The organism is Streptomyces sp. NPDC037301 (assembly GCF_055602785.1).
This window is the reverse complement of the sequence record NZ_JBVJWD010000001.1, coordinates 212582-266465: the sequence shown is the minus strand read 5'-3', so window position 1 is coordinate 266465 and position 53884 is coordinate 212582. Positions and strand designations below refer to the sequence as shown.

At 67.9% G+C, this 53884-nt stretch carries 62 protein-coding genes, 1 tRNA gene and 3 pseudogenes (2 of these 66 cut by a window edge); 24 read left to right on the top strand and 42 right to left on the bottom strand.

Annotated features, from left to right (window positions below; translation table 11 throughout):
- Positions 1-103 carry the beginning of a TetR family transcriptional regulator gene (locus tag ACZ7IB_RS01325; protein WP_470908189.1) on the bottom strand. It extends 569 nt beyond the left edge of the window, so the window shows 103 of its 672 coding nt (coding positions 1-103); its start codon is at positions 101-103; the stop codon falls past the left edge of the window.
- A 117-nt stretch (positions 104-220) separates the two neighbouring features.
- Here ACZ7IB_RS01325 and ACZ7IB_RS01320 point away from each other — a divergent pair, with 117 nt between their 5' ends.
- The gene (locus ACZ7IB_RS01320) at positions 221-1831 is read left to right on the top strand and encodes an MFS transporter (protein WP_470908187.1); all 1611 of its coding nucleotides are present in this window, start codon (positions 221-223) and stop codon (positions 1829-1831) included.
- Between the two features lie 175 nt (positions 1832-2006).
- Positions 2007-2369 (top strand): peptidase inhibitor family I36 protein, encoded by a 363-nt coding sequence (locus ACZ7IB_RS01315; protein WP_470908185.1) that lies wholly within the window; start codon positions 2007-2009, stop codon positions 2367-2369.
- Positions 2370-2433: 64 nt separating this feature from the next.
- On the opposite strand, the gene aceE is transcribed toward ACZ7IB_RS01315, so the two are convergent.
- A complete protein-coding gene (gene aceE / locus ACZ7IB_RS01310) occupies positions 2434-5175 on the bottom strand; it encodes a pyruvate dehydrogenase (acetyl-transferring), homodimeric type (protein WP_470908183.1) in 2742 nt (913 codons plus the stop codon).
- A gap of 468 nt (positions 5176-5643) precedes the next feature.
- Between aceE and ACZ7IB_RS01305 the strand changes: the two genes are divergently transcribed.
- The 6 genes from ACZ7IB_RS01305 (at position 5644) to ACZ7IB_RS01280 (ending at position 10316) form a co-directional block, all read left to right on the top strand.
- Positions 5644-6081: a DUF3052 domain-containing protein gene (locus ACZ7IB_RS01305; RefSeq protein ID WP_114244351.1), complete on the top strand. Its 438-nt coding sequence runs from the start codon at positions 5644-5646 to the stop codon at positions 6079-6081.
- A 206-nt stretch (positions 6082-6287) separates the two neighbouring features.
- Positions 6288-6746 carry a peroxiredoxin gene (locus ACZ7IB_RS01300; protein ID WP_093895495.1) on the top strand — a complete coding sequence of 153 codons (459 nt, stop codon included), beginning with the start codon at positions 6288-6290 and terminating at the stop codon, positions 6744-6746.
- Positions 6747-6893: 147 nt separating this feature from the next.
- Positions 6894-7469: a TerD family protein gene (locus ACZ7IB_RS01295; RefSeq protein ID WP_072483704.1), complete on the top strand. Its 576-nt coding sequence runs from the start codon at positions 6894-6896 to the stop codon at positions 7467-7469.
- Between the two features lie 181 nt (positions 7470-7650).
- Entirely contained in the window at positions 7651-8226 is a 576-nt protein-coding gene (locus ACZ7IB_RS01290) for a TerD family protein (protein ID WP_470908181.1), read from the top strand.
- A gap of 72 nt (positions 8227-8298) precedes the next feature.
- Positions 8299-9441, top strand: coding sequence for a DUF475 domain-containing protein (locus ACZ7IB_RS01285; protein WP_470908179.1), 1143 nt, complete (start codon positions 8299-8301; stop codon positions 9439-9441).
- A 140-nt stretch (positions 9442-9581) separates the two neighbouring features.
- Positions 9582-10316 carry a TerD family protein gene (locus tag ACZ7IB_RS01280; protein WP_470908177.1) on the top strand — a complete coding sequence of 245 codons (735 nt, stop codon included), beginning with the start codon at positions 9582-9584 and terminating at the stop codon, positions 10314-10316.
- An 85-nt stretch (positions 10317-10401) separates the two neighbouring features.
- Here the strand turns inward: ACZ7IB_RS01280 and ACZ7IB_RS01275 are convergent, their stop codons facing one another.
- On the bottom strand, positions 10402-11259 hold the full coding sequence (locus tag ACZ7IB_RS01275) for a TerD family protein (protein WP_470908176.1): 858 nt from the start codon (positions 11257-11259) through the stop codon (positions 10402-10404).
- 219 nt (positions 11260-11478) lie between these two features.
- Here ACZ7IB_RS01275 and ACZ7IB_RS01270 point away from each other — a divergent pair, with 219 nt between their 5' ends.
- Genes ACZ7IB_RS01270 through ACZ7IB_RS01255 form a run of 4 tightly spaced genes read left to right on the top strand, consistent with a single transcriptional unit; the run spans position 11479 to position 16809 of the window.
- On the top strand, positions 11479-12642 hold the full coding sequence (locus ACZ7IB_RS01270) for an HpcH/HpaI aldolase/citrate lyase family protein (protein WP_470908174.1): 1164 nt from the start codon (positions 11479-11481) through the stop codon (positions 12640-12642).
- A 28-nt stretch (positions 12643-12670) separates the two neighbouring features.
- The gene (locus tag ACZ7IB_RS01265) at positions 12671-15229 is read left to right on the top strand and encodes a phosphoribosyltransferase (protein ID WP_470908173.1); all 2559 of its coding nucleotides are present in this window, start codon (positions 12671-12673) and stop codon (positions 15227-15229) included.
- Positions 15226-16101 (top strand): HAD family hydrolase, encoded by an 876-nt coding sequence (locus ACZ7IB_RS01260; protein ID WP_470908172.1) that lies wholly within the window; start codon positions 15226-15228, stop codon positions 16099-16101. Before ACZ7IB_RS01265 ends, ACZ7IB_RS01260 begins: the two co-directional genes overlap by 4 nt.
- A gap of 48 nt (positions 16102-16149) precedes the next feature.
- Positions 16150-16809 carry an O-methyltransferase gene (locus ACZ7IB_RS01255; protein WP_266361700.1) on the top strand — a complete coding sequence of 220 codons (660 nt, stop codon included), beginning with the start codon at positions 16150-16152 and terminating at the stop codon, positions 16807-16809.
- A 32-nt stretch (positions 16810-16841) separates the two neighbouring features.
- Here the strand turns inward: ACZ7IB_RS01255 and ACZ7IB_RS01250 are convergent, their stop codons facing one another.
- From ACZ7IB_RS01250 to ACZ7IB_RS01235, 4 genes are all read right to left on the bottom strand, one after another.
- Positions 16842-17069: an FmdB family zinc ribbon protein gene (locus ACZ7IB_RS01250; protein ID WP_114244342.1), complete on the bottom strand. Its 228-nt coding sequence runs from the start codon at positions 17067-17069 to the stop codon at positions 16842-16844.
- A 76-nt stretch (positions 17070-17145) separates the two neighbouring features.
- Positions 17146-17736 (bottom strand): DUF4383 domain-containing protein, encoded by a 591-nt coding sequence (locus tag ACZ7IB_RS01245; protein WP_470908170.1) that lies wholly within the window; start codon positions 17734-17736, stop codon positions 17146-17148.
- 145 nt (positions 17737-17881) lie between these two features.
- Entirely contained in the window at positions 17882-19267 is a 1386-nt protein-coding gene (locus ACZ7IB_RS01240) for a hypothetical protein (RefSeq protein ID WP_470908168.1), read from the bottom strand.
- A 71-nt stretch (positions 19268-19338) separates the two neighbouring features.
- Positions 19339-20103: a DUF4097 family beta strand repeat-containing protein gene (locus tag ACZ7IB_RS01235; protein ID WP_470908166.1), complete on the bottom strand. Its 765-nt coding sequence runs from the start codon at positions 20101-20103 to the stop codon at positions 19339-19341.
- 227 nt (positions 20104-20330) lie between these two features.
- Here ACZ7IB_RS01235 and ACZ7IB_RS01230 point away from each other — a divergent pair.
- Positions 20331-20405: transfer RNA gene (locus ACZ7IB_RS01230), tRNA-Val, on the top strand.
- Positions 20406-20505: 100 nt separating this feature from the next.
- On the opposite strand, the gene ACZ7IB_RS01225 is transcribed toward ACZ7IB_RS01230, so the two are convergent.
- The 13 genes from ACZ7IB_RS01225 to ACZ7IB_RS01165 form a co-directional block, all read right to left on the bottom strand.
- On the bottom strand, positions 20506-21642 hold the full coding sequence (locus ACZ7IB_RS01225; RefSeq protein ID WP_470908165.1) for a tyrosine-type recombinase/integrase: 1137 nt from the start codon (positions 21640-21642) through the stop codon (positions 20506-20508).
- Positions 21642-21854 (bottom strand): excisionase family DNA-binding protein, encoded by a 213-nt coding sequence (locus tag ACZ7IB_RS01220; protein ID WP_470908163.1) that lies wholly within the window; start codon positions 21852-21854, stop codon positions 21642-21644. Before ACZ7IB_RS01220 ends, ACZ7IB_RS01225 begins: the two co-directional genes overlap by 1 nt.
- Positions 21851-23257: a replication initiator protein RepSA gene (gene repSA / locus ACZ7IB_RS01215; RefSeq protein ID WP_470908161.1), complete on the bottom strand. Its 1407-nt coding sequence runs from the start codon at positions 23255-23257 to the stop codon at positions 21851-21853. The genes ACZ7IB_RS01220 and repSA overlap by 4 nt, the downstream gene beginning before the upstream one ends.
- Positions 23254-23433, bottom strand: coding sequence for a hypothetical protein (locus ACZ7IB_RS01210; RefSeq protein ID WP_470908769.1), 180 nt, complete (start codon positions 23431-23433; stop codon positions 23254-23256). The genes repSA and ACZ7IB_RS01210 overlap by 4 nt, the downstream gene beginning before the upstream one ends.
- Complete coding sequence (locus ACZ7IB_RS01205; RefSeq protein WP_470908159.1) at positions 23430-23612, bottom strand: hypothetical protein; 183 nt, start codon at positions 23610-23612, stop codon at positions 23430-23432. The genes ACZ7IB_RS01210 and ACZ7IB_RS01205 overlap by 4 nt, the downstream gene beginning before the upstream one ends.
- Before the next feature lie 93 nt (positions 23613-23705).
- The gene (locus tag ACZ7IB_RS01200; protein WP_470908157.1) at positions 23706-23942 is read right to left on the bottom strand and encodes a hypothetical protein; all 237 of its coding nucleotides are present in this window, start codon (positions 23940-23942) and stop codon (positions 23706-23708) included.
- 1 nt (position 23943) lies between these two features.
- A complete protein-coding gene (locus tag ACZ7IB_RS01195; RefSeq protein WP_470908155.1) occupies positions 23944-24282 on the bottom strand; it encodes a SpdD protein in 339 nt (112 codons plus the stop codon).
- A 14-nt stretch (positions 24283-24296) separates the two neighbouring features.
- Positions 24297-24485 carry a mobile element transfer protein gene (locus tag ACZ7IB_RS01190; RefSeq protein WP_103516645.1) on the bottom strand — a complete coding sequence of 63 codons (189 nt, stop codon included), beginning with the start codon at positions 24483-24485 and terminating at the stop codon, positions 24297-24299.
- 6 nt (positions 24486-24491) lie between these two features.
- Complete coding sequence (locus ACZ7IB_RS01185; RefSeq protein ID WP_470908153.1) at positions 24492-24671, bottom strand: hypothetical protein; 180 nt, start codon at positions 24669-24671, stop codon at positions 24492-24494.
- 12 nt (positions 24672-24683) lie between these two features.
- Entirely contained in the window at positions 24684-25373 is a 690-nt protein-coding gene (locus tag ACZ7IB_RS01180; RefSeq protein WP_470908151.1) for a DUF2637 domain-containing protein, read from the bottom strand.
- A gap of 79 nt (positions 25374-25452) precedes the next feature.
- The gene (locus ACZ7IB_RS01175) at positions 25453-25641 is read right to left on the bottom strand and encodes a hypothetical protein (protein ID WP_470908150.1); all 189 of its coding nucleotides are present in this window, start codon (positions 25639-25641) and stop codon (positions 25453-25455) included.
- 84 nt (positions 25642-25725) lie between these two features.
- Complete coding sequence (locus tag ACZ7IB_RS01170) at positions 25726-27084, bottom strand: FtsK/SpoIIIE domain-containing protein (RefSeq protein ID WP_470908149.1); 1359 nt, start codon at positions 27082-27084, stop codon at positions 25726-25728.
- Positions 27085-27086: 2 nt separating this feature from the next.
- Entirely contained in the window at positions 27087-27416 is a 330-nt protein-coding gene (locus tag ACZ7IB_RS01165; protein WP_383067218.1) for an SCO3933 family regulatory protein, read from the bottom strand.
- Positions 27417-27605: 189 nt separating this feature from the next.
- Between ACZ7IB_RS01165 and ACZ7IB_RS01160 the strand changes: the two genes are divergently transcribed.
- A complete protein-coding gene (locus ACZ7IB_RS01160) occupies positions 27606-28364 on the top strand; it encodes a GntR family transcriptional regulator (RefSeq protein ID WP_470908148.1) in 759 nt (252 codons plus the stop codon).
- Between the two features lie 7 nt (positions 28365-28371).
- On the opposite strand, the gene ACZ7IB_RS01155 is transcribed toward ACZ7IB_RS01160, so the two are convergent.
- The 5 genes from ACZ7IB_RS01155 to ACZ7IB_RS01135 all read right to left on the bottom strand — a co-directional run bounded on the left by ACZ7IB_RS01155 (position 28372) and on the right by ACZ7IB_RS01135 (position 33639).
- A complete protein-coding gene (locus ACZ7IB_RS01155; RefSeq protein ID WP_470908146.1) occupies positions 28372-28992 on the bottom strand; it encodes a nuclease-related domain-containing protein in 621 nt (206 codons plus the stop codon).
- A gap of 1325 nt (positions 28993-30317) precedes the next feature.
- Complete coding sequence (locus tag ACZ7IB_RS01150; RefSeq protein ID WP_470908741.1) at positions 30318-30677, bottom strand: hypothetical protein; 360 nt, start codon at positions 30675-30677, stop codon at positions 30318-30320.
- A 409-nt stretch (positions 30678-31086) separates the two neighbouring features.
- On the bottom strand, positions 31087-31908 hold the full coding sequence (locus ACZ7IB_RS01145) for a LamG-like jellyroll fold domain-containing protein (RefSeq protein ID WP_470908145.1): 822 nt from the start codon (positions 31906-31908) through the stop codon (positions 31087-31089).
- 347 nt (positions 31909-32255) lie between these two features.
- Positions 32256-32693 (bottom strand): hypothetical protein, encoded by a 438-nt coding sequence (locus tag ACZ7IB_RS01140; protein ID WP_470908144.1) that lies wholly within the window; start codon positions 32691-32693, stop codon positions 32256-32258.
- 733 nt (positions 32694-33426) lie between these two features.
- Positions 33427-33639, bottom strand: a complete 213-nt coding sequence (locus ACZ7IB_RS01135) for a hypothetical protein (RefSeq protein WP_470908142.1) — start codon at positions 33637-33639, stop codon at positions 33427-33429.
- A 138-nt stretch (positions 33640-33777) separates the two neighbouring features.
- Here ACZ7IB_RS01135 and ACZ7IB_RS01130 point away from each other — a divergent pair, with 138 nt between their 5' ends.
- Positions 33778-34761 carry a hypothetical protein gene (locus ACZ7IB_RS01130; RefSeq protein ID WP_470908141.1) on the top strand — a complete coding sequence of 328 codons (984 nt, stop codon included), beginning with the start codon at positions 33778-33780 and terminating at the stop codon, positions 34759-34761.
- 180 nt (positions 34762-34941) lie between these two features.
- Here the strand turns inward: ACZ7IB_RS01130 and ACZ7IB_RS01125 are convergent, their stop codons facing one another.
- From ACZ7IB_RS01125 to ACZ7IB_RS01105, 5 genes are all read right to left on the bottom strand, one after another.
- Positions 34942-35349 carry an MvdC/MvdD family ATP grasp protein gene (locus ACZ7IB_RS01125; protein ID WP_470908140.1) on the bottom strand — a complete coding sequence of 136 codons (408 nt, stop codon included), beginning with the start codon at positions 35347-35349 and terminating at the stop codon, positions 34942-34944.
- 1 nt (position 35350) lies between these two features.
- Entirely contained in the window at positions 35351-35545 is a 195-nt protein-coding gene (gene tgmA / locus ACZ7IB_RS01120; protein WP_470908139.1) for a putative ATP-grasp-modified RiPP, read from the bottom strand.
- A gap of 94 nt (positions 35546-35639) precedes the next feature.
- Entirely contained in the window at positions 35640-35801 is a 162-nt protein-coding gene (locus ACZ7IB_RS01115) for a hypothetical protein (RefSeq protein ID WP_470908138.1), read from the bottom strand.
- A complete protein-coding gene (locus ACZ7IB_RS01110) occupies positions 35798-35953 on the bottom strand; it encodes a hypothetical protein (RefSeq protein WP_470908137.1) in 156 nt (51 codons plus the stop codon). The genes ACZ7IB_RS01115 and ACZ7IB_RS01110 overlap by 4 nt, the downstream gene beginning before the upstream one ends.
- Positions 35950-36333: a hypothetical protein gene (locus tag ACZ7IB_RS01105; protein ID WP_470908136.1), complete on the bottom strand. Its 384-nt coding sequence runs from the start codon at positions 36331-36333 to the stop codon at positions 35950-35952. The genes ACZ7IB_RS01110 and ACZ7IB_RS01105 overlap by 4 nt, the downstream gene beginning before the upstream one ends.
- Positions 36334-36524: 191 nt before the next feature.
- Here ACZ7IB_RS01105 and ACZ7IB_RS01100 point away from each other — a divergent pair, with 191 nt between their 5' ends.
- The gene (locus tag ACZ7IB_RS01100; protein ID WP_470908135.1) at positions 36525-37757 is read left to right on the top strand and encodes a helix-turn-helix domain-containing protein; all 1233 of its coding nucleotides are present in this window, start codon (positions 36525-36527) and stop codon (positions 37755-37757) included.
- On the opposite strand, the gene ACZ7IB_RS01095 is transcribed toward ACZ7IB_RS01100, so the two are convergent.
- A complete protein-coding gene (locus tag ACZ7IB_RS01095; RefSeq protein ID WP_470908133.1) occupies positions 37729-38400 on the bottom strand; it encodes an HAD family hydrolase in 672 nt (223 codons plus the stop codon). The genes ACZ7IB_RS01100 and ACZ7IB_RS01095 overlap by 29 nt on opposite strands.
- A 636-nt stretch (positions 38401-39036) precedes the next feature.
- Here ACZ7IB_RS01095 and ACZ7IB_RS01090 point away from each other — a divergent pair.
- Positions 39037-39378 carry a hypothetical protein gene (locus ACZ7IB_RS01090; RefSeq protein ID WP_470908132.1) on the top strand — a complete coding sequence of 114 codons (342 nt, stop codon included), beginning with the start codon at positions 39037-39039 and terminating at the stop codon, positions 39376-39378.
- 86 nt (positions 39379-39464) lie between these two features.
- Here ACZ7IB_RS01090 and ACZ7IB_RS01085 read toward each other — a convergent pair whose 3' ends face one another.
- Positions 39465-39635 (bottom strand): hypothetical protein, encoded by a 171-nt coding sequence (locus ACZ7IB_RS01085; RefSeq protein ID WP_470908130.1) that lies wholly within the window; start codon positions 39633-39635, stop codon positions 39465-39467.
- A 1087-nt stretch (positions 39636-40722) separates the two neighbouring features.
- On the opposite strand from ACZ7IB_RS01085, the gene ACZ7IB_RS01080 reads away from it, so the two are divergent.
- Both ACZ7IB_RS01080 and ACZ7IB_RS01075 read left to right on the top strand, forming a co-directional pair.
- Entirely contained in the window at positions 40723-41631 is a 909-nt protein-coding gene (locus ACZ7IB_RS01080) for a hypothetical protein (RefSeq protein ID WP_470908129.1), read from the top strand.
- A 45-nt stretch (positions 41632-41676) separates the two neighbouring features.
- A complete protein-coding gene (locus ACZ7IB_RS01075; protein WP_470908128.1) occupies positions 41677-42603 on the top strand; it encodes a hypothetical protein in 927 nt (308 codons plus the stop codon).
- A 344-nt stretch (positions 42604-42947) separates the two neighbouring features.
- On the opposite strand, the gene ACZ7IB_RS01070 is transcribed toward ACZ7IB_RS01075, so the two are convergent.
- Positions 42948-43538, bottom strand: coding sequence for a hypothetical protein (locus tag ACZ7IB_RS01070; RefSeq protein ID WP_470908126.1), 591 nt, complete (start codon positions 43536-43538; stop codon positions 42948-42950).
- A gap of 270 nt (positions 43539-43808) precedes the next feature.
- Between ACZ7IB_RS01070 and ACZ7IB_RS01065 the strand changes: the two genes are divergently transcribed.
- The gene (locus ACZ7IB_RS01065; RefSeq protein WP_470908124.1) at positions 43809-44096 is read left to right on the top strand and encodes an Imm32 family immunity protein; all 288 of its coding nucleotides are present in this window, start codon (positions 43809-43811) and stop codon (positions 44094-44096) included.
- A gap of 758 nt (positions 44097-44854) precedes the next feature.
- Here the strand turns inward: ACZ7IB_RS01065 and ACZ7IB_RS01060 are convergent.
- From ACZ7IB_RS01060 to ACZ7IB_RS01045, 4 genes and pseudogenes are all read right to left on the bottom strand, one after another.
- Positions 44855-44970, bottom strand: a pseudogene (locus ACZ7IB_RS01060) (transposase); the annotation flags it as partial.
- Between the two features lie 207 nt (positions 44971-45177).
- A pseudogene (locus tag ACZ7IB_RS01055) lies at positions 45178-45435 on the bottom strand (flavoprotein); the annotation flags it as partial.
- 343 nt (positions 45436-45778) lie between these two features.
- Entirely contained in the window at positions 45779-46054 is a 276-nt protein-coding gene (locus tag ACZ7IB_RS01050) for a branched-chain amino acid transporter permease (protein ID WP_470908123.1), read from the bottom strand.
- Positions 46055-46813: 759 nt separating this feature from the next.
- The gene (locus ACZ7IB_RS01045) at positions 46814-47176 is read right to left on the bottom strand and encodes a hypothetical protein (RefSeq protein WP_470908121.1); all 363 of its coding nucleotides are present in this window, start codon (positions 47174-47176) and stop codon (positions 46814-46816) included.
- Positions 47177-47649: 473 nt separating this feature from the next.
- Between ACZ7IB_RS01045 and ACZ7IB_RS01040 the strand changes: the two are divergent.
- A pseudogene (locus ACZ7IB_RS01040) lies at positions 47650-48360 on the top strand (phosphatase PAP2 family protein); the annotation flags it as partial.
- On the opposite strand, the gene ACZ7IB_RS01035 reads toward ACZ7IB_RS01040, so the two are convergent.
- The 4 genes from ACZ7IB_RS01035 to ACZ7IB_RS01020 all read right to left on the bottom strand — a co-directional run bounded on the left by ACZ7IB_RS01035 (position 48334) and on the right by ACZ7IB_RS01020 (position 51896).
- Complete coding sequence (locus ACZ7IB_RS01035; RefSeq protein WP_470908119.1) at positions 48334-49020, bottom strand: response regulator; 687 nt, start codon at positions 49018-49020, stop codon at positions 48334-48336. The pseudogene ACZ7IB_RS01040 and the gene ACZ7IB_RS01035 sit on opposite strands and share 27 nt — an antisense overlap.
- Positions 49021-49054: 34 nt before the next feature.
- Entirely contained in the window at positions 49055-50449 is a 1395-nt protein-coding gene (locus ACZ7IB_RS01030) for a sensor histidine kinase (RefSeq protein WP_470908118.1), read from the bottom strand.
- Positions 50450-50808: 359 nt separating this feature from the next.
- A complete protein-coding gene (locus tag ACZ7IB_RS01025) occupies positions 50809-50883 on the bottom strand; it encodes a 50S ribosomal protein bL37 (RefSeq protein ID WP_015034725.1) in 75 nt (24 codons plus the stop codon).
- A 44-nt stretch (positions 50884-50927) separates the two neighbouring features.
- Positions 50928-51896, bottom strand: a complete 969-nt coding sequence (locus ACZ7IB_RS01020) for a MerR family transcriptional regulator (protein WP_470908116.1) — start codon at positions 51894-51896, stop codon at positions 50928-50930.
- Positions 51897-52001: 105 nt separating this feature from the next.
- Here ACZ7IB_RS01020 and ACZ7IB_RS01015 point away from each other — a divergent pair, with 105 nt between their 5' ends.
- Positions 52002-52601 (top strand): hypothetical protein, encoded by a 600-nt coding sequence (locus tag ACZ7IB_RS01015; protein ID WP_470908114.1) that lies wholly within the window; start codon positions 52002-52004, stop codon positions 52599-52601.
- 41 nt (positions 52602-52642) lie between these two features.
- Here the strand turns inward: ACZ7IB_RS01015 and ACZ7IB_RS01010 are convergent, their stop codons facing one another.
- A complete protein-coding gene (locus ACZ7IB_RS01010) occupies positions 52643-52768 on the bottom strand; it encodes a hypothetical protein (protein WP_470908112.1) in 126 nt (41 codons plus the stop codon).
- Positions 52769-52797: 29 nt separating this feature from the next.
- On the opposite strand from ACZ7IB_RS01010, the gene ACZ7IB_RS01005 reads away from it, so the two are divergent.
- Together ACZ7IB_RS01005 and ACZ7IB_RS01000 are read left to right on the top strand one after the other, a co-directional pair.
- Positions 52798-53232 (top strand): DUF7144 family membrane protein, encoded by a 435-nt coding sequence (locus ACZ7IB_RS01005; RefSeq protein WP_470908110.1) that lies wholly within the window; start codon positions 52798-52800, stop codon positions 53230-53232.
- 79 nt (positions 53233-53311) lie between these two features.
- Positions 53312-53884, top strand: the beginning of a protein-coding gene (locus ACZ7IB_RS01000) for a DUF1254 domain-containing protein (RefSeq protein ID WP_470908109.1). The gene runs 795 nt beyond the window's last position; only the first 573 of its 1368 coding nucleotides appear in the window; the start codon lies at positions 53312-53314; its stop codon lies off the right edge, out of view.

Here is a 53884-nt window from a genome sequence, read left to right as displayed (position 1 = left end):
CGGTGAAAAGATCGAGGGCGGCGTGCAGCAGGGCGTCCCGGGTGCGTCGCTTCTTCCGTTCACGCAGCCCGGTCGGATACACGGCCCGCTGCCCATCGGTCACTGAAGTGGCCCTCTTTCCCCTGCTTTGTCCAGCTCAGCGTACCTGTGAGCTACGTTACAGTTACCGGCTTGTGAAACAGTTTGTCAACTGTCAGCGACTGACACTAATCTCCCGGGCATGACTAGTCAGACCACCGTCGAAAAGGCGTCGCGGGAGCCGCAGGACACCGCCGTGCCCGCACCTGCCAAGGGGCTGCGCGGCCACCCCTGGCTGACGCTCTTCTCCGTGGCCATCGGCGTGATGATGGTCGCGCTCGACGGCACGATCGTCGCGATCGCCAACCCCGCCATCCAGCAGGACCTGGGCGCCTCGCTCGCCGACGTCCAGTGGATCACCAACGGCTACATGCTCGCCCTCGCGGTCTCCCTGATCACCGCGGGCAAGCTCGGTGACCGGTTCGGTCACCGCCAGACCTTCCTCATAGGTGTCGTCGGCTTCGCCGCGGCATCGGGGGCCATCGGCCTCTCCGGCAGCGTCGCACTGGTGATCGTGTTCCGGGTGCTCCAGGGCCTCTTCGGCGCCCTGCTGATGCCCGCCGCGCTCGGCCTGCTGCGCGCCACCTTCCCGGCCGAGAAGCTGAACATGGCGATCGGCATCTGGGGCATGGTGATCGGCGCCTCCACCGCGGGCGGCCCGATCCTCGGCGGTGTGCTCGTCGAGCACGTCAGCTGGCAGTCGGTCTTCTTCATCAATGTGCCGGTCGGTGTGATCGCGCTTCTGCTGGGCCTGGTGATCCTCAAGGACCACCGCGCCGAGAACGCGCCGCGCTCCTTCGACATCGGCGGCATCGTGCTGCTGTCGCAGGCGATGTTCTGCCTGATCTGGGCGCTCATCAAGGGCGCCGAGTGGGGCTGGGGCGACTACAAGACGCTCGGCTTCCTGGGCGCCGCCGTGGCCCTGTTCGTGGTCTTCGCCTTCTCCCAGAAGAACGTCAGGGAGCCGCTGATCCCGCTGGCGATGTTCCGGTCCGTGCCGCTGTCCGCGGGCGCGGTCCTGATGGTGCTGATGGCCTTCGCCTTCATGGGCGGGCTGTTCTTCGTCACCTTCTACCTCCAGAACGTGCACGGTCTGAGCCCCGTCGACAGCGGTCTGCACCTGCTGCCGCTGACCGGGATGATGATCGTCGCCTCGCCGCTCGCGGGCGTCGCGATCACCAAGTTCGGCCCGCGGGTTCCGCTGGTCGGCGGCATGGTGTGCACGGCGGTCGCCATGTTCGGCATGTCGCAGCTGGAGATCGGCACCGGCACCCTGACCATGTCGATCTGGTTCGGTCTGCTCGGCCTCGGCCTCGCCCCGGTGATGGTCGGCGCCACCGAGGTCATCGTCGGCAACGCCCCGATGGAGCTCTCCGGTGTCGCGGGCGGTCTGCAGCAGGCCGCCATGCAGGTCGGCGGCAGCCTCGGCACGGCGGTGCTCGGCGCGGTCATGGCCTCCCAGGTCGATTCGAAGCTGGCCGACAACTGGACGGCCGCGAAGCTTCCGCCCCTTACGCCGGAGCAGCTGGACGCCGCGTCCTCGGCCGTCGAGGTCGGCGTACCGCCGGTGGACGGCAACACTCCGCCGGAGGTCGCGGCGCAGATCGCGGGTGTCGCCCATGACACGTTCGTGTCGGGCATGAACACGGCGTTCATGGTGGCCGGCATCGTCGCGGTGGTCGCCGCGCTGGTCGCCACGCTCACCAAGCGCGGTGCGAATGCCGAGGCGGGCGCGGGCGCGGGTCACATCTGATTGCTCGTCGCGATGCCCCCGAGGCGTCAACACGGTGCGTACAACAGCCCCGTCGGACCGTTCCGGCGGGGCTGTCGCCTATCAGGGTGGTGTGACCCGCAACCCCTTCCCCAGGCGTCGCCCCGCAGGTCAGGGTGCGTACAACTGATTCGCACCACCACGGGGGTCGATTTCCATGCGTATGACCGTTCTTGCCGCCGTCCTGGCCGCCACCGCCCTGGTTCCGCAGGCCGCGGCCCACTCCGCACCCGCCCGGCCAGGGGCCTGCGGAAGCGGTCAGCTCTGTCTCTGGGAGAAGCCGGACTTCACCGGCGCCCGGCAGATCCACGAGCTGTCCACGATCGACATCGAGAGCTGTGTCCCGCTGCCGGCGGGCAGCAAGGTCCAGGCGCTCGTCAACCGCACGGGCCGGCCCGTCACCACGTACCAGTCGGCGGAGTGCGCCGAGACGGGTGAGTTCGAGACCTATCCGGGCGGCGGCACCTGGGTGCCCCAGTCCCCGTACCAGGTCAGGGCCTTCAAGGTCTGGGAGAACTGACCGGACACGCCGAAGGGCGGCGGGACCAGGAGGTCCCGCCGCCCTTCGGCCATGGTTCTCGTGCTTACGCGTCGCCGCCGGCCGCGCCCGGGTCGGCCGCGGTCACATCGAGCAGCTCGTACCGGTCGATCGCCGTCTTCAGCAGCGAACGGTCGATCCGGCCCTCCTTCGCGAGCTCGGTGAGCACCGCGAGGACGATCGACTGCGCGTCGATGTGGAAGAACCGGCGGGCCGCACCACGGGTGTCGGCGAAGCCGAAGCCGTCCGCACCCAGCGACTGGTACGCACCGGGCACCCAGCGCGCGATCTGGTCCGGTACGGAACGCATCCAGTCCGAGACCGCCACGAACGGGCCCTCGGAGCCGGAGAGCTTCTGCGTGACGTACGGGACGCGCTGCTCCTCCTCGGGGTGCAGCAGGTTGTACCGCTCCACGTCCACGGCCTCGCGGCGCAGCTCGTTCCAGGAGGTCGCCGACCAGACGTCCGCCCTGACGTTCCACTCGTCGGCGAGGATCCGCTGCGCCTCCACCGCCCACGGGACCGCCACACCGGACGCCATGATCTGGGCCGGGATCTCGCCCCGCTCGGCGCTCTTGTAGCGGTAGACGCCCTTCAGGATGCCTTCGACATCCACGTTCTCGGGCTCGGCCGGGTGCTGGATCGGCTCGTTGTAGACGGTGAGGTAGTAGAAGACATCCTCGTTCTCCTCGGGGGTCCCGCCGTACATCCGGCGCAGACCGTCCTTGACGATGTGCGCGATCTCGTAGCTGAAGGCCGGGTCGTACGCGACACAGCCCGGGTTGGTCGAGGCGAGCAGCTGCGAGTGGCCGTCGGCGTGCTGGAGACCCTCACCGGTCAGAGTCGTACGACCGGCGGTCGCACCCAGCACGAAGCCGCGCGCGAGCTGGTCGGCCATCTGCCAGAACTGGTCGCCGGTGCGCTGGAAACCGAACATCGAGTAGAAGACGTACACCGGGATCAGCGGCTCGCCGTGCGTGGCGTACGCCGAACCCGCGGCGATCAGCGAGGCCGTGCAGCCGGCCTCGGAGATGCCGTCGTGCAGCATCTGACCGGTCGGCGACTCCTTGTACGCGAGCAGCAGATCGCGGTCCACCGCCTCGTACTGCTGACCCAGCGGGTTGTAGATCTTCGCGCTCGGGAAGAACGCGTCCATGCCAAAGGTGCGGTACTCGTCGGGCGCGATCAGCACGAAACGCCTGCCGATCTCCTTGTCCCGCATGAGGTCCTTCAGGATGCGGACGAACGCCATGGTCGTGGCGATCGACTGCTGGCCCGAACCCTTCTTCGCGGTCGCGTACGTCTTGTCCTCGGGGAGAACCAGCGGCTTCGCGCGCACCACACGGGTCGGGACGTAACCGCCCAGACCCTTGCGGCGGTCGTGCATGTACTGGATCTCCTCCGAGTCGCGGCCCGGGTGGTAGTAGGGCGGGTAGCCCTCGTCCAGCTGCTTGTCCGTGATCGGGATGTGCAGCCGGTCGCGGAACCTCTTGAGGTCCTCGACGGTGAGCTTCTTCATCTGGTGGGTCGCGTTGCGGCCCTCGAAGTTCGGCCCGAGCGTCCAGCCCTTGACCGTCTGCGCCAGGATCACCGTCGGCTGGCCCTTGTGGGCCTTGGCCGCCGCATAGGCGGCGTAGACCTTCTTGTGGTCGTGACCGCCGCGGCCCAGGTGCAGGATCTGGTCGTCGGTCATGTCCTTGACCATGTCGCGCAGCCGCGGGTCGCCCCCGAAGAAGTGCTCACGGATGTACGCACCGGACTCGGTGGCGTACGTCTGGAACTGGCCGTCCGGCGTGGTGTTCAGCTTGTTGACCAGGATGCCCGTGCGGTCCTGCGCGAGCAGCGGGTCCCAGGAACGGTCCCAGACCAGCTTGATGACATTCCATCCGGCGCCGCGGAACTGCGACTCCAGCTCCTGGATGATCTTGCCGTTGCCGCGCACCGGACCGTCGAGGCGCTGCAGGTTGCAGTTGACCACGAAGGTCAGGTTGTCCAGGCCCTCACGGGCGGCGATGGAGAGCTGGCCGAGCGACTCGGGCTCGTCCATCTCGCCGTCGCCCAGATACGCCCACACATGCGACTGGGAGGTGTCGGCGATGCCGCGCGCCTCCATGTAGCGGTTCATCCGGGCCTGGTAGATCGCGCCGAGCGGGCCCAGGCCCATCGAGACGGTCGGGAACTCCCAGAAGTCCGGCATCAGCCGCGGGTGCGGATAGCTGGACAGGCCGTTCGGCGCCTTCGACTTCTCCTGGCGGAAGGCGTCGAGCTGCGCCTCGCTCAGCCGGTCGAGCAGGAAGGCACGGGCGTAGATACCCGGGGACGCGTGCCCCTGGAAGAAGATCTGGTCACCGCCCAGGCCGTCGTCCTTGCCCCGGAAGAAGTGGTTGAAGCCCACGTCGTACAGCGAGGCCGAGGAGGCGAAGGTGGCGATGTGGCCACCGACACCGATCCCCGGACGCTGGGCGCGCGACACCATCACGGCCGCGTTCCAGCGGGTCGCGTTGAGGACCTTGCGCTCGATCTCCTCGTCGCCGGGGAAGAACGGCTCGTCCTTCGTGGCGATCGTGTTCACGTAGTCCGTGCTGCGCATCTCCGGCACGGCGACACGCTTCTCGCGCGCACGCTCGATGAGCCGGAGCATCAGGTAACGGGCCCGCTCACGGCCTCGCTCGTCGACGGCGGCGTCGAGCGAGTCGAGCCATTCCTGGGTCTCTTCGGGATCGAAGTCCGGGACCTGGCTCGGCAGGCCGCCAATGATGATCGGGTTGCGATCGGATCCGGAAGCCACGCTGTTCCTTCGCTATTAGGTGCTGCTCTACGGGGCCTGGTTACGGGAGAACATGCCCCCGGGATGTCTGCATGTACGCCATCACCATCGTGTACCGCAGGGGCGCAAACGTCATCTCTACCGAGGGGTAACCGCCGTGTTGCGAGACATCGCGTCCGTAGCGCGGGGATGTGCTGGTCCAAACCGCAACCATACGCCCAACCCGTCCAAGCGTTCCCAAAGGATGTACGACTCCGAATGGCGGACCGAAACGGCATAAGCTGTGGAAGGACGTAAAGGGTGTGACGGTAGCGTCGGCCCCGCAGGGGACCGGCCGACAGTGCGGCGACGTGGCAGGGAACGTCACCGTTTAGGCGGTCTCGGACGCTGGGTACTTGCGCGATCCGCCGCTCCCGTGTGGACTACGGCCAACGCCCCGCGCACGCGCGTGGCTGAAGCATTTTCCGAAACATGATCAGGAGGCAACCCGTGAGCGCGACCGCGGACCACGCGGAGGAGCGGACCAACCCGGCAGCACGCCTGGGGTTCGAGCCCGGACAAGTGGTCCAGGAGATCGGCTACGACGACGACGTCGAGCAGGAGCTCCGTGAGGGCATTGAGGCCACTACCGGCCAGGATCTCGTCGATGAGGACTACGACGACGTCGCAGACGTCGTCCTGCTGTGGTTCCGCGACGAGGACGGCGACCTTACGGACGCGCTGGTGGATGCCATTGGTCTGATCGAGGACGGCGGTGCGGTCTGGCTGATGACGCCGAAGACCGGCCGTGACGGATACGTCGAACCGAGCGACATCAACGAGGCTGCACAGACTGCCGGTCTCTCCCAGACCAAGAGCATCAATGCAGGCAAGGACTGGACGGGAAGCCGTCTGGTCACACCGAAGGCGGCCAAAGCCAAGCGCTGAACCGTATTCGCCACACACTCGCCCTGAAGGCCCCCGACGGCATGAGCCGCCGGGGGTCTTCTTCGTGCGCTTGCCGGGCGCCTTGTTCGTACGGCTGGGGTGCAGGGTGCCCCCGTGCGGGCGCTGCGTGGCCTGCTGCGGGCTCTGCGTAGGGTGGGACCACCCGGACAGCCCAGCCCGGTGAACGTAGCGAAGGGACGCGTTTCATGGCGATCGAGGTCGGCACCCAGGCCCCTGATTTCGAGCTGAAGGACAACCACGGCCGGACCGTGAAGCTCTCCGACTTCCGCGGCGAGAAGAATGTCGTGCTGCTGTTCTACCCGTTCGCCTTCACCGGCGTCTGCACGGGTGAGCTCTGCGCGCTCCGCGACGAGCTGCCTAAGTTCGAGAACGACGACACGCAGCTGCTCGCCGTCTCCAACGACTCCATCCACACCCTGCGCGTCTTCGCCGAGCAGGAAGGCCTCGAGTACCCGCTGGTCTCGGACTTCTGGCCGCACGGCGAGACCTCGCGGGCATACGGCGTCTTCGACGAGGAGAAGGGCTGCGCGGTGCGCGGCACCTTCATCATCGACAAGGAGGGCGTGGTGCGCTGGACCGTCGTCAACGGTCTGCCCGACGCGCGCGACCTCAACGACTACATCAAGGCGCTCGACACGCTCTGATCCGGGAGCGGAGGATCTGCGGGCGTCCCGGCCAAAAGCCTGCTTTGGCCGGGAACCGGTCACTAGGATCCACTCGTTGATCGGATGCCAACGCAACGTGGAGGCGCCGGCGCCCGCCGGCCCCCAAGGAAACCAATGGGAGGACTCGTGGGAGTCAGCCTCAGCAAGGGCGGCAACGTCTCGCTGACCAAGGCCGCGCCCAACCTGACCGCGGTCATCGTCGGTCTGGGCTGGGATGCTCGTACCACCACCGGTGGTGACTTCGACCTCGACGCCAGCGCCCTGCTGACGAACGCCGAGGGCAAGGTCGGCAGCGACGGCAACTTCGTCTTCTTCAACAACCTCAAGAGCCCCGACGGATCCGTCGAGCACACCGGTGACAACCTCACCGGTGAGGGCGAGGGCGACGACGAGGTCATCAAGGTGAACCTGGCCGGCGTTCCGGCCGATGTCGACAAGATCGTCTTCCCGGTCTCGATCTACGAGGCCGAGACCCGCCAGCAGAGCTTCGGCCAGGTGCGCAACGCGTACATCCGCGTGGTCAACCAGGCCGACAACAGCGAGCTGGCGCGTTACGACCTGAGCGAGGACGCCTCGACGGAGACCGCCATGGTCTTCGGTGAGCTGTACCGCAATGGGGCGGAGTGGAAGTTCCGTGCCATCGGTCAGGGTTACGCCTCGGGGCTGCGCGGCATCGCGCAGGACTTCGGCGTCAACGTCTGACAACGCGCGACCGGGCCGGGCCACCGAGGCGCAGCCCGGGCCACGCCGGCATGTACCCCGTCCGGGGCCGCACCCCGTGCGGCGCCGGACGCGCTGAACAGCCCGTTCAGCAGCTCAAGCTCCGGCTGCTGAACAGTTCAACGGCTCAACAGACGGTTCATCGACTCGGGGAGGACACACCATGGGCGTCACGCTCGCCAAGGGAGGCAATGTCTCCCTCTCCAAGGCCGCACCCAACCTCACCCAGGTGCTGGTCGGTCTGGGCTGGGACGCACGATCCACCACGGGCGCCGACTTCGACCTCGACGCCAGCGCGCTGCTGTGCCAGTCGGGCCGGGTGCTCGGCGACGAATGGTTCGTGTTCTACAACAACCTCACGAGCCCCGACGGCTCCGTGGAGCACACCGGCGACAACCTCACGGGTGAGGGCGAGGGCGACGACGAGTCGGTCATCGTGAATCTCACTCAGGTGCCGGCGCACTGCGACAAGATCATTTTTCCGGTCTCGATCCATGAGGCGGACAATCGAGGGCAGGCCTTCGGTCAGGTCAGCAATGCGTTCATCCGCGTGGTGAACCAGGCGGACGGTCAGGAACTCGCGCGTTATGACCTCAGCGAGGACGCCTCGACGGAAACCGCGATGATCTTCGGCGAGCTCTATCGGTACAACGGCGAGTGGAAGTTCCGTGCAGTGGGACAGGGGTACGCGTCGGGGCTGCGTGGCATCGCTCTAGACTTCGGGGTCAACGTTTCGTAAAACCGCGCACGGCGCGGGGGAGCCCCGCACACACCCGGGGGAGACCCGTTACATAACACGATGGGGTAGCCAGTGCTTCTGAAAACCTTCGGCTGGTCGTTCGCGGTTACCGCGCTCGGCCTGGTCGCAGCGGTGATCTACGGGGGGTGGGAAGCCTTCGGAGTGGTTGCGATTCTTTCCGTCCTGGAGATCTCGCTGTCCTTCGACAATGCGGTGGTCAACGCCGGAATCCTGAAGAAGATGAATGCCTTCTGGCAGAAGATCTTCCTCACGGTCGGTGTGCTCATCGCGGTCTTCGGTATGCGGCTGGTGTTCCCCGTCGTGATCGTGGCCATCACCGCCAAGATCGGCCCGATCGAAGCGGTCGATCTTTCGTTCAGCCAGCCCGATCGCTACCAGGAACTGGTCACGGACGCCCACCCGGCGATTGCCGCCTTCGGTGGCATGTTCCTGCTGATGATCTTCCTCGACTTCATTTTCGAGGAGCGTGACATCCAGTGGCTGCGCTGGGTCGAGCGCCCGCTCGCCAAGCTCGGCAAGGTCGACATGCTGTCGGTCTGCATCGCGCTGATCGTGCTGCTGATCGCGGCCATGACCGTCGCGACGAACGCGCACCAGCACGGCGGCGGCCACGCGGACAAGGCGGAGACCGTCCTGCTCTCCGGAGTCGCGGGTCTGATCACGTACCTGATCGTCGGCGGTCTCTCCGGCTTCTTCGAGAACAAGCTGGAGGAAGAGGAGGAGCGGGAGCACGAGGCCGAGGCGGAGGCCAGGAAGAGCGGCAAGAAGCTCTCCGTGGTCGCACTCTCCGGCAAGGCCGCGTTCTTCATGTTCCTCTACCTGGAAGTGCTCGACGCGTCCTTCTCGTTCGACGGTGTCATCGGCGCCTTCGCCATCACCAACGAGATCGTGCTGATGGCCCTCGGCCTCGGTATCGGCGCCATGTACGTCCGGTCTCTCACGGTCTACCTGGTCCGTCAGGGCACCCTCGACGACTACGTCTACCTGGAGCACGGTGCCCACTACGCCATCGGCGCGCTGGCCGTTCTCCTCCTCGTCACCATCCAGTACCAGATCCACGAGCTCATCACCGGTCTCGTCGGTGTCGTGCTGATCGCCTGGTCCTTCTGGTCCTCCGTCCGGCGCAACAAGGCGCTGGAGGCCGAAGGCGGGGACGGCGCAGGTTCCAAGGCAGAAGTCCCGTCCGGGGTGTGACCCGGTAGGGATTGAGGAACGCTCTCAGCGGGGCGGTCCGTACGGCGACGGTTCTCCGGGACACCCGGACCCGGCCCGGCGGCCGCCCCGCAGTGATGTGTGCGGGGCCGGTGCACTACCGATATGTGTGGGGGTTGGGGATGGCGTTCTGGGACAGCCTGTGGCCGAGGCGGGAGGCGCAGTTCGAGTCGGGCAACGCGTCGACCAACTCCATCGTGCTCTCCAGGCGGCACGCCACGGTCTCGCTGACCAAGCAGGGTGCGCTGACCGGCAATCTGCGGGTCAACCTCTCCTGGCGGATGCGTACGTCCGACATCGAGGGCAGGTCGCGGCAGAGCGGCCGGCTGCTGCGCCCCATGAAGCTCTTCCAGCCCGATGTGGTCCAGGCGCACACCCAAGGCATGGTCAATGTCGACCTGGACCTGGGCTGCATGTACGAGCTGAAGGACGGCACCAAGGGCGTGGTCCAGCCCCTGGGCAACCTCATCGGCGACCTGAACGGGCCGCCGTACATCCGGCTCAGCGGGGACGACCGCTTCGGGGCACCGTCGGGCGAGACCGTCTACGTCAATCTCGACCAGCGCGACCAGATCAAGCGGCTGCTGTTCTTCGTCTACATCTACGACCAGACGCCTGCCTTCGACCGTACGCACGCCAAGGTGACGCTCTACCCGGGCAACGGCCCGCGGATCGAGATCGAACTCGACGAGCGAGCCTCGCAGGCCCGCTCCTGCGCCGTGTTCACGGTGGAGAACATCAAGGACGAGCTGATCGTGCGGCGCGAGGTGAAGTTCGTGTACGGATTCCAGTCGGAGCTGGACCGGCTGTACGGCTGGGGCATGCAGTGGGGACGGGGCTACAAGTCCCGGACCTGAGTCGACGCCGGACGGACCGCAGGCGGTTCAGGGCCACCTCAGGGGCCGTTCCGGGGCCGCGTCCCACGGCCGTCTCGTGGTCGTCTCAGGACCGTACGAACTGCGGCCCCTGCGGTGGCAGCACGAAATTCGGGTCGGGGGCCGGCGCCGCAGCCGCGGCAGGCTGCGGGTAGCCGTAGGCGGGCGGGGCGGCGGCAGGCTGCGGATACCCGTACGCGGGCTGGGGAGCGGGCTGCGGGTAGCCGTAGGCGGGCTGCTGGTGCTGGACGGTGGCCTGCGAGTCGGGGCCGGGGGCCGGCGCGGGCGGGAACGCGGGCGCGGGCGGCGGGAAAGCGGGCGCTGCTACGGGCGAGGGAACCATTACCGGCGAGGGGGCCGGGTCGGGCTCCGCCGCGGCCTCCGCCTCGTCGACCGAGATACCGAAGGCGGTCGCCAGACCGACCAGACCGGTCGGATAGCCCTGTCCCACGGCCCGGAATTTCCAGCCATCGCCGCGCCGGTAGAGCTCGCCGCAGATGATCGCCGTCTCCTCGCCGGTCTCCGGCCGCACATCGAAGACGGCGAGCGGGTCCCCGCTCGCCGACGCCGCGTCGTACAGCAGGATGCGCAGATCGCGCACCTGAGCGAATGCGGCTCCGTCGGAGGATGCGGCGACGACCACCTGATCGACCGAGGGGTCGAGCGCGTTGAGGTCGGCCTCGATGCTGTCCGTGAGCCCCTCGGGGACACTGCGCTTCGGTAGCCGTCGCACCAGGCCGGAGGGGTGGCGGGGCTGGTTGTAGAAGACGAAGTCCTCGTCCGAGCGCACGCGGCCATCGGCTCCGAGCAGCAGCGCCGAGGCGTCCACATCCGGAACCCCGGCTCCCGGGGTCCAGCACAGAACGGCCCGTACGGCCATGGCGTCCAGAGGGACGTTCGAGCCTTTCACCATCGCGTGCGTCATGCCCGTCATCCTGCCTGCTGGCTGCCTGTGCGGACAACGCGGGGGCGCACCGGATGTCTCGGCAGTGCCTCGGAACCACGTTGTCCGCAGCACGTGGACCCGTCGGGAAATGGACGAGTTACCCGGAATTCATGCACGTGGGGAACTGTTGACACCCGTCCGTACGTACTATTACCGGCCACACGTTGTCCGGTCTGTCAGGCAGTTCGGGGGAATCACATGCGTCATTTCGGGCATATTGCACCCGCTGCGAGAGAGGGTCTGTTCTACCAGGAGCCGCGCGAATTCGGTGCGGACTCGCCGGCCGGCATGCTTTCGGCCGCACTGGGAGCGACCCTGTACAGCCCTGCCACCAGGCCGCGACTTGCTGACGATGTCATCAAGCAGGCCGGGCGCGGTGTCGTCTCGATGGTGCTGTGCCTGGAGGACTCGATCGATGACTCCGAGGTGGACGGCGCCGAGGAGAATCTGGTCAGACAGTTCGCAGACCTCGATGCGCGCGGATCCGAGGTGCCCCTGCTCTTCATCCGGGTCCGGGAACCGGGCCAGATGGTGGACCTGGTGAGTCGGCTCGGCCGCAGCGTCCGATTGTTGTCTGGTTTTGTACTTCCGAAGTTCACCGAAGAGCGTGGCGTGCCCTTCATGGAAGCGCTCAACAACGCCGAAAAGGCGTGTGGGCAGCGCCTGTTCGCCATGCCCGTTCTCGAATCGCCCGAGCTGCTGCATCTGGAAACCCGCAGAGAGACACTCCGGGGAATCACCCGCGCCGTCAACAAGTACCGCGAGCGGGTGCTCGCACTGCGGCTCGGCGTCACCGACTTCTGCTCGGCCTACGGGCTCCGCAGGGCGCCCGACATGACTGCGTACGACGTACAGATCGTCGGCGCCGTCATAGCCGACGTGGTCAATGTGCTGGGCCGGGCGGACGGCACGGGCTTCACGATCACCGGCCCGGTGTGGGAATACTTCCGGCTCCAGGAGCGCATGTTCAAACCGCAGCTGCGCCGCAGCCCCTTTCTGGAGGGCCGGGCCGAGGAACTGCGCACGGCACTGATCGAGCACGACCTGGACGGCCTGCTGCGCGAGATCGAGCTCGACCGGGCCAACGGCCTGCTCGGCAAGACCTGCATCCACCCGTCGCACGTCGCGCCCGTGCATGCGCTCTCCGTGGTCAGCCACGAGGAGTTCAGCGACGCACAGGACATCCTGCGGCCGGAACGCGGCGGCGGTGGCGTCATGCGCTCCGCGTACACGAACAAGATGAATGAAGTGAAGCCGCACCGTGCCTGGGCCGAGCGGACCCTGCAGAGGGCCGAGGCCTTCGGCGTGGCGAGGGAAGACGTCGGCTTCGTGGAATTGCTGGCCGCGGGCCTCGCGGAATGAGCGGGCCTCGTGGAACGAGCGTGTCTCGATGAGCGAGCGCGCGGCAAGGAAAGAGACGGCGAACGTGGTGTGGTCGGGTAGCTGGGTGGCACAGCGACTGGGCGTCGAGCTCGTCGGCGACGGGAAGCCCGACGGCGACAGGGAGCTGAGGGACCTGCTGGGCCTCGCCCTGCGCCGCAACCCCAAGCGGGCCCATCTGCTCGTGTCGAACGTGCTCGGCAAGCACGTGCCGCAGAAGCCTTCCATGGTGTACGGCGTCGGATTCGAGCTCGGCCGCCGGGTGCGTGAACTCCTCGGTGACGCCGAGGCGCGCCGGGCGGTCGTGCTCGGTTACGCGGAGACGGCCACCGGTCTCGGCCACGCGGTCGCCGACGGGCTCGACGTGGCGCCGTACCTGCATTCGACGCGCCGCCCCGTCGAGGGCGTGGAGCGGGCGGGCGGCTTCGAGGAGTCGCACTCGCACGCCACCTCGCACCTGCTGCTTCCGGAGGACCCGAACCTGCTGGCGGGCGAGTGCGGCCCGACGGACGCAGACACGGATGCATACGCGGACGCGCCGCTGGTGCTCGTGGACGACGAATTCTCCACGGGCAACACCGTGCTCAACACCATCCGCGCGCTGCACGAGCGATACCCGCGGAGCCGGTACGTCGTCGTCGCCCTGGTGGACATGCGGTCGCCGGCCGACCAGGGAAGGCTGACCGAGTTCGCCGCTGAGATCGGCGCACGCGTCGACCTGGTGGCGAGGAGTTCGGGCACGGTCACCCTCCCGGAGGGCGTCCTGGAGAAGGGCCAGGCACTGGTCACCGCGCATGAGGGGGCCGGTCCCGCCGCCCCCCGAGCGGCCGTCGAACAGGGGCGCCGACCGTTCACCCGGGTGGACCTCCAGTGGCCCGCCGGTGTGCCCGACGGCGGACGGCACGGTTTCACCCCCGCCCACCGGGCCGCCCTCGAACCGGTCCTCCCGGCCATGGCCGCCCGTATCGCCGCGTCACTGGGCGACGCCCGCCGCGTACTGATCCTCGGCTTCGAGGAGCTGATGTACGCCCCCCTCCGCCTGGGCACGGCCCTGGAGGACCACACCGGCGCCGAGGTGCGCTACTCGACGACCACGCGTTCCCCCGTCCTCGCCGTGGACGATCCCGGCTATGCGATACGCAGCCGGCTGGTCTTCCCGGCCCACGACAATCCGGCCGACGGTCCCGGTGACCGGTACGCGTACAACGTCGCGGGCGCCGGTTTCGACGCCGTGGTCGTGACCGTCGACTCCACCGCCGACACCCCCGAACTCCACGCCCCCGACGGCCTGTTGGCGCAGCTCGCCGCGCACACCGACCACGTCCTGCTCGCGGTCGTCCCCTCGTACGTCCCGTCGGGCCTCCCCTCGTACGTCTCCGAACGGCAGGAACCCCCCATGCTGCCCGAGCCCCTCCGCGGCCCCGCCTTCTCCTCCTATGCGCCGGACGAAGTCGGCTGGCTGCTCCAGGACCTCTCGGACACCGAACTGGAGGCGCCCGCCGAGGAGCGCGAGGAGGCGATACAGAGCGGTGGCGCGCACTACGCCGAGTCGCTTCCCGTCGAGTACCAGCCGTCCGCCCAGTACCAGAGCCTGTTCAAGGCGGCGCTGGACCTGTCGGCCGCACGCGTCGCCCGCGCCGTCGGCACCGTCACCGAGACGGTCCTTGCCGAGCTCCCCCACAGCCGAAAGCGTGGGGGGACCCCCTCCGCTCGTCCCGTACTGGTCTCGCTCGCCAGGGCCGGCACCCCCGTCGGCGTACTCATGCGCCGCTGGGCCCGGCACCGGCACGGACTCGATCTGCCGCACTACGCCGTCTCCATCGTGCGGGGCCGCGGCATCGACGCCAACGCCCTGCGCTGGCTGGCCGCCCACCACGATCCGGCGGATGTCGTCTTCGTCGACGGCTGGACCGGCAAGGGGGCGATCACACGTGAACTGTCCGCGGCACTCGACGGGTTCGACGGATTCAACCCCGAGATCGCGGTCCTGGCCGACCCGGGCGGCTGCGTCCGCACCTACGGCACTCGCGAGGACTTCCTCATACCGTCCGCCTGCCTCAACTCCACCGTGTCCGGGCTGATCTCGCGGACCGTCCTCCGCTCCGACCTGGTCGGACCCGACGACTTCCACGGTGCGAAGTTCTACCGGGAGCTTGCGGACACCGATGTGTCCGGCCATTTCCTCGACACCGTCACCGACCACTTCGACGACGTCGTCGACGCCGTGGACGCCGAGGTCAAGGAGCTGCTCGCGGCCGACCGCGCACCCACCTGGGAAGGCTGGGCCGCGGTGGAACGCATCAGCGAGGAGTACGGCATCCACGATGTGAACCTGGTCAAGCCGGGCGTCGGCGAGACGACCCGCGTACTGCTGCGCCGCATCCCGTGGAAGATCCTCGCCAAGCGCGGCGCGGGCGCAGACCTCGAGCACATCCGCCTGCTGGCCGAGCAGCGGGGCGTACCCGTCGAGGAGGTCGACGAACTCCCGTACACCTGCGTCGGGTTGATCCATCCGAAGTACACCAGGGGCGCGACGGGCGCGGACGGCAAGGCGGTGGAGTCGAAGTGACCACTCCGGCCACCCCGGCCACCGGGACCGCCCCCGTGACACTGGTCGCCAGCGACCTCGACCGCACCCTGATCTACTCGACGGCGGCGCTCCAGCTCTCCATGCCGGACGCCGAGGCCCCCCGGCTGCTCTGCGTAGAGGTGTACGACCACAAGCCGCTCTCCTATATGACCGAGACGGCCGCGACACTGCTCGACGAACTCGCCCGCACCACGGTCTTCGTCCCGACGACCACCCGTACTCGCGAACAGTACGGGCGCATCCATCTCCCCGGTCCCGCACCGCGGTTCGCGATCTGCGCCAACGGGGGACACCTCCTCGTCGACGGCGAATCCGACCTCGACTGGCAGACGCAGGTCTCCCGCAGGCTCGCCGACGAATGCGCCTCGCTCGCCGAGGTCCGCGCCCATCTCCTGGCCGCGGCCGACCCCGCCTGGCTGCTCAAGGAACGGGTCGCCGAGGACCTCTTCGCCTATCTCGTCGTCGAACGCGCGCTGCTGCCCGAGGGCTGGGTCAAGGAACTGGGGGACTGGGCGGAGACTCGCGGCTGGACCGTCTCCCTCCAGGGCCGCAAGATCTACGCCGTGCCGGGCCCGCTCACCAAGAGCGCCGCCATGAACGAGGTCGCCCGGCGCACCGGCGCCACGCTCACCCTCGCGGCCGGTGACAGCCTCCTCGACGCCGATCTGCTCCTGGCCGCCGACCGCGCCTGGCGCCCGGCCCACGGCGAACTCGCCGACACCGGCTGGAGCGCCCCGCACGTCGATGTGACGGCCGAACACGGTGTGGCGGCGGGCGAGGAGATCCTGCGCCACTTCCTCCGGGCTTCGGGTCCGGGGCAGGCGCCCTCGTCCAGCGGTACCAGTATGTGAGGACGGGACGGGCGGTTCCGGCCCGGTGGGACCAACGAGGAGCATGCGATGACCAAGGGCAACGAAACCAAGATCACGGACGAGCTGTACGCATACATGCTGGCGCACAACCCACCGCTCGACGCGGTGCAGCGCGAGCTCGTCGAGACCACGTACGCACGCCTCCCCGACCAGGCCGGCATGCAGTCCGCCGAGGAACAGGGACCGCTGCTCGCCTTCCTCGTCCGGCTGACCGGGGCCCGGCACATCGTGGAGGTCGGGACGTTCACCGGCTTCTCCGCCCTGTCGATGGCACAGGCGCTGCCCGCCGACGGGCGGCTGATCGCCTGTGATGTCTCCAAGGAGTGGACCGCATACGGCCGGGAGGCGTGGGAGAAGGCGGGCGTCGCCGACCGGATCGAACTCCGTATCGCCCCCGCGCTCGACACACTGCGGGCGATGCCGGCCGAGCCGCACATCGACCTCGCCTACCTGGACGCGGACAAGGGCAACTACATCCCGTACTGGGAGGAACTGGTGCCCAGGATGCGGCAGGGCGGTCTCGTCGTCACGGACAACGTGCTCTTCCACGGCAGGGTGACCGACCCGCAGGCGACCGGCGGAGCGGCGGCGATCAAGGAATTCAACGACCATGTGGCCGCCGATCCGCGGATGGACAGCGTGCTGCTCACCGTGTCGGACGGGCTGACGCTCTCCCGTAAGCGGTAGCAGCCGCAGGCCGCGACTCCGGTTGCCCGCTCTCAGCCGCAGCAACCCCCGCCGCAGCAGCCGCCACCGCCCCCGCCGCCGGCCGACGGGGCGGCGGGCGCGGACTTGGCCGACGAGCCGCCCACGGCCACGGTGGAGAGAAGCTTCACGGTGTCGGCGTGCCCGGCGGGGCAGGAGGCCGGGTCCGAGGACTGAGCCATCGGGCGGCTGAGTTCGAACGTGTCTCCGCAGGAGCGGCAGCGGTACTCGTAACGAGGCATGGCCCCAGGCTATCCGGCGCCGGCCCGGGGCAGACAGACACGACGGCCGACCGGTGGTACGGAGGCGTAGTACGGCTTACGGACGGCGGACAACCGGCATCGTCGTCGTCGTTGCCTTCCGGTCCATCCGCATCTCCCGCTCGGCCTCCTCGGGATGGCGGGCCCGCCAGTACGGGTTGTCGTGCGGAAGGCCGCCGCTGACCCGCCCGTACATTCCGAACATCATCAACATCAGGCCGACCACAAAGCTGAACAGCACATTCTGGATGCGGAAGGCGAGGAAATTGTAGTCGGTCTCGAGCAGCGCGAGATTGACGAATCCGCTGAGGATGAAGGCGATGCCCAGAATCATGTTGAGCGTCGAGGCGAAGTTGCCGCCGATCACCATCCCGATGAACAGCAGCAGGCCGACGCAGATGGACAGGACGCTGAGGGCACCGTTCGTGTTGAGGCCGGCGACGGTGGCACCGCCGGTGCTGAAGAAGCCGATCTTGTCGATCAGCCCCAGGATTCCGAAGGCGAGAAGCACCAGCCCCATCAGTCCCGCCCCGACCCGGTAGACGCGGTTCAGCCGGTGATCGACCGGAAGGTGCTTGTCGAGCTGGGTGACCTTACGGCGGCGGCGCGGGGTCTGTCGTCCGGTGGCGTGCAGTACATGGGTGGCCATTTCGGCCTCCTTCGCGCGTACTACCAGGATCCGCCCACGGGGATGCCGCCGCACATCAGAAGGTCCAAAGGACCCGAACCCGGCGTATCGGAACCCGGCGTATGACGTATCAGGGGCTGTCGCCGCTCCCGCCGCTCCCGCCGCATCACCCGCCGGCCCCGCGCTCCTCACGGATCTCGGAGACCACCCGCGCAGCCGTCTGCCGTACCGCTTCGGTCTCGGTCAGAAAGTGCCAGTAGTCGGGGTGGCGTCCCTCCAGACCGGCGACGGCACGCTCCAGCCGGGCCACGGCATCGTCCAGCGGACGGGCATGACGCGGATCGGGCGTGTTGCGCCCGGCCATGGCCAGGCGCTGGGCGTCCCGGATCGCGAACCGGGTTCGCTGGATCTCCTGCTGCGGGTCCTTGGCCACATCGTTCAGCCGGTGCAGCCGGTCGCCGGCAGCGGACACCGCCTCGTCCGTGGCGTTCAGCAGGGCGCGCACCGTGCTCAGCCGGGAGGTCGCATCGGCCCACCGCTGCTCGTCCCGCGCCTTGGCGGCTTCCTTCAGCTTCTCCTCGGCCTGCCGCACATTGGTTGCCGCCTGCTCCGGCACCGGCTGGAGGTCCTGCCAGCACGCTGCAGAGAACCGCCGCCGCAGCTCGCTCAGCACCGGCTCCACGGAGCCCGCTCGGGTCGTCAACGCCTGGGCGCGAGTACGCAGCGACACCAGCCGGTGGTCGATCTCGGCGGCCCGTTCGGGCAACTGGGCCGCCTCTGCCCGTACCGCCTCGGCATCGCGCAGCACCCGATCGGCACGCTGCAGGGTCTCCGGAACGCCGTGCCGGCCGGCGCCCTGGTTGAGCTTGGTCAGCTCGGGAGCGAGGGCCGCCAGCCGCGCGGCGAGGTCGTCCGCCCGCAGTCCGGACGCCCGCACCGCATCGAGAGCATTGCTCGCACCGAGGAGCGCCTGCCGGGCCCGCTCCACGGCGGGCGCGAGCCGGGCGAGCTGCGTCTCCGCGTTGCCCAGCAGCGGCCCGAGCCCCTGCGCGAACCGGTCCAGCTCGCCCTTGACCCGCACCAGCTCGTCCTTGGCCGTGGTCAGCTCGGTCCTGGCGCGGGCCGCGACGGCCGGCTCCAGATCGTCCCGGTCCAGGTCGTGTGCGTCGACCGCGGTGATGTACGTATGACTGGCCTCGTCGATCCGCCGCCCGAGAGCAGCGAAGTCATCCACGGCCTTGCGCGCACCGGGCGAGCTGTCCACCGCGGTGATCGTCTCGATCGAGATCCGCAGATCGCGCTGGGCCGTGTCCAGCTCGTAGAAGGCGGCAGCGGCTGCGTCCTTCGCGGCCTGCGCATCGGCGCGCTGACTCTCCCCGCGCCCGCCGAACCAGCGCCTCGTACCGCCACCGGCGAACGCGGCCGGCAACGCGGCGGCGAGCAGCGGCACCGGCAGCAGCATCAGCACGAGGACGTCCGCGATACCCCTGACATCCCTGACGGCGGAACTCTCACCCGCTCTCGCCTGCGGCCGCGCGTGTGTCGCCGTCACATCCCTCTCCCGTGCCGTTTCGCCCTGCCCGGTACATTCTCCCACCAGGTAAGGACGAACACACGGGCCGGTTAGTTCACGCTTCGGACCGTGACTTGGCCGTTGTCGCTCCGAGCCTTCACCACGTGGCTGCTGTCGTCGCTGCGCGGCGCGCCCACCGAGACGCGTCCGTTGTGGGCGACGGCGTCCACCGCATACCTCACGGAGCCGCCCGGCAGATCGATGGTGATCCCTCCGTTGTCGCTCTCGGTGTCCACGAGATCGGGCGCGGAGATGAACCCCAGCCGGATCCCGCCGTTGTCGGACCGAGCCGATACGGACTTGGCCGAGATCCCTTCGGTGACGATGCCACCGTTGTCGCTCCCCAGTTCGAGCGGCCCGCTGGAGTCCCGGACGGTCACCTTCCCGTTGTCGGCGTGGAGCGTAAGGGGAGTGTCGAAGCCGGACGCGACGACCTTCCCGTTGTCCCCCTTGACGACCACCGCCACCCCGCGCGGCACCTTGACCTGGTGCTGCGAGGCACAGTCGCTGATCACGGCCCTGCACTTCACCTGGAGCGTGAGCGTGTCGTCCTGCATCCTCCACTCGGGATCGGGCCCGTTCCCGAGAACCACCCACCCGTCGACATGACGGGTCACCTCGACCTTCCGTACATCGGCCGGTACGAGCTCCAGAGACGTGTGACCGGAGTTGATGGTCAGCGTCTTCCCACTGAGCGCGAAGGACTTGTGCTCGGCGGGCGCTTCGCCCGGATCCGTACTGCCGCAGCCGGTGAGGGCAAGACCGAGCAGCAGGGCCCCACCGGACGCGATGAGAGTGCGGGTACGGAGTGCCACGATGATCTTTCCCCCAGGTCGTACGGCGGGCGGTCCCGACGGTGTGCGCCTCACCGTACGTACGCCGGCCCACCCGGCAGAATCCGGACGGCTACCGTATGAGGGGTGGGGATATCCCCCGGACGCCGCCGCGGCTGCGTCATGGTCCCCGCCGCCTTGTTCCCTGCCGTTCCCGGCACCGTTTGTGACCGCGGGCCGTAGTCCATGTACGCTGTTGCCTCATCCACGGGTGCGTAGCTCAGGGGTAGAGCGCTGCTCTTACAAAGCAGATGTCGGCGGTTCGAAACCGTCCGCGCCCACCAGCAGTAAGCACGACAAAGGCCCAGGCCACCGGCATCAAACCGGGAACCTGGGCCTTGATCGTTCCTCAGCCGCGGAGGCGGGGGAGAGGCGTCGTGCCAGTTACGTGCCAGATGCGTCGCCGGGCTCTGCCGGCCGGACCTTCCTGATCTGCTCGTCGACGTGGGCGGCGATCGCGTGATCACGGCCGTTCACCAGGTGCTGATAGATCAGCGCGGCACGCACCGAGGAGTGACCCATCCGCTGCATCAGCTCCCGAGTGGTCGCACCGCCGGTCGCGGCGAGGGTGTTCCCGGTGTGGCGCAGATCGTGGAAGTGGACGTCTCCGAGGCCGGTCGTCTCCAGAGCCCGCAGCCACAGGCGGCGGAAGTTGTTCCGGCGAAGCTGCCCGCCGCGTGCTCCGGTGAAGACCAGCCCGGTGCGACCCTGCTCGGCGTAGGCAGCGAGATGAGCGGCCAGGCTCTCCGTCAGCGAGGCTGGGAAGGCGACGGTGCGCACACCTGCCGCGCTCTTGGGCGTCTTGACCAGGATGCCGTCCGTGCGGGTCTCGGCCAGGGCACGTCGCACGGAGACGGTTCGCCGTTCCAGGTCGATGTCATGGCGCTGGAGCGCGGCCAGTTCCCCGAAGCGAAGGCCGGTGAAAGCGGCCAGGAGGATGAACACCCGGAAGCGGGATGGCACGGCGTCGGCGAGCTGGAACACCTCGGAGGCGTCGAGGAACGGGCGCTCTGCTGTCTTGGCAGCCCCGGCGCCCTTGATGCGGCAGGGGTTGCGTTGGATCACCTCGTCGTCGACTGCGGTGTTCATGATGGCTCGGAGGATCTGGTACGCCTTGGCGACCGTCGGCTCACCGACACCGGACTCCAGAAGGCTGGCACGCCAGCGGCGGATCTGCGGTGTCGTGATCTCGCTAAGGACCAGGCTTGCGAAGGTGGGCAGGATGTGCAGTCGCAGGGCACTGCCATTGCGTTCGCGGGTTGTCGCCGCGTAGCCGCGCTCCTTGAACCATGCGTCGGCGTACACCCCGAAGAGAACCCGGTCGTCGGGGTTCTTCCACCGGCCGTCGAGGATCTCCGCTTCCTTGCGGACCAGCCACCGATCGGCATCGGTCTGCGACGGGAACGTCTCGGGAGCCGATCGCAGTAGTCCGTCCGGTCCCTGGTAGCGAGCCTGGAATCGCCCCGACGGCAGTTTCCGCACCGCACCGAAGCGGCGCCGTTTCCCCTTCATGTTCGCCATCAGGCCACCGCCCCGAACCGGCGGCGAGGTGTGGCCACCGGCTGGACCGTATTGGCAGCCACGAACTCGACCAAGGCCCGCTCAGGGATGCGGACATGCCGCCCCACCTTGACGAACACGATGCGGCGCTCTGCGATCAGGCGACGGGGGAAGCGTTCCGTTGTTCCGAGGTACGAGGCGACTTCTGGAACGCTCATCAGCCGGTCCTTCATGCTGCGGCTCCTTCCAGAGCAAGTTGGTCTTGCAGTTCGGCGCGGTGTTCTCGGGCGTGTTCGCGGTTGTGCTGGATGTCGCGGCGGATGTTGGCGGCGAGCCAGGATTCGCCGGGGGTGTGGCCGTGGCCGGCGTAGGACCAGTGGGCGACGACGAGCGTGGTTGCTTCGGGATGGTCGTCGGGGTTGGGCAGGCCGAGGGCGGCGCGTTGCTGGTCGGCTCGGTAGTCGGCACGGACCTGTCGCAGGGCACCAAGGGTGGTGGAGTAGCGGCGGGATTTGGTGGAGAAGTGGCCGCGGAAGCCAAGCATGTGAGCCCATTGCCATAGGCGCCGGTCGGGGTAGGCGGGGTCGAGGTCCCAGCAGGCGCGGATGAGGCGGCGGGTGTGGTCGGGCAGGTCGGGGAGCTTGTCGAGTTCAGCGAGTTCGCCGATGCGCCGGTCGACGGTGCCGGTGGTCTCGGCGGCTTTGGTGGCGTATTTGGCGACGTAGGAGGCGACGGCCTGTTCGGTGAGGTCTTCGCCGTTGCCGAAGGCGCCGATGGGCTGGACGTCGAGCTGTGTGCCCCAGCGCAGGACGCGGGCGGCGTGGTCCCCTACGGCGGGCAGGGGGATTGCGGCGCGGGCGGCGGCGGCGCGTAAGGAGTCGGTGAGCAGGTCGAGGGTGGCCCAGGCCGGGGGCGGGGAATCGGGGCCGCCGGGTCCGTCGAAGCGGATCACGGCGTGGAAGTGGATGGCCCCGCGCTTTTGGTACTCGGCGACCTTGCCGTAGGAGACGCGGAGCTGTTCCTTCAGTTCGCGCTGGGTGATTCCGGCGCGGGCTGCGAGTTCCCGCGGCAGGTAGATCGTGACGTAGCGCCACAGGTGTCCGGCGTGGTTGTTCCACAGGACCGCGCCCGCGTAGTCGTACGTTTCGGAGTCGAGGGCGGTGCCGAGTTCGGGCGCGTTATCGGGGTGGTGGGTGCCGCAGCGGCAGGGCCGGTTTCCGGGGCGGTTGTGGACGGGGCCGAAGGACGGGGCGGTGAGAGTCGCGAAGACGCGAGGGTGATCGCGCACGGTGTGCGGGGTGCCCTTGGCGGGGTCACCGGTCAGCCCGGCACGGATGAGGTGGTAGGTGTCGCCCGCGTAGGTCCAGGCGCAGGCTGGGCAACGGGAGGCGCGGCGGTTGCCACAGGCGACGCGAAGCCGTCCGCCAGGTTCGGCGTCGGTGCTGTAGGAGTGCAGGACGGTACCGGTCGCACGGTCGATGGTCTTGGTCGCCCCAGTGAGGTGGATGGGCTCGGCGCATCCTCCGGTGCGGCGGATCTGTTCTTCCCAGCGGTCGAAGCCGGTGGCCCCGGCCACCCGGAGAAGGTCTCCCAGGGTGATCGGGTCCAAGCCCGCCGCAGTGGCGGTGTCGATCACTGCTCGTTGTCCTTCGGGGTGTGGGCGTCGATCCACTCTTCGGCGCAGACCTTGTGGACGGGCTTGCCCCGGTCGGACCGCAGCGGGGTGGGCTCGGTGCAGATCACGCACGGCTTGTCGCCGGTGTGGTCGAAGTGCTTCTTGTCGCTCCAGTCGAGGAGGGCCACGGCGATCACACCCCGACCCGCGTGTCGGTGCGGGCGAGGGTGGTGTGGCCGGTGCCGTGGCAGGCGGGACAGTCGGCGGTGATGGTCTGGCGCTCGCCGGTGGCGGTGGTCTGGCCGGTGGTGATGACGACGATGGGGAAGCCGTCGCAGTGGCCACAGATCGGCCGGGGCGCGGTGTGCTGAGGCATGATGGGATCTCCCTTTCGGGTCAGCTAGATCTGGAAGGTGGGAAGGCGCCCGGGGCGGCGGAAACTTGGCGGTTGAGGCCGCCCCGGGGGCTGTTAGCGGCGCCGGTTGCGGCGCGAGGCCTTGATGGGCGGGAGCGCGTCGTAGGCGTCCTGGCCGCGCTGGAATGAGGCGGCGTCGGTCTCACCGGTCGCGGTCGCTTCGTACTCGCGGCCGATGCGGCGCATGGTCTTGCGGTCCCTGTGACGGCGGGCGATGGCGAACTCTCGGCCCAGCTCGGTCATGGCGGGATTGCTCGGGGTGTCGTTGTTCTTGCGGCTGAACAGACCCATGTCAGTGGCCTTTCTGGTTGTTGAGGAGCGAGCGCAGGACGACCGCGCAGACCGCGACGGACGCGGCGGTGATAGCGACCGCGAGGAGCATCGAGACCAGGACCGCGCCGACGACGAGCACCACGGCGGTCCCACCGGCGACAGCGACGACCAGCGCACCGGGGGTGAGCTGCATCCCGGACCGGGAAGCCGGTACAGGTACCGGGGCCGAGGCGGCGGTGGGGGTGGGGGTGTGGTGGCAGTCGCAGGCCGGCGGGTGCGCGAGGCTGGCAGGCGGTTGCACGAGAGACGTGGCCGGGGTCGGTGCGGTGTCGAGGGTCGGGTACTTCGGCGTGAACATGAGCGGGTCTCCTTTCAGGGGTTGCAGCGGTGGGTTCGGGCGGCGAGTTCGGCGGCGGCCCGGCCGTGGTAGTCGGCGGAGAAGTTGCAGCCGGGGGCGGTGCAGGCGGCCGTGTGCTTGGTGCGGCCACGGCCGTCGTAGTGGGTGCCGACCTGTACGGGGCCGATGCGGATCACATTGGTGAAGCGGTTCGGGCGCGGCATGGGAGGTCAGTCGTTCCGGCCGACGAAGTCGTCGGCGTGGTCGGTGAGCCACTGGCGGATCTCGGGGTGTTCGTCGTCGGTGGCCTGGCGGATCGCGGTCTCTCCCAGTTCCATGCCGTCAACGAGCCGGTTGTTGCGGGTGAGTTCGGCGGAGCGTTCGAGTGCGGCGCGGATGGACGGTCGCATGTGGTTCTCCTGTCAGGTGAGTTGGGCGGTGATGGCGTCGGCGAGCGGAGCGGGGACGCCGAGGCGGGTGCGCAGAGTGCTGGGGTCGATCCGGTTGCCGGTCGTGGCGTGGTGGGTGTCCGCGATCTTCCGGGCGTGGTCGAGCAGGGCTGGGGGAACGGTCATGGCCGGAGCCGGAGCCGGAGCCGGAGCCACTGCCGGGCCCGGGGCAGGCTCGGGAACGGGCGGGAGTTCCGGGGCGGGTTCGGGTTCGCGTTCCACCGTGATGTCCGGTTCCGGTTCCGAGTCGGCCAACGGCGCCAGGACCGGGGCCGGTTCGGGTTCGGCTGGCTCGTCGACGGGGGCGGGTGTGTGGGCGAGGAGGGTGCCGCCGAGGAAGGCGAGGGCGGGCCATCCGGCGACGAGGATGCGGAGCCAGGCCGGAACGTGGTCCAGGTCGAGGAGTCCGGCGGTGGCGATGTTCGCGCCCAGGGACGCGGCCAGGGCGATCACGAACCAGACCCAGGCGGGGCGGTTGCCGGCGTGGGTGCGCATGCGGCGCCAGGCGGCAACCAGCAGTAGATCCACGCTGATCGGGTAGGCCCACGCCTTCCAGCCGTCCTGTCCGGCCGCCAGGGCCAGGTCATGCAGGTGGGAGAAGGACAGGGCACCGGCGATGACGGCCTGGATCAGAACGGCGTCGAGGCGGATGGTGCGGGACATGGGTTCACCTCCTTTCGAAGGGGTGGGCCGGGGCCGGGCGGGAAGCTTTGGTCGACCGCCCGGCGCCAGGGCGATGGGGTCAGGACTCGGGGGCAGTACCGGAGCCGAGGCAGGCCAGGCAGAGGCCGTCCTGTTGGCCGACCGGGCGGCGCTTGCGGCCGACGCGCACGGTGACGGCGACGTTTCCGGTTCCACCGCAGGGCTGACACTTGGCCGGTTCTACCGGCGCGGGTGCCTGCGGGGCCTTGGTGGTCCTCTTGGTGGCCATGGCGGTGCTTCCTCTCGGGTTCCGGGCATGGGTGGGGTAGGGACCTGGCGCGAGACGGTCACGCCGACCGGGGAGCAGTGGGTGTTACTCGGTGACCGGCACCGGCTTGACCAGAGGCGAAGCGCTGGCCGGGGCCGGGCTGGCGGGGACGGCCGGGCGAAATGGGGCCAGGGCTGGGACGGAAGGGGTGACGTGCGCGTACTCGTGGCAGATGGCCACCGCATCGGCTGCGGTCATCTCGGGGGTGCGGATGCGGGACCAGCCGCCGGAGGAGTCGCCGGCCACAGCCACACCAGGGCGATCCGGCGGGATCGTGGTGGTGGCGAAGACTGCTTCGGGGGCGATGTCGCCCAGGCCCATGTCGGCGGTCTGCTTGTCGTTGACGCGGTGCACGACGCGGCCAGTGAGCTGGGCACGGAGCATGGTGGCGCCCTTGCCGAGTTCGGAGCCGAAGCGCTGTCCGCAGATCTCCAGGTAGATGCCGACCGCCCGGGCCATCTGCGCGAGGCGCACCAGGTGCATCACCATGCGATCCCGGCGTTCCTCATCCTTCTTCACTGCGACGAGGAAGAGTTCCGCCACCTCATCCACCAGGACAACCAGCGGCACCGGCCGCACCTTCACCGGGAGGTCCCACAGGTCGGAGACGCCGTGAGCGCTCAGGATGTCGAAGCGGTCTTCCATCTCCCGGACCAGGACCTCCAACAGATCCGATGCCTCATCCGGGGTGACCGCGAGAGCGGAGAGACGGGGCGCGTACCCGCGTTGTTCGACACCGCGCTTGCAGTCGATCCCGACGAGCCCGACCGGGAGTTTCGCGAGACCGGTGATGAGGTTGCGCTGATACATCGACTTGCCCGACTGATTCGCGCCGACGATCAGACCGTGCGGGATCTTCTGGTAGTCGCGGACGAACGCGGTCCCGTCCTCCCGCAGGGCCACCGGCACCACCATCGGGCCCGAGATGAGCTTGCGGGGAAGGCGGCGCGGCATCTTCACCCGCCGCAGCACGTCGTAGCCGGTCATGCGCAGTTCGACGAAGCCGGGCTTGGTCTCCACCACGTGCACCGAGTGGACACCCCAGGCGTGCCGCAGCCGTTCCGAGGCGGCGGCGACATCGGCGGGCTCCAGGCCAGCCGGAAGCCGGAGCGTTGCCCGCATCCCGGTGGAGGAGCCACGGACCCGGCGGACCTTCGGCGGGACCGGCTGAACATCCTGGCGACGGGCCACGTTGCGGACCATGAACGCCCGCAGACGGGACGGCTGCACCGTCAGCCCGCACACATCCATCGTCGACCGGTACGTGGCCGAGAACCGGACCCGGGCGACCGGGAGACCGACCAGCGACCAGAACACGCGAGGAGCGCGAACCTTCGCATAGCCGAGCCCACCGGCCGCACCTAAAGCACCGGCCACCTCGATCACCGTGGTGACGTCCGACATGGTCAGGCACCCGCCGTGATGGCCACCGCGCGGAAGCTGATCCCGTGCCGGGTCTGGCCGTTGAACGTGTTCTCCCAGTCGCGGGCCTTCAGTCCGATCACTGTGACCGGGGTTCCCGGGGTCAGCTTCTCCGGGACACCCGTGCTCGGCACCGTCACCTGGTACAGGTTCCCCTCACCCTCGTCCGAGATCAGCAGACCCACCGTCGCGAGCGGGGCACCGGTCTCCCGGTCCACCGCGATCTCACCGGTCTGCTTGCTCACGAGCTTCGGCGTCGGAGGCGTCGCCACGAACACGACAGCGGTCGAAACATCGATCTTGAAAGACGGCATGAGCGCATCCCTTGTTCGGGAGGTAGCCACCTGGTCGGCAACCTCTCTAGACATCTTCAGTGAAGCGCACATCTCTAGGTAGGTCAATACATCTCTAGAGATGTTGGGATGCGATGGCTCCGGCGAGGCGCTTAAGCGTGCGTCGTCTTACGCTTAGGCTGTCTAGAGAAGACGGAGGAGAACCCACGTATGGCCACCACGGGCGGCAGCCGCCAGCCGAAGTACCAGCGCATTGCCGACGCGCTCCGAGAGGCGATCAAGGCAGGCGAGTACGGCCCCGGTGACCGGCTCCCCGGTGAGAACGACCTGATGGCAACCCATGGCGTCGCTCGGATGACAGCACGGCAAGCCCTTGGGGTACTCCAGAGTGAGGGGATCGCCGAGTCCCGCAAGGGCGCCGGTGTGTTCGTCCGCGCTTTCCGCCCACTTCGACGGCGAGGCATCCAGCGCTTGGCGCGAGACCAGTGGCGCGCGGGACGTTCCGTCTGGGAGGCGGACATCGGGGAGCGCACGCTCGTCGTCGATGAGATCACCGTGACGGAGGAAGTCGCTCCGGAACACATCGCTCGTGTTCTTGACGTCGCATCGGGTGACGCCGTGTGCGTGAGAAGCCGTCGCTTCGTGCTGGATGGGAAGCCTGTCCTACTTGCCACCAGCTATCTGCCGGCGAACATCGTTGCGGGTTCAGCCATCACGCAGGAGGACACGGGGCCCGGCGGCATCTACGCCAGGCTCGACGAACTTGGCTTCAAGCCCGTGCACTTCCGGGAAGAGGTGCGCTCACGGATGCCTTTCCAGGACGAGGCGAGCCGGTTGAACCTCTCCATGGGTACGCCTGTCATGCTCATCTGTCGCACAGCGTTCGCTGAAGAGGGACGTCCGGTCGAGGTGAACGAGATGACTCTCGACTCCGCTTCATACGTGCTCGAATACGATTTCGACGCGTAGGCGATCCCTATCGTGGCAACCAGGTCTCGGGCCGACGAGCCACGTTGAAGATTTGCTCAACCTCGTCCGGGGTGAGCACTGGCGTCAGTCCGGAAAGAAGCGCGTGCACCTGGGTGCCCTCCACCACGAGGACAGGGGGCGCCGCGTTCTTCACAGAAATCTTTGAAGCGCCCACAACTGCGATGACCGGCCGGACAGACACCGAGAATCCACAGCCGGAGGAAAGGGCGCGTGCTGTGCGTCGCGCCTCTCGCTCACTGGTAGCGACGTGCCGGGTGGGGGATCGATTGACGGTGATCGCACGGTCTCCGTACCAAACAGTCTTACCTTTATGGCGTTTTGAGTTGATCGTGAAGACGCCGGAGGGGCCTATGGCCAAGTGATCGATGTCCGACTTGCTTGGCCACTGGATGGCGTGCAGGATCCTCCAGCCGTGGCGCCGCAGGGAGTTCAACCGGCGACCCGTTGTGCGCTCTCCGATCAGGCCTAACGCCCAGCTTCGCCTGTCTGGGTCCGGCGACCAGCGGACGAACTGCCGCTTGAGTCTGTTGGGTTCCAGTTCTGCGAGCTTCCGACGTATCGCATCTCCAGGCCTGTTTGAGGCTAAGTCGCCCTGCGGAAAAGCCATCCACCCTCCCGGTTTCGATGCCAGAGCATCACACGCTCGCCAACTTGCCAAGACGTCGCATCCGGCCACCGAGGCGGCTGTTACAGGTTTCTCTACCTCATCAAGGCACCCGGCTGCGCTCCGCTCCGCCGGGCGCGCTTCCCGGCTCTGGCTGCGCCCGCGCTCCTGCCTTCGGCCCGCTCGGCGCTGCCGCCGCCGACGCGCGCCCGCTGTGTAGGCCCGAGGGCATGAGTCGAGACCAAAGCCCGCGGCTCAAGACATGCCTCCGGCGGGGGCGCTCAGCCTCTGGGATGGACGGGGCGCCGTTCGCGGGTGCCGGCCGGAGCGTGGCGAGCGTTGTGGGCTCCCATCCCGACCACCTTCGACCCAGGCAGAGCCGAGCAGTCGCGGCCCAGGGCGTCAAGGTCGTTCGTACAGTGGCGCGCTCCACCTTGACGCCCTGAACCACGACCGCTCCACGGTGTGTGGGTCGAAGGCGGACGGGATGGGAGCTGGGGTGAGTGGTGGGTGAAGGTGAGTGATTCCGTGGCGGCACGCCAGCCTTATGCCTCTCTCAGTGACGGTCACAGCTTGCGGATAGGTGATTTTCGGCCACATTCTCATGCGCTCTTACGCTAGAGCTGCTAGGTGATGCTGGGAAATTGAACTGCTCCAACCTGCATTAGTGCGTACTTTCACGTTGAGTGTGTAACGCCTATATCTGCTCTGAGCAGGAGAAACACCCTGGCTTGTTCGCGTAGTAAGTACGCACTACGCGCTAGTGCGCGCAGATCCCCTTGCGAAGCGGCCAATCAACGCCTGAAGTCAACCTCTTGAGTTCATTCACGAGGCACCATGCTCGTAACAGTCAGAAGCCCATCACGCGGCTCCGACCTGGAAGCAAGGGCTGCGTGATGGGCTCCGAACCCGGAGGTTCTACAGTGAGTTTGGACCCGACCCCGAGGCATCTGTCAAACCACCCTCGGTACCCGTGGGCGATTGTGATCGTCCTCGTGTTGATGATCGTGTGGCCACCTGCTTCAGAGGCGGCGAGCGCCTACGCCGATGCGGCAGCTGTTGCAGCACTCTTCACAGCCTGGGTCAGTACAGCAGTGAAGCACAGCGACCGACCCTGTCCGGCAGTGTCCTCTTAGGGCCGTCGCGAGGCCGGTATGACCGTCGCAGACCGATCCAGCTAGAGCTACGGATCAGAAGTTCCCCGTGCCACAACCGCGCCAGATGGGGCGGGGACTCACGGGGAACTGCGGCTGCCAACGGAGGCCACAGCCAGCAGACGCCGAAGTCGGTATCCCGCAGGTCAGCCCTCAACTCACCCCACCTCGCTCCTAAAGCGGTGGCTTCTTGGCAACCAGCGGCAGCGGCCAGCCGGCGCAGGCCACTAGTGCGCTGCCGTCCTCGGTGAGGAAGAGCAGGGTGGTCCATGTCCGATCGGCAGCATCGATCAGCCCTGTGCGCACGGGCTGGCCATGTTCGCGGATGAGCTGCACTGCTCGTTCCAGCCCAAGAGGTTCGAGTCCGTGCATCCGCATGCGCTGAAGTCGGCCCTTGAAGACTCCGGCATGCTGGCCTGCGGGTTGTGCCCGATCTGCCACCCAATAGGTGGCGCCGCTGCGGAGGGTGGCCAGAGCAATCACGGACGCCTCGTCATCACCGGCCAACAGTGATTCCAGCACATGCCGTTCCATGGTCACCCCCGTTTGGATCCTGCAGTACAGCAGCCAGGTACCGCCACCCCAGCGATCGCCCGCGTCCGGTAGCGCCCCTGCGGGGCTCGGTAGCGGCCGGAATAGCCGTAACTGACCGATCCCGCTAGAGCTACGGATCAGAAGGTGATGGGGCGTCTGCTGGGCCGCTTGTGGGCCGTCCGAGGACAGCCAGCACCGACCACGGACGACCAATCACGGCCACTTCACAGAGTGCCGACACCACCCGGACCTGCGAAAACGCAGGTCACCAAGTTCCCCCGCAAGAACCAGGGCAAGAAGCAGTAGCACGCATGCGCGACCCCCTGCACACGGATGCCCCACGTGCAGGGGGCTTGGGAGTGCTGCGCAGGCTTCACGACCCTACGAGCGCGGCCAGCCTGCCTGGCCGTTAGAGTTCGGGAAGTCCGGTCAGGCTGGCCATCTGGCTGATCATCGTTGGGTTTGCGACGCCGGAGTAGGCGCGCACCTCGTCCACAGTGCCCGCGAAGTACTCACCGTGGACCGCCGAGCGGCCCACCTGGAGACCGCCCGAAGCTGTCCACGACGTCGTGTCCACGGCAGTAGACGTTTTGGACAGCTGCCCGTTCACATAAAAGCGAAGCTCGTGGGCAGAGGCGTCGAAGACGATGGCCAAGTGGTCGCCCACGCCGTAGGGGTCATCGTTGGGCAGAGCTTGTTCTTCAGTGATGACCACTTGCGGAGCGGTCGCCTTGTCCTTGGTGGACACCACGACTTCCCACTTCCCGCTTGCCGCCTGGTACCGGATCGCGAGGCGGTCAGTGTCGGAGCCCGGGAGTGACAGAACGGTCTGCGTCCTGTTGTCGGCCGCGGCCAAGCGGGCGCGAGCGGCGAGAGTGAAGCTCCTGTCGCTGCCGACCGGTGCCGCGGATGTCGCCGCCCAGTCACCGTCGCCGTCGAGCCTGAGATCGCCCTGATCAACCAGTGCGGGGTCTCCGAAGACGTCCTCATTGTGGTAGATCCAGGCATCGCCGTTCAAAGTCAGCGGGAGGCCCTCGGGCTCCACATTGGGAGCGATCCCGCCGGGCGCCGCCTCCAAGGGCCAGTAGCCCTCACGGCTCAGCGACGTCCCGCCGGCCCCGGCGCCGTGTTCCTTGCCAGCTGCATAGGCGGCGCTGGGGAGGGTACCAAGTGTGAGCGAGAGTGCGGCGGCGCCCAGCGCCACAAGCGCGGCGCGGTATCTGTCATGCATGACGCCCCCTTGAAAAATCTGGTCAGGATGCTGAACGATCTTCCAGCCTCGCCCCTTCGAGCGCAAGGAGTTTCGGCGGCCCAGATCGCGTATCGGCCTACCTTCAAGGCAGCCGAGTATGACCAGGCAGAGCAACTGCGCCAAGCAGTGCGGTACAGCAGCGAAGTACAGCAACCATGATGACCGCGGCGGACCGACAGCACCCGTGAGGAGCCGAACGGCCAGCCCGAGCAACCTCAGCGACCGAATAGCCCGTAGTTCGCATCGAGGGGTGGAGGCCGGTTGGTGACTTGACTCGGTCGGTGAGACCCGCGCCGGCGAACTCAGTCATGCAGAGGGGAGGCCCGCTACTGACGAAGGCCCACGATGTCCGATCCCAAGGCGCTGGACGCTGCATAGAGGTAGTCAAGATATGCGGTATGGGCGTCCGCCTCCTTCCCCTGGATGTCATCCAACTGGTCACTTATGTCGTTGCCATCCTGGGCATCAAGAAGGGCGGCTAACACAGCACTGCGAAACTTGCCAAGCTTGCCACTCACCTTGATCGCAGCGCTGGTCACCTCCCGCGGTCCCTCCACGTAGATGACGGCTTGCTGATGTTCCAGAGTTGGTTGCCCCTGGACTGCCTCCTGGTACCTCTCCATGCCTTCAGCGAGACTCTCTTCCCGAGTCCCACTGAACTCCATGGCCAGTTCCAGCTTGTGCTTGGCCTTTTGGTAGAGGTCGTAAGACGCTCTGAAGCCTTCGGCGTAGGCGACGTATGCCGCTCGGCGCGGCTCGCGCATTGATCGCTGGTGTTCCGCGTGCAGTTGTAGACGAGCATGTGATCGATTCACCAGCGCCGCGGCTATCGCCGCTCCACCAGTTCCTATAGCTCCGACAGTGGCACCGAGCACTGCGGCCAACCCTGCGTCCATGCCGAGATCTTCGTCTACTCGGGCGCCTAGGGGCAGCGGAACACTCAATCTCGGCTGGCACGCTACCAAAGCTGACTCGTCGGCGGAGGCCCGAGCTACATCGGTGCCCGAGCGAACTTACAAGGCACGTACTGGCGGCGCGCGCGTGCCAGATCCGTGCCAGATCGAGCAGTCAGCCACGGTCAATTGGGGTGTACGGCGGTGCAGACACGCCCTGACCGGCTTGGCCCTGCTATGCAGTGGCTGACCAGCCAAGACCGTCCTATGGTCGGCGCCAGGCTTACAAAGCAGATGTCGGCGGTTCGAAACCGTCCGCGCCCACCAGTGAAGTTGGCTTCGGGCCCTGCTCAGATGACGTTTCGTCTGGGTGGGGCTCTTGGCGTTCAGGTGGGTTCACGTGGGCTCAAATGGATTCGACGGGACGGGCCGTCTCCTAAAAATCCCCTAAACGATCAAGGCTGTTTCCGCAGATCCAGGGCACAATGGCAGCGGGCTCCCCGACCGCAGCATGGTCGGGGAGCCCGCTTCGTGCCGGACCCACCCGGGGGGTTACCTGGTGCAGATACCGGCACGGTCCAATGTGCGCCGGGAGGCGCGTCCGTCAGCCCCAGCCGATGTCAGCCGTAGCGTCGGTCGGGGTGGGTGTCGGGGTGGGGCTCGGCTCGGTAGCCGGCGGAGCGCCCCAGCCGATGTCACCTTCGGGAACGATGACGGTTTGCGAGTCGACCGCCGAAGCCGACGCAACAGCAGTGGTCCCGGTGAGTACAGCGATCGAGAACGCGACCGCAACGACTGCCTTCAGAGTTCTGATCACGAATAACCTTCCTTCGAACGTGTGTTTGCATGTCGTGTCTCCGTGAAGAGTGCCACGTGGGTATGCCAGGATCCAGACCTGGGGCGCTACAAGATCACGCATTGCGAAACTCCGCACACGGACAGCTGGGGGGCAGTCGTGAATGCATCAGCAACGGACAACCTTGGGGCCCTGCCGCTCACGGCGGACGATCAGGCGACCTATAAGGCGATCGTCGCCGACGAGGAAGTGGACGAGGCGCTTGCGCGCCGTCTGGCGTCCATTGGGCTCGTGGTTCCCAATCCTTACGAACCCGGACGATGGGTTGCAGTCGACCCCAGGGCGGCAGCGCAACGGCTCCTCGCCGCCGAGCAAGACGCGCTCGCAGGCAGCCTGGAGCGAATGCGGCAAGTCCCGATTCTTGAATCGCTGTACAGCCACTTCGACCCGCACCGCCTCTACGGTGGCCCGGGGTCCGAGTTTCTGCCGACCATGGCTCAGATGAATGGCCGTCTCGGCCAAATTTCCGCTCATGCTGGTCGAGAGATCTGTTCCGTGCAGCCCGCGCCGCCAGCCGAGCGAGACCCGGTGGCACGCCGGCTCGGCACCGACCGAAGCCTTGCCCTTCTCCGTGGCGGCCGCGTCTCTATGCGACTTGTCTACGGAGCGGGCGCGCTTGCCGATGAGGGCACGCGTGCCTACGCCGACGAGTTCATTCGCTCCGGCGGTGAGATCAAGGTGAGCTCAAGCAGAGACCCCCGCATGGTGATCATTGACGGGCGCGACCTCTTCATTGACGACTACATCCACGATGAGGCTGAGCCTCACAGTGGATGGCACGTCAGGGACCGCAGTGCCGTGGCGTGGGCAGGCGTCGTGTTCGAGAGGCTCTGGGGGCGCGCTACGTGGTGGGCGGAAGCGCTCGCCGAGTCGGGGGACAGCAAGCTTACGAGCAGGCAGTTGGACATCCTCGCCCTCTATGACGCCGGGCTGGACCAGCCGCGGGCGGGGCGGGAGCTAGGGATCAGTTCGAGGACCGTGGCCGGCGAACTTGCGGATGCGCGCACGTCTCTAGGTCTGTCGACGACCTATCAGCTGATGGGCTGGTACGGACGGTGGACGGCGAAGCAGCAGCGACGCTAGGAGCGGGCGGGCTCCCTCCGCGGCAGCATCGCAGAGGGAGCCCGCGATTATTGAGTGGCCCGCATCTTGGCGGAGTCGCACCTTCCGGTAGTTCCCGGGGCAACTCGAGATCAAAAAATGCTGGTTCTATCCTGCATGCAAAACGATCACGAGCGGTCAGCGTGGGACCTGTGCCACGCGTTATTCCGCCAGACCCACAGATCCTCGAGCGACGGCGGAAGATCGGCGATCAAATCCGAGCAGCCCGGCTCCGCGCCAACCTCTCCCAGCAGGACATCGTCCAACGCACCGGCAGAACGCCCGCTCCGTCTCGGTGGCCACCCATTCCGCCTGCTCGGTGGCCCTGGCCCCCGGGCGGCCGGGACGGCGCAGCCAGATGGACCGCACGTCGCCGAGGGCCAGGCGCTGGCGGTCAGTGGCGATGTGCCCGACCACCTCACCGCCCGCAGTGATGCGGGCGGTGAGGGCCACACGGCCGGGGATATCGGCAGGATCCACCCGCAGGACGGGCGTTCCCTGCTGGACAAGGCGATGGACCACCATGTCCGCGGTGACGTCTTCCTCGGACGTGAGGATGAGGACGGTCATGTCAGTCGTCGTCGTTATGGGTCGCGCTGCCCGCCGTGGACGTGGTGCTGGCCGTGCTCATGAGGACGGGGTAGTTGACCGCGGCCAGCGTCCCGTCAGGGCAGGTGTTCATCTGGCGGGCGGCGTCGTAGTTGAAGGGCGTCGCCGGGGCCGGGGGCCGGGGGGTGGTGTAGGTGAGAGCGAACGGTGTTGTCACTGCTACCTCCGTGGTTGCGTGGCTTCTGACTTCTCTCTGTGCAACCCGCTTCGGCCAGCGCATCGGCCGGGGCGGGAGTTCTCGGGCGCGGGTGTCAGCGCCGGGCGGGCCATGATTGGCTCGGCTGGTTCCACGGCGTCGTATACGGGGTGTAGTGGTCGCCGTCGTGCTCAGGCTCCAGGGTGCAGCGCGTGCTGGTCTTCGGGTCCATGCCCCAGCAGCAGTGCGTGATGAGGTCGGTCGATTCGGTCTTCATCGGCGAGCCTCCTGCCGCCAGGCGCGGCCGAGCCGCACGGATGTCGGGCACGAGACTCCGGCCCGGCAGGTGGCGCAGGCAACGGTGTGTCCGAGCCAGGTGCGGTACGCGGCATCGACGGTGGCCGACTTCTCCGGCGCATAGTGGCTCATTGCATCCGCTCCGTCCGCGGGCCAGCTGCATCTTCGAGGGCGGCCTGCAACGCTGCGGCCTCGGTCGTCCACACCTCAGCGGCAGGGCACACCCGCCAGTGCGGACCAGGGCCCTGCGTGCGCCTGACCGGGGGAATGACCAGATGGGCATCCTTGTCGAGGACACGAGTGCCAGCCACATCCCAGGTAGTGGCGTCGCCTACGGGGATGAACCAGTACAGCGCGGCTGAGAGCGGGTCTTCGAGGACAGCCCCGGACCGGCCGCCGAGGATGGCGAGGGCATCGAGGCCGACGCTGCGGGGCACGCGGACCGCGTCCCAGGTACGGCCGGCCTTTTCGAGGCGGCAGTCTCTGATGGTGCGGATGCTGGGTGGGGGCATGGCTGCGGCTCCTCGGGGGCACCGTGCTGGGCAGTGCGCCAAGACTGGCCCTCACGCGGATACGTATCGAGGACTTCCAGAGGTCTTTTCGCGGCACCAAAGAGGACTTTCATGCCGTCGTACGGGTGACGACTAGCCTATGAAAGGGCCTGCTGTGACACTGACTTGAGACGCCGTCATGGAGGTCCCGCATGTCGCAGCCCGCAAGCAACGTCCGTCTCAGGTCAGCCCGTCATGCCGCGGGCTACCGTTCCCAGCAGGAGTTGGCCACCGCCCTCGGGGTCGGTGTCCGGCAGGTTCGGCGCTGGGAGTCCGAGAACCCGCCGTGGCCTCACCCCGACCTTCAGCAGGCTCTCACCGAACTGCTCGGGCAGGACATGGAATCGCTCGGGTTCACTCCTCCGGCTGGCCGCGACCGGCCCGACCCCGTGCGGCGCTCACTGGTCGGTGCGTCCGTGGCCGCTGTCGGGTTGGCCGCGGTACCAATGCAGTCCGCAGTAGCGATGCAACCTGCCTCTGTCGCGGCGGACTTCGAGGCGGTGACCCGTTCGCACCGGCGTCTGTACTGGTCCGTTGCACCGGCCACCCTCCACCCTGCGGCCGTCGCTCACGCCACGCTCGGGTGCGCGCTGCTCACCGAGACGGCTGGGCAGACCCGTCGCACCGTCGCCGCGGCACTGGCCGAGTCGTACCTTCTGGCCGGACGAATCGAGTTCTTCGACCTCCGCGACGGCGACCAGGCAGCGAAGACGCTCCTGCTCGCGCTCCAGGCAGCTGGCCAGGCGGACGATCCGCTGCTCGGCAGCGCAATCCTCGCGCACTCCGCTTTCATCCCGGCGTGGGTAGGCGAACGGGACGCGGCAGTGGAGCGCATGGTGGCCGCCCGAACCTACGCCCGACGCGGCCCTGCGTCGGCCGAGTTCCTGGCGTGGCTGGACGCAGTCGAGGCCGAGTGCGAGACCCGATGCGGGAGCACCCGCACCGCTCTGCACCTGATCGGGCACGCCGAAGACGTTCTAGCTACAGGCGCCGAGCACACGAGTCCGGCGTGGCTGGACTGGTTCAGTCCAGTGAGACTGGCCGCGTTCAAGGGGAACACTCAGCTGAAGGCGGGGCACCTTCCCCAGGCGCGCACCACACTTCTCGGGGTCCTCGACGACATGCCGGCCACCGAGGACAAGCAGCGCACCGTCATCTACGGCGACCTCGCGGCGGTCGAGGCGGCGGCCGGGAACCCAGAGCAGGCATGCGAGTACGCGCGCCGGGCGCTCGATCAGCTTGAGGTCACCTGGTACGCGATGGGCATGGACCGAGTACGGGAAGTGCGCCGGGCCCTGGCCCCGCACCAGCATGAGCAGTGCGTGCGGGACCTGGACGAGAGGCTGTATGGGTGGGCTACGACTGTGAGCGCGCTCGCTCGTTGAACTTCTGGATAGCCTCAGGCAGTTCGGCCAGGGACTCGATGCGGAACGTTGGCAGGTCCCTGGCCTCGGCAGTGTTCCACTGGATAGTGCCCCAGGGCCCGCGGTGGATCAGCGCGGTGTGCATCCCGGCGGCCACGGCCGGGCGCAGATCGTTGTCGACGCGGTCGCCGACGTACAGGATCTCGCTGGGGTTGTGCGGGACAACTTCGGCGACGCGTACGAAGAACTCCGGGTCGGGTTTGCTTGCGCCCCAGTCGTCCGAGGTGCCGATCAGGTCGACGTCGTCCGTGAACAGCTGGCGGAGGATCCCGCCTGCCCGCACGGTCTGGTTGCCTGCGATGCCGAGCCATAGGCCGTCGGCCCGGAGCTGCGCGAAGGCGGGGCGAACGTCGTCGTACAGATCGGTCTCGTCGAAGTGCTCCGGCTGGCCGGCCTGCGCGCGCTTTTCCCGCTCGGCGTACAAGTCGAATCCAGGCTGGAACTCCTGAAAGGTCTCGCGGTAGTCGCGGCCCTGGGCGATGACGGCTCCGAACATGGCGGCGAACGTGTGCCGCGGGACGCCGAGCCAGTCGGCCCAGGTGCCGTACTCGCGGGTCTCGTCTACCAGGCACTCACCGACATCGAACACCACTGCGCGAATCATGGGGCGCATCCTATGCGGACACACGAAACCGCCCCTGCCCGGCCGAAGCCGGAACAGGGGGCGTGGTGGTTCAGGAGCGCCGACGATCCGGCGGGAGACCGAAGACGGCCGGGCTTGACGTTCTCCGCCCCCTTCCCCGAGAAGGGGGCGGATGGTTGTCCGGCCGCAGCCTCGCTGGCCGGCCAAGGCGCAGACCGGGCGGCGGCAGCAGCCAACCAGACCAGAGAGACCAGCTCAAACCTCTCGTCGGCCCACTGGTTGATGGACAACCTTGAACGCCAGCCGCACCGTATGACGCAATGGTGACCAAAGGTTGAGCATGTGTTGACGCCGCTCCGCCCAGCGAATTGCGAACTCGGCTGAGAGGGGGAGCATGGATTGCATGGGACACGGTGATGTCCACCCAGTTCCGGGTCGGACACAACCAGTTGTCACCGCTTCAACGACGAGCACAGTGTGTTTGCCTGGCCCCGACGAGGGGCCGTGATCGCTGTGCCGGATGTTGAAAAGTAAGCGCACCCCCTACGCAAAGAGGACACCGTCATGACTACCAGCGTCCGACGGAGAATTTCCCGACTTTTTGGCGCATCCTGCATTAGCACTGTGCTGGTCGTCACCGCAGGAGCCACCACCGCCGTGGCAGCCTCCCAGCCGCCCGCCAGGGTGGCAGTCGAAGCACCAGCCCGGGCTCTGGCGGACATCGGCGGAAGCGACACAGGTTCGGACACGTCGACTGGGATCGTCGGCCACGACCGTACGGACAACCGGGACGGCGACCACGACAACAGCTGGGGTGGTGGCGACCACGACAACAGCTGGGGTGGTGGCGACCACGACAACAGCTGGGGTGGTGGCGACCACGACAACAGCTGGGGTGGTGGCGACCACGACGGGCAAGACACGTGTCCCACCACCGGGTTCCATTCGGACGGAAGTCCGTGCTTCCACGTCCTTGGCGGAGACCAGGAGCGCAATTAGCAGAACCAGCAAGGCACGACGACTCATGCGATTCGATCGAACAGCGAACACCCCTCCTGCCAACGGCAGGAGGGGGGAGAGTTTGATCAGGCGGCAGCCTGTCTGGCGGCCCCGAGCTTGTCGGCGAGGCAGTCGAGTCCCTTTGCGGTGAAGAAGGTCTGCTCGACCCACTGGTAGCCCGCCTGACCGAGCTTTAGTAAACGAAAGGCGGGGCGTAATCGTTTTATGAGCGCCCGTAAGGTGACAAGCGTTTTCACTTTCGCGGGTCCTCGAAAGTGATCAGGGGTGTCGCCGATCAGCGGGGAGGCCGAGGATCGTGGGGCCCGTCGCCGGGTCAGGGTTGGACGGCGTATCGCGCCTACACATCAGCCCGTCGGGGTCTGCCGGCGGCGGCTGGAGGCTGTACCCGGTCGGGCACGTCTGGCCGTCCCGGCCGTCTCGCCCGGCCGCGCCGTCCTTCCCCGCGGGGCCGGCAGGACCAGCAGGCCCGGTGTCGCCCTTCGGCCCGGCTGGCCCCGGAACGGTGGAGTCAGCCCCGGCCTGCCCAATCGGGCCGATCGGCCCCGACGGGCCGGGCACCGGAGTAGCAGCCGGTCCGGCCGGCCCGCGGTCACCCTAGACACCACTGAAGGTGGACACGGGTTTCGCCGTGCTGACCCAGTGGTCACCAACGCTGTGAGCGACGAACAGGGCGATGAACACGGCGGCGAACGTGGAAACGGTCATCGTGGAGCTCCTCATGAACGGCGGGATGGTGAGCGGGTGCGGGCCCGGTGCTGCAACACCGGGCCCGCCTTGTGCGCTTCACAGCAATGGAGTCGTCCCTGAAGCCCGGCTCCCTGCCACCCCGCCTGTACGCGGCCCGCGAGGGGCCCGGACGGGCGGGGGGAGGCAACCGGCGCAGCATTCGCTGCGAAGGTCATGCGCCATGTCTCTGCCTGGTGCTCAGCAGGGCAGCTCACTGCGGGTGGCACCCGGGGGTGTTCTCCAGGGCCGCAGGATTGCGCGTGCCGCGCCGACGCGCCGCACCACTACCGACGGCTCACCCGGCCGTCACGGGAGCGAGGGCTCTCACCTCGCCTTAGCTTCGGTGAACGGCGCTGGACGACTCCCAGCACGCCACCGACAGACTTGGAATGCGCGCCGGGCAGGTGATGAGGGGATGGGATCTGCGGCCTGAAACATAGTCCCGAGGCGGCTCCCGGAGACCCTTTGGTCACCCCCCTGACCAGGGGGTGAGTGCAGGGTTGTGAAGATCGCTTCGGGTTGGGATACTCCTCCCGCCGCCCCCCACGGCAGGAGCTCCCAACAAGCTCATCAATCTCTCTTTGGGGGATAAAGAACATGTCTGTCCGGTTACGCGCGTTCACCCGGCTCGCCAGGACCGTCGGTGCGTCCCTGGCCATTGGGGCGGTGACAACGGGCCTTCTGGCGAGTTCCCCGGCGTATGCAGTCGAGGTGGAATCCGGGACGTTCGATGTCGTCAGCGAAGTCGGGGACCCCGTCGGCGGCGGTTACTCCTACTCGTACACCGACGGCGAAGGTTCGGCCGACGCCATGTACGCCGGCTGGGACAACGACGGAAACCAGATCACCGTCATCGTCCAAGACGGCGCCAGCGGCGATCGGTGGAGTGTCGTCATGGGGGCGGAGTACGGGAAGCAGTTGGCCCCGGGAACATACACCGGCGCCGCCGATACACCGACGCTCGGTGCGCCGAAGCTCTCCGTCAGCGGCACGTTCTACGGCTGTGAGTCCGAGGGATCCTTCACCATCGACCGCATGGTCCTCGGACCGCGCGGCTATGTGGAGGCTCTGGACGCGAGCTTCGAGCAGAACTGCGCGGGCACTGACCCCGGGCTCACCGGCCAGGTCCACCTCACCAACCCACCGCCGCCCGCGGAGCTGACGCTGGGCGTCGACATCGCCGCCTCCGGCACGGTCGGAGCTAGCGGGAAACCCGCCGTGCACGGCACCGTGACCTGCACCGAACCGGTCAACGTGCTGGTGAACGGCAGCATCGACCAAGTCGTGGCCAAGGGTGGCCTTGCGACTGCCTCGTACTACACGCGGGTGGACTGCACACCGGGCACGCCTGCCGCCTGGGCGGCGGACGGGACCATCGCCGGCGGCGTCCCCTTCGAAAAGGGTGATGCCACGGTCGAGTTCAAGGCACAGGCAACTGATCCGGTGTACGAGCACACAGTCGTCACCGACCTCGGGACGGCCAACGTGTCCCTCCGCAAGAGCTGAACCGGCTGCCGCACTTCACCGCCTCTATCTACCTTTGGAGCTTTCTTGAGATTCCGCGCACACAAGAGCGCCTACACGCGCATCACCACCGGCCTCGCTGCGGCGCTGGCTTTTACGGCTGTTGCGTCGGGCCTGCTGGGCGGCGGCACTGCACAGGCATATGACGTCGAGTCCGGAACCTTCGCCTTCAGCGGGGATGCCGGCGAGTACATCAGCGCCGGACAGTCGTACTCCTACACCGATGGCGAAGGCTCCCAGGACGGAATGACCGTCCAGGGCTACACCACCAGCGACGGTGTCGGAACCGGCGTCGGCGTGTTTGTCGACAGTGCCAACGGCGACACGTGGTCCTTGCACCTCGAGGCACCGTGGGGCCCGTCCCAGCCGCTGGTGCCCGGCACCTACACCGGCGCCAAGGCCAATCCGGCCCCGGGCGAGCCCCGGATCGAGCTCAGAGGCAACGGCCGGGACTGTCTTGCCGAGGGCTCCTTCACCATCCGCTCCGTGGAGTTCGCGACCCACGGTTATGTGAAGGCTCTCGACGCTTCCTTCGAGCAACATTGCCCGGGAGCCACAGAATCGGTGCGCGGCGAAGTTCGCCTGAACAGTCTGGAGCCGCCCGCCGAGACCGTGGTTGGGCTGCAGGTCGCCGCCGACGGCATCGCCGACAAGGGCACTGGGAAGGCTGTCGTCCACGGCACGGTTACATGCAATTCGCCTGTCACGGTCGAGTCGTACGGCACAGTGAGCCAGACCGTCGACGGCTCCACGGTCCGCGGCTCGTACAGCACGAAGGTGGCATGTGTGCCGGGCGAACCCACGCCGTGGACTGCGCAGGCCACGCCCACGGGCAACGTACCGTTCCAGCGCGGCGAGGCCACCGTGATTGCCCGCACCACCGGCACGGACCCGTTCTACGGCCACACGATCACGGCTGACTACAGCGGCTTGCTCCAACTCAACAGGAAGTGACGGCTGCGCTCCCCTTGGATCAGTGCAAGGCGTATCGGGTGGGGTTGCAGTACAGCAGCGGAGTACCGCAACCCCAGCAACCGCCCACGTCCGCTACCGTCTCTCCGGGGCCTCGTAGTGGCCGGTATGGCCGTCGCTGACCGTTCTGGCTAGAGCTACGGATCAGAAGGCGGCCGTGCCCCAGCAGTGCCCGGTCGGGCGGGGAACTCCGGCCGTTCCGCAGACCTCGTGCAGGATGAGCGCGTGACGCACCTTTCGGCAGACGAACGAGCCGCTCTCGAGCACGAGAACGAAATTCTGCGTTCGGCCCTTGCGCACCTGCCACCTTGGGTACCTCTTGCCTGCTAGGCGCCAGGAGACAGGGGCTCGTGGCGGTGCCAGATGAGGTAACGGTCCTCGCGGCGCAGCTCGGCCGAGCCCCATTCGATACGCATCACTCCTTGGCTCATGGAGCACGCGTAGGCGACCAGGACGAGGCGCACGTCCTCTGGCAGGAGGTTGAGGTCGGGGTGCGTCTCAGGCTCGTCGAACTCATCGAAGTCCAAGTCGAAGGTCTGTTGCATGGGTTCCGGGCCGTGCCGACGAAACAGATCCGCACGGAAGCCGGTGGTGCGGCGTAGACGCGCGGCCGTGACGGGGACGTCCTTCTTCGCGTAGCAATACGGATAGATCAGTTGGTCGCGAACGATCACCAGCGTTCGGCTCTGTAAGCGCACCGGAGTGGCATCCGAGAGCGAGGCCAGGCTGACAGCCAGCTCCTCATACTGGGCGGCGTAGAGCCCGTGCCCATATGCCTCCAGAGTCTGGGTGTGCACTCCCTCGTGGCCACTGCGCGCCCTGGCGTGTGCCCGGACCAAGCTGGCCGGGATCAGGTCGGCCAACTGGCCGGCCGTGTCGCCGAAGGTCTCCCGCGCCCACCGTGTCACTGTCCCCATGACCTATCGCCCCTCCCCCCTTGTGGCACCTGAGTGCCGATCAGCGTTCAACGAAACCGTGCTGTGTAGGGGTGAGCACCGCAAGAGGGCATCCGGCGCGCAACAGGGCGCATGGCTCCCCGCAGAGGATTCGACGCCATGAGCCGGGTGCACGGCCTAGTTGTGGACGGCTCCACGTCATTGGACCCGCGCCAGACCTCTGACCTGCGGAGGCGCGAGAGACACACGGGCCCTCGGGAGCCGTGTGCACCAAGCGCCATCATGGTTGCCATGAACTCCGAAGCCAGCAGTGCCCCGGTGGAAAGTACCCGTGTCACGTCCGTGGTCGATGGCACAGCATTGGTTTTTACATGGCAGGCGGACGCGCGGATCGAGGTGCGGGACCTCGGAGGTGAGGTCGTCATAGAGGCGAATGCCGCCGGCCTCAGGACGCTCGCTGGGCACCTGCTCGTGCTTGCCGGGGGCGGCGTACCCGATGGGAGCCACCTGCACCTCGAAGACAGCAATGGCCTGGAGGACGGATCCGTCAGCTTGGTTCTGGAGCGATGCGACGAGTGAGATCGCCAGGCGCGGGGCCTGCTGGTCCGGTTTGAACTTGCAGAAGCAGCAGGTCGTTTCGGCAACTCAATGGGGGCCTTGGCGGGCTTGGTTGGATGCAAGCAGAGAAGTCCCGGACTCGGTCCGGGGCTTCTCTGCCGTTGGATGTGCGCTACTGCTGACCGAAGGCCGCCGCCGGTAGCCGAGGACCCTGGTCCCCTCCCTCGGAAGCGGCGGGATCCGGTATCGACAGGCGGTGACCGCGGCTTGTCGCTACACGGAGCGCGTCCCGCAGGGCTCCGGTCATGTCTGTCGCCAGGAGCCTCGGCTCTTCCGGCTCCGCTTCCTTGTCGCCGAGTACTTCTGACGTGTGCTCCAGAAGTTCGGCCGCCATGCCGAGCTGTACCGCTTCGGTGTTGTCAGCCAGGCGAGACAGGTGGCCGCTGCCAGGCCCGGGTGGTACGCACGAATCCGGGATCTCCGGCGACCGGGGGACGATAGCTCTCGACAGCGGTCGCTTTGTGACGTGGGTGGGCCGGCCGGCAGAAGATTAACGGCTCCACCCTGAAATCGTCTTGGGGTTCCATGGACTGTGTCTGGTGAAGCCCGTCAACAACGACGACTGGTACATGGGCAGTCTGAACGACGATGGCAGTGTCGACTGCTGGAGCGCCTACGCTGATCTCCTCGAGGCGCTTCGCGGTCTGCAGTCCCGCAGGCATCCGCTACAGGTCCACACGGCAATGCCCACCTCAGTGACCGTCTCATTCAGCTACGTTCAGCGCGTGCACGTTGGTGATCCGGCCGCCCTCGCGGACGTTCCGAGTCAGTGCGTCGACCCGGACGAACGCATAGGGCCGGCGTCCAGTGGCCGGTCGCGGAAGGCGGCTACCTGCCCTGGTTCGCGGACGCCAGGATCGCGTTCCAGGGGGGGCTCTCGATCCGCCGGGCCCAGACGCGGTTCGTCCAATGGCCATACATCAGAGCCGTAGAGCAGCTTCACGCCTGCTTTTCGCAGCATCTCGATGTGTCCGTCCCACGCAGGGTGCCGTGCATGCGCTGCGTTGACCCGAGGGAACACCACTACCGAAACGTCGATGGTGCCCAGCGCTTCGCTCACCTGCGTCAGAGCTTGGTTGTCGGCGATACCCGTCGCGAGCTTGGCGACGTAGTTCGCACTTGCTGGGGCGACGACATAGCAGTCGGCAACCGGGTGCGGGCGTGGCTCAGCCGGCAGGCGAGGCGTATCCCGTACCGGCAATCCGGTCAGTGCCTCCAGACGTTCGAGCTCACCGCTTGCCCTCAGCCATCGGCCGGCGTTCGGTGTCAGGGTCACGGCTACCTGCCAGCCGAGGTCCATGGCCGGCTCGACCAGTCCGGTCCGCAGCGTCTCAATTCCATCGGCCGCCGTGCCCACGACTCCCAGCACTCCAAGACCGCCAACGCTCACCGTTCCACCGCCCCGTATCGGTCCGCCCCAGGGCCAGCAGTACAGCAGAGAAATACAGCGACCACACCAACTACCAGCAACCGTTGCTCGTTCCTGCAGCCCGTGTCGCCAGGCCGACAGACCTCGGAATCACAGTTGTACGTGATCACGCTGAGTGCGATTGTGCCGGGTGACAGCCGTTGAGAACGGAAATGTCCCGGCAATGTGCCCATGGCCGCAGGCAGTTGACGGGCGATGTGCCGGGGGTTGGGCGTCAGTGAGCCAGGAGCGTGCTGGCGAGGATGACGTAGGTGGTGGTGCCGCAGAGGATGCTGAGCAGGGCGTTGCGGCGCCACAGGTGCAGGCCGACGGTGACAGCCAGGGCCGCCAGGGGAGCAAGGGCCCGAGCCTCGGTCACGGGCAGGTCGCGCAGGCAGTAGGCGAGCAGGATCACCATGACGCCTACGGGCATGCGGGTGCTGAGGTACTGGACGGTCTTGCTCGCACGCAGTGGTGTGGATGTCTTCCAGGTGCTTGGCCCCGACGGCACCCCGGACTGCAACACCGTAGAGCCCGTCTTGGCGACCGGACCGTCAACGCGGCCCAGGACGCCACGTTCACCGCCGTCGCGTCCGGTGACCCCACCTCGACCGTGCAATAGCAGCGTCAAAGCCGAAGAGGGTGCCGCGTGGGCCGACATCCCCGGCGCCACCTCCACCATCTACACCCTGGCCGACGCCACCTGCGACAGCGGCAGCCGGTTCCGCGCAGAGTTCACCAACACCGCGGGCACCGCCACCACGAACCCCGCCACCCTCACCGTCCGGTGTGCCCCGCGCCATCCCGGACACCCATGCCACCCCTACTGGTGGCCACCAATCCACCAGCAATGCCACCGGCCGGCCCAGGTCTGTCAGGTCCGGCCAAGGGGCTCCGGTAGCACCGCCAAGCAGCCCGCACGGGGTGGTGTGCTTGCCAGTCCTGCCCCGGAGGTTTTAGGACGCGACCGACCTCGCCCGTTCTGACCGACCGTGGTCGACGTGAGAGGTCCTGGTGCGGCCGAGCCCCGTGTACGGTGCCGAGGCACGAGCGCTGGCGGTGAGCGCCATAGGCGTACTCGTTCGACCCTGGACGCACGAAAACATCCCCTTCCGCCCAAAGGCGGAAGGGAATGCGGTGTTCAGCGCCGGTGCTGCCCGGTCTCGTGCGGCTGGTCAAGCGGAGCGGGCACGCGGCGCAACGGGAAGACCCCCACACGCGTACGGCGGGTCAAGCCGTTGTGACAGTTCAATTGTTGACCGATATTTCGTTACGGGACGACGAGTGAGAACGCCAGGTCTTCCCACTTGTTCGGCATTCCCGTGATTACGTGAATAGTGTCCTTCCGGCCCCCGCACTCGGGGTGCGGCCAGAATGAGATTCGAATTCCGTACTCGAAGGATGTGTACTGGAGGGTGGCCACCGGGGTGAGCTTGGTGAGGTCCAGGTCCTTGTCCGCCAGCTCGACGCAGTAACGTCCGGTGGCCGGCTTCGTGACGTTCGCGATTCCCTTGGCCCTGTTGATGCTGCCATCGGAGTTGATCACCGCAGCGGCCTGCGCATACGGAGCCGTCACCTTGGTGGGGGTCGGTGCGGCGGCCGACGCCGTGCCCGCCCACGTAACACCTGCCACGAGACTCACGGCGGCGCTCGACCATACAGCCGTGCGAACCTTCTTGTTCTTGAGCAAGAGTGTCCTCTTTTCGTGAACCTTCCTGAAGTCTTCGAGGAAGGTGTGAAGCGGGGGAATCATTGCAAGGAATGTGAGTTCCTTGTGGTGCAGAAAGGGTTATGCCGGTGTTGTTGGTGAGAGTTTTCACTCTTGCATTGGGGATTATCGATACGTGTTTTCGAAGGGCATACGACTGCATGCAGCGGGACTCGGCCGTCGCCGTCGCGTCCCAGGAGTGAGGCGGGGTACGGCCCAGCCGGCGATGGTGGTGGGAGGACACGCAGTGTGAATCTGCGTTTGGGCCGCCCGTCCTGACGGACAGTGAGGCTTCAACTCGCCCCCGCAGGCATGGCGCACCCCCGACGATCGTCAGGGGTTGGCACCTGCCATTCGGCCCGGGTCTGCCGCTCCCTGGGCTTCTAGGTTCACTTCCCATGAAGCGAGAAACCGGAAGAAACAGGACCCGGAACGGACGGCCGTTGGCCGCCTGTGTCGTTCTGGGGGCGGGCGCGGCCGTCGTCGCGGGGCTTGCCCCGGGCGGATTGGGCAGGGCCGGAGCCGCGGAGGTGACGGGCGGCGCGTCCGCGTCCGCGTACCGTTCGGTGACCGGGGCGGTGGCTGACGGCCCCTCATGGACGGGGCCGGTGCTGGAGGTGGCGACCGAGGGCACCCTGGTGGCACTCGGGCTGCTGTTGGTGTGGGCCTGGTGGGGTGCCGTACGGCGTGGGGACACCCGGCTGTCCACCGGTACCGTGCTCACCGGCATCGGCACCGTACTGGCCTATGCGGTCAGCGAGGCCGTGAAGCAGGTGGTGGACGAGGCGCGCCCCTGCCGGGTTCTGCACAGCGGCGCGGAGGCCGTCGCCGAGTGCCCACCCCCCGGCGACTGGTCCTTCCCGAGCAACCACGCCACCCTGGCCGCAGGCCTCGCGGTGGGCCTGGCCATGCTGCGGCCGCGCCTCGCCGCCGTCACCCTGCCGCTGGCCGGCGCGGCGGCGCTGCTGCGGGTCCTGGTGGGGGTGCACTACCCGCACGACGTGCTGGCCGGTGCGGTCCTCGGCGGCTCGGTGACGGCGGCCGCGCTGCTCGCCTTCCTGCCGCTCGCCCGGACCGCGGCGTCAGCGCTCGGCAGGCGGTTCGGCAGGCGCGACGATCCCGGCCTCGTGGGCGACGACCGCCGCGGCGGCACGGTTGTCCACACCCAGCCGGGCCAGGATGGAGCTCACATGGGCCTTGACCGTCCCTTCCACCACATGGAGCCGCCGGGCGATCTGTCCGTTGGACAGCCCGCTGCCGAGGAAGGCCAGCACGTCGCGTTCCCGGCCGGTCAGCGCACGGACCCGTTCCCGGGCGGCGGTGCGGCGGCCGGCCAGAGCGCCCGCGCCCGTCGCCGAGAGATGGGCGACGACCCGCGCCGCGACCTTCGGTGACAGATAGGCGGCGCCGTCGGCCACCGCGCGGACCCCCGCGATGAGTTCCTCGGGCTCGCCCGACTTGATCAGGAAGCCCGCGGCGCCGCCTCCGAGCGCCTGGAGGATGTAGTCGTCCTCACCGAAGGTCGTGAGCATCACGACCCCCGTCCCGGGCACGGTGCGCCGGATCTCGGCCGCCGCCTCGATGCCGTTCATCCCGGGCATCCGGACGTCGAGCACGGCGACGGCCGGGCGATGGCGGCGGACCAGCTCCACGGCGTCGTGCCCGTCGGCGGCCTCCGCGACGACGTCGATTTCCGGATCGGTGGACAGAACGGAGCCCACACCCTTGCGGATCATCGGCTCGTCGTCGGCGATCAGCACCCGGATCACCGGCCGCTCACCGTCCCTTCCCTGCGCGGCGCACTCATGGGGTCAGGGCCTCCTTGGACATCAGCCTGCTGTTGCGGAAGCAGAGCCGGTAGGCGTCCCCGGACCGGTCGTCGAAGCGGTCCGCCGTCATCGCGTAGTACTCGCACGTGGTGCCTTCTTTCTTCGGTTCCCCGGCCACCGGCCGCTGGGTGGTCTGGCGCTCGGGCAGCAGCCGTTGCACCGTGCCCCGATCCTGTCCCACCCGCAGCCGGGCGTAGTCGCCCGGGTCCAGCACGGACTGCCGGGCCGAGCGGATGTCCCAGCCCATGAGGGCGGCACTCAGCAGCGCCCACGCCACCAGGGGCAGCACGGCCGCGGTGGCCAGAGCGCGGCGGGCACGGCTGCGGGCGTGCCGGTGTTCCGGGGGCAGTGCCGGGGCCGCCGCCCGGGGTGCCGCGGCCGGTCGGCGGGCGGGCGGGGTGTGCGGTATCCGCGCGGTGACCGCGAAGCCGCCCTCGTACGGACCGTGCTCGAACGTGCCGCCCGCCAGCCGCACCCGTTCGTCGAGCCCGATCAGTCCTCGCCCCGTGCCCGGTACGCCCTCCGGGCCGCCCCGCGCGGGCGAGGGTCCGTTCTGTACCCGGACCGTCGTCTCCTCGGCGGTGTGCGTCACCTCCACGCTCACCTGTGCGTGCGGCGCGTGCTTGGCCGCATTGGTCAGGGACTCCTGGACGACCCGGTGGGCGGCCCGTGCGGCCGGTGGTGACACCACGTCGGCGTCGCCGTCGATCCGCAGAGCGACCGCGAGGCCGGCGGCTGCGGCCTCCTCGACCAGCCGGGGAATGCCGGGCCCGGGCGGCCGCGGCGGCTCGTCGTCCGCCTCCTCGCGCAGGATGCCGATCACCTCGCCGAGCCGCTCCACCGACGCGGCCGCCCGGGCCCGGATCTCCCCGGCCGCGGTCCGCTGGGCCTCGTCGAGACCCGGGGCGAGCTTGAGGGCGCCCGCCGACAGGGCGATGAGACTGAGGTCGTGCCCGAGGACGTCGTGCATGTCCTGGGCGATCCGGGCCCGCTCCCGGGAACGCGCCTGTTCGGCGACGAGCTGCTGTTCGCGCTCCAGCCGGCCGGCCCGCTCCCAGCCCGCCCGGACGAGTTCCTGGTACTGGCGCCAGAAGCGCCCGGCGAACCAGGGCAGCATCGCGGCCACCGCCACCACGGCGACGAACCGCCCCGCCATCAGCAGCCACGAGGGCACCAGGGCCACCGCCACGACGCCGCCCGCGACGACCGCGACGAGCACGAGGACGGTGGGTCCGGTCCTTCCCGGCTCCCGGCCGGCGAAGAAGGCCGCCACGGCCGCGAGCAGGGCCCACCACGAACTGACGGCGCTCAGCCCGACACAGACCGCCGCGACAACGGTCAGAAGGTTCCCCGGTTCGACGGCCCGCACCGCTGATCATCGCTCTGTACACCCGTACGACGGTACGCAGCCGAGGGGCGTCCCGGCACTGCCGGAAGTCAAGCCTGCCGGTGCCCTGCCCCTGTCACCCCGTTGTCATTCCGTGTGCTGTGCCCCGGCGTCGACAGCGCAGACTGGACCGGCTCGCCGGAGATCCTGTCGGGCCCGACCCGGCGGGAGCGGTGGTTCTGACGGGCCATGAGCTCGTGGACCGTACCGACCGTCGCCGTCGCGTCGACCGGTGTGCTCGTGTGCTCCATGAGCAGGACGGCCGGCTCGGCTTGCAGCCACGGGCGGGACGCCTCTCAAACGTGGAGGCGGCGTCCCCCCGGGCGGCCTGCCCGGTCGGATCAGGCGTTGGGACGCTTGCCGTGATTGGCGTTCTTCTTCTTGCGGGCGCGTCGCTTGTTTCCTCGCTTGGCCATGCTGCACATCTCCCTCAGTCAGGACATTTCGGGCCTTTGTCAGTCTAGGTTCGACCCGGTGCAGCCGCATCAGAGGTGCCCCGCAGCCGGGCGCGCAGCGCCTGCGTGAACCACGTGAATGCCGGTGCCGGGTCGTCCGGGGGAGGCCAGGCGTTGATCACTGCGAGCAGCTCCAGGTACCGCCGTCGGCGAGGGTCGTTCGCGGTCTCCAGCAGGGCCGACAGCCGGTGGCGGAGAGCGAGGTCGTCGGGGTGGCCGATGTCGTGTGCGTACTCGGTCATGACCGATTCGACGATCGGATCTGCCCGTGGCGAGGTCGGGGTGACGCCGGCCGTCAGAGCCGGGGCGACGTGGGCGCGGACCGTTGCTCCGAGGTCGCGGCGCAGGCTGGTCGTATCGCCCCGGGCGCGCTCGGCCGCGTGGTGCTCAGCCATGCTGCGTATCACGGCGCGGAAATCAGGGTCCTGGGACAGCTCGGCCAACTCGACCCACGCCTCCACCTGTTCGGTGTCGGGGGAGCCGGGCAGCTCCGGGGTCATCGAGCGCATGATTCCGGTGACCCCGGGGGCGGTGTCCAGGCCGCCGAATGTGGCGTTGAGGAAATCGCCGATCAGGCGTCGGCGTTCGACCTCCGAGAGCTTGGCCAGTTTGTGCATGAGATCCATTTCCTCAGGCGTGGACCCGCGCCTGGCCACCGTCGTCAGCACTGCTTGCCGCGTGCGCAGAGTGCGGATCTGCACCGCCAGGGCCTCGGCGTGCGCTGCGGCTACCTCGGCGAGCGAGAGCTCCCGGTCCACGACCTTCCGGATCGTGGGAAGGTCCAGTCCCAGGTCGCGCAGCGTACGCACCAGGTCGAGGCGTCCGACGGCGTCGATGCCGTAGCGGCGGTAGCCGGCCGGGCTGCGGTCGGCCGGCGGCACGATCCCGCGGTCGGAGTAGAACCGGATGGTCTTGACCGTCAGCCCGGTCCGCCTGGCCAGATCACCGATCGAGTAGAGCGCGTCGCCGTCCATGCCCCCACTTTCACGCCTCCCCCCACGGGAGACTCAAGCCCCGGCCACGTCGTAACGTGTCTCCTTCGCATCCGCACCATCCGCACCATCCCATGGGGGGAATCCATGTCGTACGGCTACCCGCCACCGCCTCAGCCCGATCAACAGCCCTTGCCGTACCAGCAGTGGCCGCAGCCGGGCCCGGGAGCGGGTGGCTTTCCGCAGCCGCCGAAGAAGTCCCGTACCGGGCTGATCGTCACGCTGTCCGTGGTGGGTGGGGTGGCTGTCCTGCTGGCCCTCGGCGTGCTGATCGCCACCTCGGTCGGCAGCAACTCGTCGTCGAGCAAGTCGAGTCCGCCGTCGGTGGAGGCCACGGAGGGCGGTGCTCCTCTGGAGGGCGGTGCGTCCGACGCGCCCATCGAGCCGCCTGCTGCGGAGGACACGGCGGCCGAGGACGATGTGAGGATCACCAGTTGTGAGCTGGACTCGGTGACGCAGTGGCCTGCGGCGGATGTGGAGATCGTGAACCACTCCGGGGCACGGGCGTCCTACATCGTGAACGTGGAGTTCGTGGACGGGGACGGTACGCGCCACGGCGAGGGTCTGGCGTCGTCGTCCAACCTGGATGCCGGGCAGAAGTCCGTGGGGAAGGCCCAGGGGCTGGGGAAATTCACGGGCAAGCTCACGTGCAAGGTCGCGAAGGTGTCGCGGTTCCCGACGTCCTAGCCCCAGCCGGTCATCCCCTCCGGCCGCTCAGCTCCGACTGTTCACGGACCGGGTTTTCGCTTGACGCACGGCTGCCCGACTTCGCGGCTGTGCTCCAGGGGCGTCACCCGTATGGGCGCGTCCGGGTGGTTGCCCGGGAAGGCGCCGCGCAGGGTCGGTTCTGTCATGCCAGTCCCGCCCCGGCCAAGGAGTTTCCATGGCACACACAGCGTCCGCGCATGGCCCGGCCCGTTCCACCGAACCCGGGGGCATCAACCCCTGGGCGGCCGGTGGGATCACGTTCGCCGGCGTGCTGCTTCTCGTCGACGGCGTCCTCGGAGTGATCAAGGGCATCACCGGTCTCGCCGCGGACGAGGTCTACAGGCGTGTCAGGAACTACACGTTCAAGTTCGATGTGAGCGCATGGGGATGGATCCACCTCGTCCTCGGCATCGTGCTCGTGTGTGTCGGCTGGGGCATCCTCAAGGGCGCCACCTGGGCCCGTGCCACGGGTGTGGTGCTTGCCGCCATCAACCTGATCGTCAACTTCGTCTGGCTGCCGTACCAGCCGGTCTGGGCGATCGTCTCCATCGCCATCGACGCATTCGTCATCTGGGCCCTGTGCACGGAGGGCTCGAAGGCGGTCATCTGAGCCGCCACGGTGTACGGGCCCGACTCGGCCTTCCCGGGCGGAGGCTGACCCATGCCGGCCCTTGCCATGAGCGGGTGCAGTGAGTGAAAGGACTGCGGTGTCGAAGGAGAACACGGAAGAGCTCGTCGCTCTTGCCGCCGAGGCGTATGTCTACGGCTGTCCGCTGGTCCATGGCCTGTCGGCAGTCGAGGACTTCATGCACACGGGCTTCGGTCCGCTACCCCCCACCCCCTTCAACCACTTCGCGCACTCCGTTCAACTGGATCTCCCTTACACGCACTTCGTGTCCGTCGACAACGACACCGTCCACTCGATCGCGCACCTCGACCTCTCCGGCGGTCCGGTCGTGCTCCATGTACCCGACACGGGCGGCGCGTACTACGTGTTGCAGTTCGTGGACACCTGGACCAACAACTTCGCGTACGTCGGCCGCCGTGCCACCGGTACGGGGGCCGGGGACTGGCTCGTCGTACCGCCGGGCTGGTCGGGCAGCGTGCCCGACGGGGTGCGCGGCGTGATCGACGCACCGACCTCCGTTGTCTCCGTCATCGGCCGCAACGCCTGCAACGGCCCGGACGACCTGGGGCGGGTGCGCGCCCTTCAGGCACAGTTCGCCCTCACACATCTCGAACCGGGTACTCATCGCACGGGA

Bases quoted from the DNA above. Each gene is read 5' to 3' on its own strand.
- ACZ7IB_RS01320 (WP_470908187.1), top strand. From the start codon at position 221: ATGACTAGTCAGACCACCGTCGAAAAGGCGTCGCGGGAGCCGCAGGAC.
- ACZ7IB_RS01315 (WP_470908185.1), top strand. From the start codon at position 2,007: ATGCGTATGACCGTTCTTGCCGCCGTCCTGGCCGCCACCGCCCTGGTT.
- ACZ7IB_RS01300 (WP_093895495.1), top strand. From the start codon at position 6,288: ATGGCGATCGAGGTCGGCACCCAGGCCCCTGATTTCGAGCTGAAGGAC.
- ACZ7IB_RS01290 (WP_470908181.1), top strand. From the start codon at position 7,651: ATGGGCGTCACGCTCGCCAAGGGAGGCAATGTCTCCCTCTCCAAGGCC.
- ACZ7IB_RS01280 (WP_470908177.1), top strand. From the start codon at position 9,582: ATGGCGTTCTGGGACAGCCTGTGGCCGAGGCGGGAGGCGCAGTTCGAG.
- ACZ7IB_RS01275 (WP_470908176.1), bottom strand. From the start codon at position 11,259: ATGACGCACGCGATGGTGAAAGGCTCGAACGTCCCTCTGGACGCCATG.
- ACZ7IB_RS01270 (WP_470908174.1), top strand. From the start codon at position 11,479: ATGCGTCATTTCGGGCATATTGCACCCGCTGCGAGAGAGGGTCTGTTC.
- ACZ7IB_RS01265 (WP_470908173.1), top strand. From the start codon at position 12,671: ATGAGCGAGCGCGCGGCAAGGAAAGAGACGGCGAACGTGGTGTGGTCG.
- ACZ7IB_RS01255 (WP_266361700.1), top strand. From the start codon at position 16,150: ATGACCAAGGGCAACGAAACCAAGATCACGGACGAGCTGTACGCATAC.
- ACZ7IB_RS01250 (WP_114244342.1), bottom strand. From the start codon at position 17,069: ATGCCTCGTTACGAGTACCGCTGCCGCTCCTGCGGAGACACGTTCGAA.
- ACZ7IB_RS01245 (WP_470908170.1), bottom strand. From the start codon at position 17,736: ATGGCCACCCATGTACTGCACGCCACCGGACGACAGACCCCGCGCCGC.
- ACZ7IB_RS01225 (WP_470908165.1), bottom strand. From the start codon at position 21,642: ATGGCGAACATGAAGGGGAAACGGCGCCGCTTCGGTGCGGTGCGGAAA.
- ACZ7IB_RS01220 (WP_470908163.1), bottom strand. From the start codon at position 21,854: ATGAAGGACCGGCTGATGAGCGTTCCAGAAGTCGCCTCGTACCTCGGA.
- ACZ7IB_RS01205 (WP_470908159.1), bottom strand. From the start codon at position 23,612: ATGCCTCAGCACACCGCGCCCCGGCCGATCTGTGGCCACTGCGACGGC.
- ACZ7IB_RS01200 (WP_470908157.1), bottom strand. From the start codon at position 23,942: ATGGGTCTGTTCAGCCGCAAGAACAACGACACCCCGAGCAATCCCGCC.
- ACZ7IB_RS01195 (WP_470908155.1), bottom strand. From the start codon at position 24,282: ATGTTCACGCCGAAGTACCCGACCCTCGACACCGCACCGACCCCGGCC.
- ACZ7IB_RS01190 (WP_103516645.1), bottom strand. From the start codon at position 24,485: ATGCCGCGCCCGAACCGCTTCACCAATGTGATCCGCATCGGCCCCGTA.
- ACZ7IB_RS01185 (WP_470908153.1), bottom strand. From the start codon at position 24,671: ATGCGACCGTCCATCCGCGCCGCACTCGAACGCTCCGCCGAACTCACC.
- ACZ7IB_RS01180 (WP_470908151.1), bottom strand. From the start codon at position 25,373: ATGTCCCGCACCATCCGCCTCGACGCCGTTCTGATCCAGGCCGTCATC.
- ACZ7IB_RS01175 (WP_470908150.1), bottom strand. From the start codon at position 25,641: ATGGCCACCAAGAGGACCACCAAGGCCCCGCAGGCACCCGCGCCGGTA.
- ACZ7IB_RS01170 (WP_470908149.1), bottom strand. From the start codon at position 27,084: ATGTCGGACGTCACCACGGTGATCGAGGTGGCCGGTGCTTTAGGTGCG.
- ACZ7IB_RS01165 (WP_383067218.1), bottom strand. From the start codon at position 27,416: ATGCCGTCTTTCAAGATCGATGTTTCGACCGCTGTCGTGTTCGTGGCG.
- ACZ7IB_RS01160 (WP_470908148.1), top strand. From the start codon at position 27,606: ATGGCCACCACGGGCGGCAGCCGCCAGCCGAAGTACCAGCGCATTGCC.
- ACZ7IB_RS01155 (WP_470908146.1), bottom strand. From the start codon at position 28,992: ATGGCTTTTCCGCAGGGCGACTTAGCCTCAAACAGGCCTGGAGATGCG.
- ACZ7IB_RS01150 (WP_470908741.1), bottom strand. From the start codon at position 30,677: ATGGAACGGCATGTGCTGGAATCACTGTTGGCCGGTGATGACGAGGCG.
- ACZ7IB_RS01145 (WP_470908145.1), bottom strand. From the start codon at position 31,908: ATGCATGACAGATACCGCGCCGCGCTTGTGGCGCTGGGCGCCGCCGCA.
- ACZ7IB_RS01140 (WP_470908144.1), bottom strand. From the start codon at position 32,693: ATGCGCGAGCCGCGCCGAGCGGCATACGTCGCCTACGCCGAAGGCTTC.
- ACZ7IB_RS01125 (WP_470908140.1), bottom strand. From the start codon at position 35,349: ATGACCGTCCTCATCCTCACGTCCGAGGAAGACGTCACCGCGGACATG.
- ACZ7IB_RS01115 (WP_470908138.1), bottom strand. From the start codon at position 35,801: ATGAAGACCGAATCGACCGACCTCATCACGCACTGCTGCTGGGGCATG.
- ACZ7IB_RS01110 (WP_470908137.1), bottom strand. From the start codon at position 35,953: ATGAGCCACTATGCGCCGGAGAAGTCGGCCACCGTCGATGCCGCGTAC.
- ACZ7IB_RS01105 (WP_470908136.1), bottom strand. From the start codon at position 36,333: ATGCCCCCACCCAGCATCCGCACCATCAGAGACTGCCGCCTCGAAAAG.
- ACZ7IB_RS01100 (WP_470908135.1), top strand. From the start codon at position 36,525: ATGTCGCAGCCCGCAAGCAACGTCCGTCTCAGGTCAGCCCGTCATGCC.
- ACZ7IB_RS01095 (WP_470908133.1), bottom strand. From the start codon at position 38,400: ATGATTCGCGCAGTGGTGTTCGATGTCGGTGAGTGCCTGGTAGACGAG.
- ACZ7IB_RS01080 (WP_470908129.1), top strand. From the start codon at position 40,723: ATGTCTGTCCGGTTACGCGCGTTCACCCGGCTCGCCAGGACCGTCGGT.
- ACZ7IB_RS01070 (WP_470908126.1), bottom strand. From the start codon at position 43,538: ATGGGGACAGTGACACGGTGGGCGCGGGAGACCTTCGGCGACACGGCC.
- ACZ7IB_RS01065 (WP_470908124.1), top strand. From the start codon at position 43,809: ATGAACTCCGAAGCCAGCAGTGCCCCGGTGGAAAGTACCCGTGTCACG.
- ACZ7IB_RS01020 (WP_470908116.1), bottom strand. From the start codon at position 51,896: ATGGACGGCGACGCGCTCTACTCGATCGGTGATCTGGCCAGGCGGACC.
- ACZ7IB_RS01015 (WP_470908114.1), top strand. From the start codon at position 52,002: ATGTCGTACGGCTACCCGCCACCGCCTCAGCCCGATCAACAGCCCTTG.
- ACZ7IB_RS01010 (WP_470908112.1), bottom strand. From the start codon at position 52,768: ATGACAGAACCGACCCTGCGCGGCGCCTTCCCGGGCAACCACCCGGAC.
- ACZ7IB_RS01005 (WP_470908110.1), top strand. From the start codon at position 52,798: ATGGCACACACAGCGTCCGCGCATGGCCCGGCCCGTTCCACCGAACCC.